Genomic DNA, 57,671 nt, shown 5'->3' with positions numbered 1-57,671 from the left:
TCGATCGCGTCGCAGCCGAGGGTGCACGCACCGCTCCGCCGCGCGAAAACGGCGGTAACCAGGACATCAAGAACCTCTCGAAGGGCACGCGCGTGTTCTACCCCGTCTACGTGGATGGCGCGCACTTCTCGGTAGGCGACCTGCACTTCTCGCAGGGCGATGGCGAGATCACCTTCTGTGGCGGCATCGAGATGTCGGGCTTCATCGACGTGCACGTGGATGTCATCCCTGGCGGCATGGACAAGTACAACGTCAAGGAAAACGCGATCTTCATGCCCGGCAATGTCGAGCCGCGCTACAGCGAGTGGATTTCCTTCTCGGGTACGTCCGTGACGCTCGACGGCGAGCAGCGCTACCTCGATTCGCAGCTTGCCTACCAGCGCGCCTGCCTCCACGCGATCGACTACCTCACGACCTTCGGCTGGACGCCGGAGCAGGTCTTCCTCCTGCTCGGTGCCGCGCCGATCGAGGGCCGCTTCTCGGGCGTCGTTGACATCCCGAACTCGTGCGCGACCGTGTACATCCCGACCGCCATCTTCGACATCGACGTGCGCCCCGGCGCAGGCGACGTGCCGAAGATCGATCCGGGCATCGGGGCGCCGCGCGCCGCGAACGCGTAAGGCAAAGAAGCGTTCATACCCGCGAACGCTCCTTGCACCTGAGGGGGCGCGCCAACCCAGTGGAGGTTGGCGCGCCCCCTCGTCACGTGCCGTAGGCTCGTGAGCATGACATTTCCCGACGCACGTGCCGACGCCCTCGACCGCCTCATCATGCACGATGCGAGCGCGCACGTCGCACAGCCCGGTAGCGGCGATGGAGACATCCTCGTTCTCGATGACCGCTCCGGCGCACTGACTCAATGGGCACTCGCGCACGTGGGGCCGCATTCGCGGGTGTTCGTGCGCACGGTGTCGCGCGCTCATGCATCGACCGTGCAAGCGGCGGCGCACGAGGCCGCCGCGACGTCGGGTCGGGCGGATCGAAATCGAGTGCTCATCGCGGGTCTCGACGGAAGCGAGCTCGATCTCGAATCCTTCCTTGCCGCCCACGGATTCTCGGGGAGGCTCACGCTCGGGCGCCTGCCAAAATCACTCGCCGCGCTAGAAGAGAACGCGCGGATGCTCGCGAGGCACGCGCGTCGAAGCGGCACGGACATGATCGTGGTGCTCGGTGGCGCCACGAAGCACATGACGCGCTCGATGAACGATGCGCTCGCGGCCGGCTTCACCGAAGTCCGGGGTCTACTGGGCAAGGGGAAATTTAGGTGCCTCGAGGCGTCCACGCCGCGCGAATCCGTGACGGTGATGCCCCCGCGCACGACGCGGTGGGGCGGCGGGACGCTTACCGCCTTCGGCGGCGTGTTCTCGGGCGCTAAGCCTGACCGCGGGGGAGAGGCGCTCGCGAATGCAGCGGCCTCATGGCTCGCGGCCCGCCCACAGCATGCGGCGCCCGCCACGCGCGTCCTCGACCTTGGCTGCGGCAACGGCATGCTCTCGCTCGCGGTATGCGAGGCGGCTGCGCGAACGGCCTGTGCCCTCACGCTCGCCGCGACGGATATTGACCTCGATGCGGTTCGCTCGACGCGCGCCACGCTAGAGCCCTACCGGGCACAACCCGGCGCCACTCTCACTCTCACGTGGGACTCTGCCGCTGCCCAGCACCCCGAATCCTCGACCGACCTCGTGCTCCTCAACCCGCCGTTCCACGACGGCACGCGTATCGATGCGACGCTCGTCGAGCCGCTCATCGAGGCGGCGTACCGCATTCTCGAGCCGGGCGGAGAACTGCTCCTCGTGCATAACTCGCACCTGCGCTACCGGCCCCTCCTTAAGCGGCGATTTGCCGCCACCCGAGAGGTGAGCCGGGACCGCACGTTCACCGTGCTCAGCGCGAAAAAGTAAGGACGCTGGGGAGCTCCTTAGGCGAGGATCGACTTCATGACCGAGGTGAAAAAGCCGAGGCCATCCACGCCCGTGCGGGTACCTTCTCCCGGCATGTCCGGGCCGAAGCCTGCCTCGACAGCGTGCTCGGGGTGCGGCATAAGCCCCACGACGTTGCCGTACTTGTTCGTGATTCCGGCAATCCCGCGATAGGAGCCGTTCGGGTTGTCCTCGAAGCCAGCGGGGCCGCCCACGGCGCCCTCGGCGTAGCGGAACACCACGCGATTATCGGCCTCGAGCTCGTCGAGAGTCTTCTCATCAGCGACGTAGAGGCCGTCCTGATTCTTCAGAGGGATCCGGATGATCTGGCCTTCGGCGTAAGCGGTTGTCCACGCCGTTCGCGTGTTCTCAACGCGAAGCGGCTGATCGCGGCACACGAAGGTCCGGTGCGCATTCTTGATCATCGAACCGGGAAGCAGGTGCGTCTCGGTGAGGATCTGGAAGCCGTTGCAGATCCCGAGCACGGGCATGCCGCCCTTGGCCGCATCGACCACGCGTTCCATGATCGGCGCGAAACGGGAAATAGCGCCCGCCCGCAAATAATCCCCGTAGCTGAAGCCGCCCGGAAGAATCACCGCATCGACGTCACGCAGATCGTCGTCCGCGTGCCACAGCGCAACCGGCTCGCCGCCGGCGATCGTGACGGCGCGAAGTGCGTCGCGATCGTCGAGGGTACCGGGAAAGGTCACCACACCGATTGCGGGCATCAGGCCTGCTCCTCCTCGACGCGCACCGACACGACGTCTTCGATAACGGGGTTCGAGAGCAGCTCGGTTGCCGCCTCGCGCACGCGCTCGAGCACGTCGTCGGTCACGTCGCCCTCAACTTCGAGCTCAAAACGTTTGCCTTGACGGACCGAGGTGATGTTCTCGAAATCGAGTCGTCCAAGAGCGCCGAGAACGGCCTTTCCCTGTGGGTCAAGAATCTCGGGTTTCGGCATTACGTCGACGATGAGGCGGGGCATGTCATCTCCAGAAAACAGTAGGCACGAAAGTGTCGTCGAAAACTGCGCGCGTCGCGCACACGATGATTCTACCGGCCAGTGCGGCTTGTCCTCATCTTTTGCCCCTACTGTGGCGGCATGGACATTACACACTTTGGCCATTCCGCTCTGCTCGTTTCGTACCGCGGCGGCACCGGAGCGCGCGCAGGGGAGGGAGGGGCGGGAGAGTCCGACACCACCCGGCTCCTCATCGACCCCGGCAATTTGAGCGATCCTTCGCTCACGCACCTTACCGATCTTGACGCGATTGCGATCAGCCACCAGCACCCCGATCACGCGCACCCGCCATACCTTGCGGAGCTTTTCGCGCACAATCCCGAGGCAGCAATCCTTCTCGAGCCTCAAACCGCGCAGGCTCTAAGCGACAACCCCGAGACCTCACGCTTTCGGGAGCGCTTCACGCCTCTCGCGCCAGGTCAGCGAGCGAGCGTCGGGCCCTTCCCCGTCACCGTCACCGCAGCCGGGGGAGCCCACGCGACCATCCACCCGTCTATCCCGCCCGTGGGAAACGTGGCGCTTATCGTCGAAGCGGCCGGCGAGAAAACACTTGTGCACACCGGTGACTCGCTCGCCCCGCACCCCGAAATCGTCGGGGCTGACGTTCTGTCGTTTCCCCTCGTCGCGCCGTGGTCGAAAATGCACGAAACGATCGATTTCCTCAGAATTGTGAAACCTGCCGTGGCGATCCCCGTGCACGATCGCGTGGCCTCTGCCGAGGGGCGAGCGATCTATCTGAAACAGTCGCGCGCCTTCGCTCCCAAGGAATGCGAAGTGCGAGATTGGCCCGTGGGTACCGAACCCGGGCAGGGTCGTACCCTCAGTTTTTAGCGGCGCAGCGGCGCGGCGGAATTAATGAACCTCGAAGCCTCCGCGCGCGCGGAACTGCTCACGCACGCGCTCGACGAGTTCCTTCTCCGGCGGCCGGGTATCGCGCAGCTTGTAGTCGAGGCCGAGTGAATCCCATTTGTCGGTGCCCATCTGGTGGAAGGGCAGCACCTCGATACGACTCACGTTCGAGCGCCACCGCTCAACGATGTCGGCGACTTTCTCGACGTTGTCATAGTCGTCGGTGAGTCCAGGAACGAGCACGAAACGCGCCCACACCTCGATCCCCTTCGCGTTCAAGCGATCGCCAAAATCGATCGTCGGCTGCAGGTCGCGGCCAGTCGTGCGCTTATACACGTCGGGATCGCCGCTCTTAACGTCGAGAAGCACGAGATCGACCGACTCAAGCAGGTCGTCTGAGGCATTGCGGCCGAGAAAACCCGACGTATCGATCGCGGTGTGGACACCCATGTCCTTGGCAGCCTCGAGGATTCGCTTGGCAAAGGCGGGCTGCTGGAGAACCTCGCCGCCCGAGAGCGTAATGCCGCCGCCCGAGGCCTTGAAAATGCGGCGATAGCGGCGGATCTTCCCAATGATCTCGTCAGCGGTCACGTCCTGACCGTTCTTCGCCTCGAACGTGTCGGGGTTGTGGCAGTACAGGCAGCGAAGCGGGCAGCCACTGAAGAAGATCGTGAGGCGAGTGCCGGGGCCGTCGACTGCCGTCACAAGTTCCCACGAGTGAATCGAGGCGAGTTCGCCTTCGCGTACCGCCTGGAGTCGATCAGGGCGCTCCAGGTGCGTTTCCTCGAGCCCCTCAATGCCGGCGCCCTGGCGCCTCTTGTGAAGCGGAAGGTCAACCTGGCTGATGCTCTTGGCCTCGGACTCGGTCATGAAACGCCTCTCGTGAAAATCGTGGTGGGCACACGTGCCGCCGATCGGGGGCATGCGCCCTAAAGAGTTGGGCCCGGAAACCGGAGCTTCCAGGCCCAACAGGTGAACGCTTCGATGCGTCAATTATTGCGCATCATGCGTGTAAAGGGGATGTCTCAGGCGCCCTGGTGGAAGGTGCGGTTGAGAACGTCGAGCTGCTGCTCGCGCGTGAGCTTCACGAAGTTCACGGCGTAGCCCGACACGCGAACCGTGAGGTTCGGGTACTTCTCCGGGTTCTCCATCGCGTCGACAAGGGTCTCCTTGTTGAGCACGTTGATGTTCGCGTGGTAGAGGCCCGACTCCATGTTGTTTGCTGCGCGGTTGGTCTTCATGGACTCAAGGCGCTCGTCGAAAGTCTTGACTGCCATTATTCTCTCCTCAATCAGAGTGATGGAAATGTGGGGGTGAAAACCGGCCGAGCCCGAGGGGCTCGCGCCCGACCGATTCACATTTAGGGGTTCAGACGATCAGTCTTCGTCGTCCATGATGAAGCCGGAGTCGAGAATGCCGACCAGGTTCTTGACCTGCTCGTCCTTCGTGCGACCGAGGCCCTGCGGGGTGATCGTGTTGGTCAGCGAGATGCCGTCCAGCGCGTCGTTGTAGTCGAGCTTGCCAACGGAAAGCATCGAGGCCACCATGCCGTGGCTATCCATGCCGTTTTCCGGGTTAGCGCCCGGGGCGAAGGGCGTGCCCTTCTCGTGGCCCGAGGGGAACGAGCCGGTCGCCTTGCCGTACACGACGTTCGACGTAATCGTGAGCACCGACTGGGTCGGGATCGCGTCACGGTACATCGGGATTGCCTTGATCTTCGACATGATCGTGTGCACAACGGTCGCGGCGATGTCGTCGGCGCGATCGTCGTCGTTACCGTAGATCGGGAAGTCACCCTCGGTGCGGTAGTCGACAACGAGGCCGGACTCGTCGCGGATCGGGTACACCTTGGCGTACTTGATCGCGGAGAGCGAGTCCGCGACGATCGAGAGGCCAGCGATGCCGCAGCCCATCGTGCGCGTGATATCCGAATCGTGAAGCGCCATCTCGATCGCCTCGTAGGCGTACTTGTCGTGGCAGTAGTGAATGATGTTGAGCGCTTCAACGTAGGTGCCGATCACCCAGTCAAGCATCTCTTCGTACTTCTGCCAGACCTCGTCGAAGTCGAGCGGGCCCTCGCCCTCGATGGGGGCGAACAGACCTTCTTCGGTGACCTGCTTGCCGCTCATTTCGTCGCGGCCGCCGTTGATCGCGTAAAGCAGCGCCTTCGCGGAGTTCACGCGCGCACCGAAGAACTGCATCTGCTTGCCGACCTTCATCGGGGACACACAGCACGCAATTGCTGCGTCGTCGCCCCAGCGATTACGGATCTGCTCATCGGACTCGTACTGCACGGAGCTCGTCTCGATCGAGATGGCCGAGCAGAAGTCCTTGTAGCCCTGCGGGAGCTTCGGATCCCAGAAGATCGTAATGTTCGGCTCGGGCGCCGGACCGAGATTACGAAGGGTCTGGAGGAGGCGGAAGGAGGTCTTCGTGACGAGCGAACGGCCGTCCTCACCGAGGCCGGCATCCGACCAGGTGGCCCAGTACGGGTCGCCCGAGAAGATCTGGTCATAGTCGATCGTGCGGAGGAAGCGCACGATACGGAGCTTGATCACGAGGGCATCGATGATCTCCTGCGCGTCTGTCTCCGTGATGCGGCCCTCCTGCAGGTCGCGCTCGATGTACGCGTCGAGGAACGGCGAGAGACGGCCGATCGACATGGCGGCGCCGTCCTGGCTCTTGACCGAGGCGAGGTAGGCCATGTAGACCCACTGCACGGCTTCCTGAGCGGTAGCGGCGGGACGACGAAGGTCAAGGCCGTAGGAGTCGCCGAGGATGACGAGCTTGTTGAGAGCCTTGATCTGCTCGGCATGCTCTTCGCGGAAGCGTGCCCAGTGCTCGCTGAACGGCTGATCCGAAACCGCGTCTTTCGCGGCCTTCTTCTCGGCGATCAGGAAGTCCGCGCCGTAGAGCGCGAGGCGACGGTAGTCGCCAATAATGCGGCCGCGACCGTAGGCATCGGGAAGACCGGTGATGATGTGCGAGCTACGTGCTGCGCGGATGCGCGGGGTGTAGATGTCGAACACGCCATCGTTGTGGGTCTTGCGGTACCTGGTGAAGATCTTCTTGATCTCCGGATCCGGTTCCTTACCGGCTTCCTTGATCGCGGTCTCCACCATGCGCCAGCCACCGAAGGGCATCATCGCGCGCTTGAGGGGAACGTCGGTCTGAAGGCCGACGATGACGTCGTCATCTTCGCTGATGTAGCCAGCGGGGAAGGCGTCGATGTCGGCGGGGGTCTTCGTATCCACGTCGTAGACGCGGCGGCGGCGCTCCTCCGAGAGGTACTTCTTCTCGAGGGTGTCCCACACGCGAAGAGTCTTGTCGGTCGCACCCGCGAGGAACTCGGCATCGCCCTCGTACGGGGTGTAGTTGAGCTGGATGAACTCGCGAACGTTGATGTTCTCGTTCCAGTCGCCGGTCTTAAAACCGCGCCACGGGTCGAGCTGTTCGCCCTGGGCTCCGGCGTTCTTTTCTTCCACAGCAGTCATGTGAGCCTTCCTTCCATGGCGGGGGCTAAGCCGCATGCTCGTGAGGTGTGCTGGTAGTTCCACCGTAGGAGTGAGGCCTATATGTGTAGGGGACTTTGAGCCCGCTCCGTGGCGGCGGTCACATGGTATCGCCGAGGTCTGGAAGGCAGGTGGGGAGGGCTAGAATTTCTCGCCCGAAAGGCGCTCGTAGGCCTCGATATATTTCTCGCGAGTCGCCTCGACGATGCTTGCGGGGAGTACAGGCGGTGCGACCTGGGTGTTCTTGTTCCAGCCACTCTCGTTCGTGAGCCAATCGCGCACAAACTGCTTGTCGAAACTGGCCTGCGCGCGCCCGGGTTCGTACTGGTCAGCGGCCCAAAATCGCGAGGAATCCGGAGTGAGAACTTCGTCACCCAGCACGATGTTATCGGTGTGTCGCGAGTGGCCGAACTCGAGCTTTGTATCAGCAAGAATGATGCCCCGCTCTCGCGCAAAATGCTCCGCTGCTCGATAGACGGAGACAGTGCGCTCCTCGAGCTCGTCGACGAGGTCCTTCCCAAGCCTCGCGCGAGCCTCGTGAACGGTGATGTTCTCGTCATGCTCTCCCTGCTCGGCCTTCGTCGAGGGGGTAAAGAGCGGGGACGGGAGGCGGGAGCCGTCGACGAGGCCCTCGGGAAGGACGTGACCGCCCACCGCGCCGTCGCGCAGGTAGTCCGCGAGCCCCGAGCCGGTCAGGTAGCCGCGCACGACGCATTCGAGCGGGACCATGTCGAGAGCCTCGCAGTGCAGGGCGCGCCCCCGAACCGCATCGGGAACGTCGACGGCGCTCTTCACATGATTGTCCGTGACGCCCTTGAGATGGTCGAACCACAAAAGCGACATCGCCGTCAGAATTCGTCCTTTATCGGGGATTCCCGGGGTGAGCGAGTAATCGAATGCGCTGATTCGATCGGTCGCGACGACGAGCACCTCGTGCGCCTCGGCAAGCGTGCTCCCGTGGGGAACGTACAGCTCGCGCACCTTTCCACTCAAGACGTGGTCCCAGCCCTCGAGAGCGGGGGCCTCGGTCAGCGCGCCATTCACATTCGTGTTCACAGCTGGGTCACCCTTTCGATAGCGCCGAGAGCTGCCCGCTCGGCGATGTCGGTTCGGTAGTGGGAGCCTTCGAGCAAGACCCGTGCGATGGCCGACTGTGCGCGAACGCGTGCACCCTCGAGCGTGTTCTCGCGCGCCACGACGCTGAGAACACGGCCGCCACTCGAGCGCAAGGTGCCGTCGGAATCTCGCTCGGTGCCAGCGTGGATCACCGTGCAGCCTTCCTCTCCTACCTCGTCAAGACCCGTGATCTCTCGCCCGGTCTGGGCGGCGAGTGGATAACCCTCGCTCGCGAGCACGACGGCGACCACGCTCTCGTCGCGCCACGCGAGGTCAGGTACGCTCGCGAGATCCCCGGTCGCGGCGGCCTGCAGGAGCTCACCGAGGTCGCTCCCGAGGCGCTCGAGGACCACGAGGGTCTCAGGGTCGCCGAAGCGAACGTTGAACTCGATGACCTTGAGTCCCTCGCTGGTGGCCGCGAGGCCGCAGAAAAGGAGACCTGTGAACGGAGTGCCGCGCTCACGCATGGCGCGTATGACGGGTTCGGCGATCGACTCGACGGTCGCGTTCATCGCGGCGTTTTCGTCGAGCCACGGCAGCGGTGAATAGGCACCCATGCCGCCCGTATTCGGGCCCTCATCTCCCTTAAACGCGCGCTTGAAGTCCTGGGCTGGAACGAGCGGAACGGCCCTCTCGCCGTCGCACACGCAGAACACCGAAAGCTCGGGCCCGTCGAGATACTCCTCGAGAACGACGCGCGAGCCGTGTGCTCCGCTTGCGAGGCAGTCGCGGGCGTGTGCTAGTGCCTCCTCGCGCGAGGACGTAACGACGACGCCCTTGCCGGCAGCGAGGCCGTCGGCCTTGACGACGTAGGGGGTGCTCCCTCCCGGGTTCATGTCGTCGAGTGCTGCTTCGAGCAACGCCGGATCCGCCACCGTCATCGAGCGTGCGGTCGCCACCCCCGCTTCGCTCATGATGCGCTTCGCGAAGTCCTTCGAGCCTTCGAGCTCCGCCGCAGCCTTCGAGGGGCCGAACACGGTGAGGCCAGCCTCGCGCATATCGTCGGCAAGACCCGCAACGAGCGGCGCCTCGGGGCCAATGACGACGAGTTCGATGCCGAGCTCGAGCGCAAGCGCGGTGAGGGCCGCGCTATCACCGAGAGAAACGTCGTGGATGGCCGCGTGGGCCTCCATGCCCGGGTTGCCGGGGGCGGCGTGGAGATCGTGAGGGATGGAATCTTGGCTGAGGCGTCGCACGAGGGCGTGCTCGCGCGCGCCGGTGCCCACTACGAGAATTTTCACGCCTTAACCCTAGCGGTTCGGGCTAGGCTTCTGGGGTGAACACCGAGCCCACAGCCCCCAAGTCCTCGCTCGAGCCAGTGCCGCGGCTGCGAGTGCGCCTCGACCTCGCATACGACGGTACCGACTTTAAGGGGTGGGGAATTCAGCCGACGCTACGCACTGTCCAGGGGGAACTCGAAGCGGGGCTCGCAAAAATCGTGCGTGAGGACATTCGAGTCACGGTCGCCGGTCGCACCGACGCTGGTGTCCACGCGAGCGGCCAGGTCGTGCACGTCGACATTCCATACGAGCGGTGGCAGCGAATGCCGGGCAGGAGTGACCGCTCGTGCGAGGACTCAATCGTTCAGCGCCTCGCCGCAGTTTTGCCCCGCGACATCGCCGTTCGGCGCGCGAGCGTCGTCAGTGAAGATTTTGATGCCCGCTTCAGCGCGCTTGCGCGCACCTACCGCTATCGCATTTGTGACAAGCATGCGCGGCGCGACCCCCTGCGCCGCGACGTCGCCTTCCACAAGCGCTCGCTCGACGCAGAGGCGATGAACACTGCCGCGCGCGCACTCGTCGGCGAACACGACTTCCTGTCCTTCTGCAAACCCCGTGAAGATGCGACGACAATCCGCACGCTCCACAAGATCACGTGGGAGCGCCCCGAAACAGGCAAAGACGAGGGGCTCGTTGTCGCCACCGTCACCGCCGACGCGTTCTGCCATCACATGGTCCGTTCGATCGTCGGCGCGAGCGTCGCGGTCGGCGAGCACCGCCTCGACGCCGAGTGGATGGCTGCGCTCATCACAATTCCCAGGCGCGACGAAGCCGGCAGCGCCCCCATGTTCGCCCCCTCCGGCCTTACGCTCGAGCGGATCGACTACCCGGAAGAAGCCGAATGGGCGGCACGGGCCCGGCAAACGCGCGGCAAGCGCGGTGCGCCGTTTGAACGCCGTTAAAGTCCGACGGTTGCCGAACACCGGCGAACCCTCGCCCTGCAAATGTGAGGGAAAACAAGAGGCGAGCAGCCGTCGGCCCGTTGCCCTCGCTGCGGATCCGCACTAGAGTAGAGGGCTGTTGTGCCATAGATGCGCGCTTTGCCGCTGCCGCTTTCTCACGCTCGGCGCGAAAGAGCTCCTCACACGCATCTGAGCCCCACGCCCGCCCCTAAACCCGGGCAGCCGGTTCAGCACGACATTTCTTGGTCATGCTTTAAACCAAAGGAAGCGTGTCCACGGTCCATTCGAACCGTGTTCTTGCGCGCCCACAAGGGGCGTCGCGAGGCACTTAAACGAGAGAAGAAGGCACGAGTGCGTACGTTCACCCCGAAGCACGACGACGTCGAGCGTTCCTGGTACGTCATTGACGCAACTGATGTCGTCCTCGGCCGGCTCGCTTCCCACGCCGCTCAGCTCCTGCGCGGCAAGCACAAGCCGGTCTTCGCACCCCACGTGGATGCGGGCGACTTCGTCATCATCATCAACGCTGAGAAGGTTGCCCTCACGGGCAAGAAGCTCGAGCAGAAGCTCGCATACCGCCACTCGGGTTACCCGGGCGGCCTGCGCGCGACTCGGTACGCCGAGCTGCTCGAGAAGAACCCCGAGCGCGCGATCGAGAAGGCTGTCAAGGGCATGCTCCCGAAGAACAAGCTTGCCACCCAGCAGCTCAAGAAGCTCAAGGTGTACGCGGGTCCCGAGCACCCGCACCAGGCTCAGAAGCCGGTCCCGTTCACCATCGACCAGGTGGCGCAGTAACGGGCCCCGCCCGGCTACGCCGATACGAGATCTGAGGAAATCAAGTGGCAGAAACCACCCCCGAAGTTGAGGAGTTCGAAGGCGACGCCTCGAACTACACCACCGAATCTACGAACGACGCGCCCGTCGGCAAGGGCTCGTCGATCTCCGCTCCCGGCTACGGCACCGGCCGCCGCAAGCAGGCTGTCGCCCGCGTGCGCCTCGTGCCCGGCACCGGCGAGTGGAAGGTCAATGGCCGCACCCTCGAGGAGTACTTCCCGAACAAGGTGCACCAGCAGGAAGTGAACGATCCGTTCAAGCTTCTTGACCTCCAGGGCCGCTTCGACGTGATCGCCCGCATCTCCGGCGGTGGCCCCTCGGGCCAGGCCGGTGCGCTGCGCCTCGGCGTGTCGCGTGCGCTCAACGAGATCGACACCGAAGCGAACCGCCCCGCGCTCAAGAAGGCGGGCTTCCTCACGCGCGATGCCCGCGTCATCGAGCGTAAGAAGGCCGGCCTCAAGAAGGCCCGTAAGGCTCCGCAGTTCTCGAAGCGCTGATCGCCAGCACTTTGCACTGCATCGAAGGCGTCACCTCACCGGTGGCGCCTTCGGTCGTTAACGGTGTGAAGGCCTAAGGTTGTAAACGTGGTCGTCCTCGAAATTCTCACCGAGCAGCCACTGCTAGCGCTGTTCCTCGTCATGGCGCTCGGCACGCTCCTCGGTCGCATGCGCTTTGGCCCCGTCCAGTTTGGTGCGGCGGGTGCCCTCTTCGTGGGCCTCATCGTCGGCGCGCTCGATCCGCGCCTCGGCGAAAGCTTTGGCGTGTATCAAACGTTCGGGCTTGCCCTCTTCGTTTACATGATCGGGCTCAGTGCCGGTAATGGTTTCTTCCGCGACATGCGAAAGCAATACCGGCTCATGCTAGCCGCCGTCGGACTCTTCGCCATCTATGCCGTGGGCGTCAGCATTCTCGGCTCCGCCGCTGGGCTCGGGAAAGAACTGACCGCGGGCACATTCACTGGCACGCTCACCTCGACTCCGGCCCTCGCAGCCGCGAGCAGGGCGACCGGCGGCTCGACGATCCCCGCCGTGGGTTACGCGATTGCATACCCGTTCGGCGTCATCATTCCCATGATTCTCGTGTCGATCATGATGTCGAGCACGTGGGTGCGCTCGAAGTTCGCGTCTCGAAGGGACCCCGGCCGCCCCCGCGGCTCCCAGATTCGAGACATGAGTGTGCGCGTGACCTCAACGATTGCCCTCATGGATGTGCCGGGTGTGCGCGAGGGGACGGTATCGGCGTCGTACCTGCTCAGGCGCGGCATGATGACGATCGTGCGGACCGACACCGTTTTGCACGAAGGCGATGAGGTTGTGCTTGTGGGCTTTCCAGAATCGCTCGATCAGGCACTCGAGACAATCGGCGAGCGCGCCGAACACCGGCTCCTCGATGACCGCAGCGCCGTGGACTACCGCCGCATCCTCGTCTCCAACCCAAGACTCGAAGGGCGACTCCTTCGCGAAACCCGGATCGCCTCGCGCTATGGCGCTATCGTGACCCGCCTGCGTCGTGGGGATGAAGACATGGTCGCGTCGCCGTGGACTCGCCTCGAACTCGGCGACCGTGTCCGCGTCGTTGCGCCACGCGAACAAATCGTTCGCATCACCGAATACCTTGGCGACAGCGAAAAGCGCATCAACAGCGTGGACTTTCTCGCGCTCGGCCTCGGGATTTCCTTCGGGCTGCTCCTGGGGCTCGTCAGCATCCCCATCGGCGGGGGCGCGTCGTTCGCGCTTGGCAGCGCCGCGGGACCGCTTGTCGTGGGCCTCATCCTCGGCCGGTGGGAGCACACGGGGCCCATCCTGTGGACTCTGCCAAGACCCGTGAATCTCACCATTCGCCAACTCGGTCTGTCGGTCTTTCTGGCGGCGGTAGGGGTGATCTCTGGGCCCTCGTTCGCGGAGAATGCCTTCACCCTCGACGGCCTCAAGGTTGCTCTTGTCGCGGCTGCCTCCCTCATGCTCATGCTTCCCCTCGTTCCCGTGGCGGGAGCGCTGCTCGGGGTGAGCCTCGAGCGCTCGGCGGGTGCCGTCGCGGCCTTCGTCGGTCAGTCGGTCGTTCTCGAGCACGCACTCAACCTCGGCCACGACGATGAACGCACCGCCTCCGGCTACGCCGCGGTCTACGCGCTCGGCATCGTGGTGCAGCTCCTACTCGTGCAATTCATGGTCACCTAAAGCGCCCCCGTTACACTCGAAGAGTTTTCGTGCACGCCTCGTGCACCCTAATGAAGGAAGACACCACATGGCACGTTTGTTTGGAACCGACGGCGTTCGCGGAGTGGCGAACAAAGACATCACCGCGGAGCTCGCGGTCGAACTTGCCGTCGCAGCAGCCCACGTCCTCGGGCAGTTCGGCGCATTCGAACCGAGTGAAAGCGGCGAGGGCCGGGCGAAGCCCCGCGCAATCGTCGCCCACGATCCGCGCCCCTCGGGCGACTTCATTTCCGCGGCGATCTGTGCAGGTCTCGCTTCCGCTGGCGTTGACGTGCTCGATGCAGGCGTACTGCCCACTCCGGGCCTCGCCTACCTCGTGAAAGAGTCCGAAGCCGATCTTGGCGTCATGATCTCCGCGAGCCACAACCCGCACCCCGATAACGGCATCAAATTCTTCGCGCGCGGCGGAGTGAAACTCCCCGACGAGGTCGAAGATGCGATCGAAGCGCGCCTTCACGAAGAGTGGTCGCGGCCGCTCGGCGCAAAGGTTGGCTCGATCACCCCCTACGACAACGCGATCGACAGCTACGTCGATCACCTTCTCTCGACCCTCGACGTTTCCCTTGACGGACTGAGCGTCGTCGTCGATTGCGCGAACGGCGCTTCCTTCGAGACCGGTCCCAGGGCCCTCGAGCGTGCAGGCGCACGAATCCACGTGCTCGGCGACCGAACCGACGGCCGCCAGATCAACGAGGACTGCGGCTCGACTCATCTCGAGCAGCTGCAAGGCGCCGTGGTCGAGCACAGCGCCGATATTGGCGTTGCCTTCGACGGCGACGCCGATCGCTGCCTCGCAGTTGATGCCGACGGCGCCGTCATCGACGGCGATCAGATCATGGCGATCCTTGCCCTCGCCCTCAAGGAAGAAGGCAAGCTCGCCGACGACACCCTCGTCGTGACCGTCATGAGCAACCTCGGCCTCAAGCTCGCCATGCGTGAGCACGGTATTCAGCTCGGGCAGACCTCCGTTGGTGACCGCTACGTCCTCGAAGAAATGACTCTCGGCGGCTACTCTCTCGGTGGCGAACAATCCGGCCACGTCATCCTCCTCGAGCACGCGTCGACGGGCGACGGCGAACTCACGGCCCTGCACCTTCTCCAGCGCATGAAGGAAACCGGCAAGAGCGCCCGCGAGCTCGCGAGCGTCATGACCCGCATGCCGCAGGCCCTCATCAACGTCAAGGGCGTCGACAAGAACCGCGCCCAGATCGACGCAGTCGTGACAAAGGCGGTCGAGGACGCCGAAGCCGAACTCGGCGATACCGGCCGGGTGCTTCTTCGCCCGTCCGGCACGGAGCCCGTCGTGCGCGTCATGGTCGAAGCGGCCGATGACGACCAGGCCCACAGCATCGCCGAGCGGCTCGCGGGCATCGTGCGCGATCGCCTGGCGCTCGAGGGCTGAGGTGTTGTAGCTGAGAGCGTTTCGCTTTGTGAAGATTTGGGGGCCGACGGTGGTTGGGAGGCCGTCGGGCCCTGATTTTTTTCATAGAGAGAGACGGCTGGAGCAGCGGCTGGGGCAGTTGCCGGAGCTGAGCTGAGCACCTGCCGGGGGTGCTAGATGCGGCGTAGCAACACCGAGTGGATCTGGTGATTCGAGCCCTTGCGGAGGATGAGATCAGCACGACCGCGTGTGGGCCGCACGTTTTCTTTGAGGTTCGGGCCGTTGATCGTGTCCCACACGTGACCAGCGCGTTCGATTGCCTCGCTGTCGCTCAGGTCGGCGTAGCTGCGGAAGTACGATTCGGGGTTCGAGAAGGCCGTTTGGCGCAGCGTGAGGAACCGGTCGATGTACCAGCGGCGGATGTCGTCCTCTTTCGCATCGACGTAAATGGAGAAGTCGAAGAAGTCGGAGACGGCGACGCCGAGGCGGCCATCGGCACGGGGGCGCGCCGGTTGGAGAACATTGAGACCTTCGACGATCAGCACGTCGGGGCGCTCCACGATGATGCGCTCGCCCGGAACTCGGTCGTAAGAGATGTGTGAATAAACCGGCGCTTCGACGCGAGCCTTGCCGCTCTTGACGTCGGCGATGAAACGCAAAAGAGCGCGGCGGTCGTAGCTTTCAGGGAAACCCTTGCGTTCGAGAATGCCGCGGCGCTTGAGTTCGGCGGTCGGGTAGAGAAAACCATCGGTCGTGATGAGCTGAGCCCGGGGGGTCTCGGGCCAACGGGCCGTCAGCAGGCGCAAAAGCCGCGCGGTTGTGGACTTACCAACCGCGACTGACCCCGCAACGCCGATCACGAAGGGCGTGCGGCGGAAGTGCTCTTGGAGGAAGCTCTGGCGGAGATTACGCAGATGCTGGGCGGTCATGACCTGGAGGTTCAGGAGCCTCGAAATGGGACGGTAAATGTCGTTGACCTCGGCGTAATCGAGGGGGTCTCCCTGGCCGCGAATCTCCGTGACCTCCTCGGGGGTCATGGGTAGAGGGGTTTGGTCGCTTAACCGGGCCCAGTCCGCACGGCTGATCTCCGTGAACGGCGTGAGATGCGAGTCATCAATCGGTGTGCGTCCCCGGTGTGGGTCGCGCTCGAAAGGAACGGAGAGGTCTTGATGCTCGTGCATTCCTCAAGTTTATGGCGACGCGCACGTGTGAAGCAGCGTTTTTTCATGCGGCGAGGATTACTCTCTGTTTCATGTGTGGAATCGTAGGATACGTAGGGCCCGCCGGAGCGGGCACGTCATCGCGACCGAGTGAGGTCGTTCTTGGGGGACTGAGTCGCCTCGAATACCGCGGCTATGACTCGGCAGGGATCGCCCGCTGCGGCGAAACGGAAATTGAGCTCTTCAAGGCGTCCGGAAAAATTCAAAACCTTCGCGACAAGCTCGAGGGCCACGAATCCTCGAAAGCGCGAGCGGCCATCGGGCACACCCGCTGGGCGACTCACGGCGGTCCAAGCGACACGAACGCCCACCCCCACCTCGGTGGTAAAAACGGCGAGGTAGCGCTTGTCCACAACGGCATCATCGAAAACTTCGCCGCCCTCAAAAAGGAGCTTGCCGACGACGGCTACGCGTTCCTCTCGGACACCGACTCGGAGGTCGTCGCCCACCTGCTCGCGCGCGAATGTGAGACCGCCGAGAGCCTCACGGCGGCCATGCGTGCGTGCGTCGCGCACCTCGAAGGGGCCTTTACGCTGCTCGCAATCCACGAAGACAATCCGGACGTGATCGTCGCAGCTCGCCGCAACAGCCCGCTCGTTGTCGGCCTCGGCGAAGGGGAGAACTTCCTCGGCTCCGATGTCGCCGCGTTCGTCGACCACACGAAGCACGCCGTCGAGATCGGCCAAGACCAGATTGCCACCGTGAGTGCCGAACGCGTCGACGTGATCGAGTTCGACGGCACCCCCGTCCCCGAGCCGAAGCAGTACACGATTGAGTGGGACGCGGCCTCCGCTCAGAAATCCGGGTACCCCTCCTTCATGGCGAAGGAGATCCACGAGCAGGCGAAGGCTATCGCCGACACCCTCCTCGGGCGTCTCGACAATAACGAGATTGTTCTCGACGAAATGCGCATCGACCCCTCGCATCTGCGCTCGATCGACAAGATCATCGTGGTCGCATGTGGAACCGCCGCCAACGCCGGTGAGGTCGTCAAATACGCCATCGAACACTGGTGCCGAATCCCCGTCGAGGTCGAACTCGCCCACGAGTTCCGCTACCGCGATCCGATCGTCCACGAGCGCACGCTCGTGGTTGCCATCTCGCAATCGGGCGAGACGATGGACACCCTCATGGCGGTCCGTTACGCGAAGGAACAGGGCGCGAAGGTTGTCGCGATCTGTAACACGCGAGGCGCGACCATCCCGCGCGAATCCGACGCCGCCATTTACCTTCACGTTGGTCCTGAAATCGCGGTCGCCTCGACCAAGGCATACCTCGGGCAGATCGCGGCGTGCTACCTCCTCGGCCTGTTCCTCGCCCAGGTGCGCGGCAACCTCTACGGGGACGAGATCGAGGTGATCATGCGCGATCTCGAGGAAATCCCCGGCAAAATCCAAGAGGTGCTCGATCGCTCCGGTCAGGTCGAGAAGCTTGCGCGAGACATGGTGGACGCGACGAGCGTGCTGTTCCTCGGCCGTCACGTGGGCTTCCCAACCGCGCTCGAAGGCGCCCTTAAACTCAAGGAAATCGCCTATATTCACGCGGAGGGATTCGCCGCGGGCGAGCTCAAGCACGGGCCTATCGCGCTCGTCGAAGAGGGCCAGCCGGTGTTTATCGTCGTGCCGAGCCCCCGCGGGCGCGACTCCCTGCACGCGAAGGTCGTCTCGAATATTCAGGAGGTCCGCGCTCGCGGCGCCTTCACGCTCGTGATCGCAGAAGAAGGCGATACCGACGTTGAGCCGTACGCCGACGTCGTGATCCGATACCCCGAAACGCGCACCCTGTTTGCGCCGCTGCTCACGATCATCCCGCTGCAGATTTTCGCGTGCGAACTCGCGACCGCCAAGGGGCTCGACGTCGATCAGCCCCGAAACCTCGCGAAGTCGGTCACGGTCGAGTAACGAGCCCGGGCGGGGCTCTACGGCCCGACCTACAATGGAGGCCATGTCGAACTCTCCGATTGCGTGTGAGCGAAGCTTCCTGCCTTTCGGTAACGAAGCGTTCGCGGGCATCGGAGTAGACATCGTTGATATCGAGCGCCTAGGGGATCGCCTCGAGCGGTCTCCGCGCCTTCGTGAACGGCTTTTTGCCCCTGAGGAGCGCGAGTTGAGCCTTGCCTCTCTCGCTGCTCGTGTGGCCGCGAAGGAAGCGCTCGGCAAGGCGCTCGGGAATCCGGGCGACCTTTCGTGGCACGACGTGATCGTGCGCCGCACCGAGCATGGACGCCCCTACCTCGTGCTGCGCGGTGCTGCGCTTGCGACCGCGAATGCGCAGTCCTTACGTTTTGCGCACCTGTCGCTCTCGCACGATGGCAACCTTGCGACCGCAATGGTCGTCCTGGAGGCCCGCGACACGCGAGGCGGGGCGCGCGGGGATGAGGAGCCCCAAGCATGAACCTGACACCCGAAATCGATCCGCTCATGAGCCCGAACCGCGCTGAGGTTTCGCTCAAGGCGATCGCCCACAATGCCGCGCAGCTTCGTGAGGCGATCCCGGACTACATCGCTCTCATGGCGGTTGTGAAGGCCGACGGATACGGGCACGGCATGGTGGAAGCGGCCCGCGCGGCGATCGCTGGCGGTGCAACGTGGCTCGGTGTCGCCCACCCCATGACCGCTCTTGACCTCGCGCATGCCGATCTTGACGTGCCGATTCTCGCGTGGCTTCACGAGCCGGTGTCCGCGAAGAATGTGCTTCCCCACGCGATCGGCGCGGGCGTTGATCTCGCCGTGAGTTCTCTCGCGCAGCTCGAGGCTGTGATTGAGGCCGCGCGCTCCATTGAGCGGCGCGCGCGAGTGCATGTCTCCTTCGAGACCGGAATGGGCCGCGAAGGTGCTTTTGCAAGCGAGGTCGAGCAGATCGGAGCGGTGATCCTCGAAAGCCCGCACGTGTCGCTCGCAGGCGCCATGAGTCATCTGTTCAATGCGGATGTCCCGGGCGATGCGAGCGTGCGAGAGCAGGCTGAGCGGTTTGAGGCGATGTGTGAGCGGCTCGAGGCTTCTGCGGGTCCCATCCCGCTTCGGCATCTGTCGGCGAGCGCGGGGGCGCTCGCGGGGGAGGAGTTCCGCTACGACATGGTGCGCCCGGGCATTACGCTGTACGGCTACTCGCCGGTGGAGACCGATCTGGACCTTCGCCCAGCGATGTCGCTGACCTCCCGCATCTCGCTCGTCAAAAGCGTCGAGGCGGGGCAAGTCGTGGGCTATGGCGCGCGGTTTGTTACCGAGCGCGCGACGACTCTCGCGCTCGTGCCGATCGGTTATGCGGATGGCCTCGATCGTCGGCTGACGAATCGGCTCCAGGTACTTGTGCAGACGACCTCGGCATCGAGGCTTGTCCCGCAGGTGGGCACAATTTCGATGGACCAGATCGTGCTGGACCTCGGCCCCGACAGTGATGCGAAGCCCGGCGACCGCGTCGTGATTTTCGGCGACCCGCAGCGATACCCGGGCGCGTGGACCGCGCAGGATCTCGCGCGAGAGGCCGGAACCATCTCGTACGAGATTCTGACGTCGGTGTCCTCGCGCGTTCCGCGCATTGTGCTCCCGCTGGCGTCGGACCCAAACGAGCGCACGTGGAGCGTTGAGGGGGAGCCGCCGGCACCGCGCTCGTTTACGGTGCGCACGTCGGGGGCGGAGGACACGCGAAGGGCCGCTCGCGCCATTGCGCATCATGCGAAGGCAGGCGACCTGTTCGTGCTTGATGGTCCGCTTGGCGCTGGGAAGACAACATTCACGCAGGGGTTTGCGCGGGAGCTCGATGTTCGCGGCAACGTCGCATCGCCGACTTTCGTCATCGCGCGCGTGCATCCCGCGAACGCCGAGGGCCCCAATCTCGTGCACGTCGATGCCTATCGACTCGACGAGGATTGGGACATCGAGGATCTCGACCTGGATTCGGATCTCGACACGTCAATCACCCTCGTGGAGTGGGGCCGCGATCGCGTTGAGCATCTCGCGAGCTCGTACGCGATTGTGGAGCTTCGCCGCGCGGAGAGCCTCCAGAGCGGCCCGCTTGATGACCCGGACGACACCGATGAGGAGCGCAGCCTCACCGTGACGTTCGTCGGCGAGCGATACACGCGCGAGGAGCTCGTGCGCATCGGTATTGATCTGCGCGAGGCAGGGTTTAACCCGGAGCAGGGCGGTGAGTGACATGGCAGAGCTGACGTTGGGGATTGATACGTCTGGTGCGGTGAGTGTGGCGGTTTCCGACGGTTGCCGCATCCTGTCGCGCCGCATGGATGAGCGCGCGCGCCACCACGATGAGGTGCTTCTCGAGATGATCGATGCGGCCCTTTCTGAGGCGGGCGCCTCGCGGTCCGATCTCACGTGCGTTGTTGGCGGGCGCGGCCCCGGTCCGTTCACGGGCCTTCGCGTGGGGCTCGTGACGGCTCGTTCTATCGCGACGGTCCTCGGGGCCCGCCTGATTGGCGTGCCGAGCCTCGATGCGATCGCACTCGAGGCGGCGGAGGGATGCCCGGAGGCAAAAACGATTGCGGTCGCGCTCGATGCGCGTCGCCGCGAGGTGTACTGGGCGCTGTATGAGGTGAGCGGTGACGGTTCCGACGCCTCCTCGCGCCACATTGTGCGCACGTTTGAACCGGGTGTTGCGGCGCCGGCAGACGTCGCGTCGAGTCTGACCGCTGCCGATGTGCTCGTGGGAAGCGGTGCGCATCTGTATCCGGAGATTCTGCCGCCGACGGGCGAGGTGCGTCACGCGGATGCGGGCTTCTTGATTCGCGCGGCACTCAGCGCCGAGGCCCGGGGGGAGGATCTCACGTCGACCGAGCCTCTCTATTTGCGCGAGGCTGATGCGGCAAAGCCGAAGCGCCGTAAGTCAGCGCTCGGCCTTGGCGATCGCCCGCTTTAGCTGTGCCCGCGATAGGTAGGCCTTTGGAGCCTTCGCGCGCGCGGCCCGGTTCGGGGCCTTGGAATCTTCGTCCGGTTACGCGCGGGGATGCGCCCGCGCTGGCGCGTCTCGAGCTAGAGCTCTTTCCCGATGAGGCGTGGAGCCTCGAGATGGTTCTCGAGGAGATTACGCACCCCAGTCGCGCCTATGTCGCGGCTGTGGACGAGCACGGTGGCGTACTCGGTTATGCGGGGATTTTCGTTGGTGGCGAGGCCGCTGATGTGCAGACGATCGGCACCGTGCGCGAAGGCGTGGGAATCGGTCGCGCCTTGCTCGCGTGGTGCGAGGAGCGCGCGCGAGAGGAGGGCGCGGAGGGTCTGTTTCTTGAGGTGCGGCGCGACAACACTCGCGCGCGTGAGCTCTACGAGCGCGCGGGTTTTGCCGAGATTGGCGTGCGACGTGGGTATTACCGAACGCCCGCGGGGCCGGTCGACGCTTTTGTCATGCACAAACCCCTCCCCACCTGAATTCCATAGGGGTTGTGGGGGTTTGAAGCTGTGCCCCGCCCGCCCTTCCCTCGCCCCTCCCCGGATTGCATAGGGTTTGTGGGGGTTTGACGGCTCCCAGGGGACCCCTTTTCCACATTTGTGCCACACCCGTTGCGCGCGGGGGATGTGCATGGTTGGCTATGTGACGTGGGCCTCGCTCGGGGAAGTGGGGTGTTTTCTAGAGGGGGAGTGCATGCACAGCAGGTATACGCGTGTCATGGGTGCTATCGGCGCGGGGATGTTGATGGTGGCGTTGGCGGGTTGCGGTGGCGAGAACACCAACGGAGGTCCGACGTCACCTGCGCGCACCACTGCAGCTTCGTCAAGCAGCGATGCTGGCGGAAGCGACGCAAGCGGTGGTGCTTCGGATGCCGGTGGTGCGGATTCAGATGTCCGGACGAAGGGGCTGCCACCGGAGAATGAGGCGCTTAAAGCCCCAGACAAGACGGATTACCTCGGCATCTCCTATCCAACGGATCAGGGGGCGCAAGCGACGGCAAGGTATTTCATTGACGCTATGTACTACGGCTACGCCACGGGTGATACGGGGCCACTGGAAAGTGTGACCGATCATGCGAGCTGTGTGGAATGCACCGAACTAATTAACGACATTCACTCGTGGCGTGACGAAGGGAAATACCTAACTCCGGCGAGAGTGAAACTTGATGATGAGTGGACTGTCGACAAGTCTGAAGACCTCACAAAAACAGAATACTGGTTCACGGTTGATGAACTTCAAATTCGGCGGCAAGACTCATCTATTAAGACAGTCGCGAAGACTCAAACAGCCTCAGCGTTTCACCTCGCCTTTGAAGATGGGGCGTGGGTAGTTCGGGCGTGCCGATGGGAAAAGGCCGATGGACTGCAAGAGTAGGTTGTTGGGTCTCATTGTCACTCTCTTGACTGGTGTGCTGCTCACTTTCTCTCCGGCCTGGGCAGAGGACGACACGGAGGAGAAATTCACTGCTATCGGTTCAGAAGAGCGCGTAGAGATAGTTGGACGTGTTTCGAAAAAATCGTCGCCAGGTCATGGGCCCCGTATTGAACGCCCGAGGGACATGACATCTGGAAAAGGCGCCGTGGTGTCGGATGGGCCTCGGAGGGTGTGGGCTGCGGCTGATGATCCGGATCTGGGTTGTCGGGCTGATAAAAGTAGTTTTGCTGTGCAGGTTGTGGGTCTTGGGTGCAGTGGAATAGGTGTTGTGTGTTCGACCGCGATCCCTGGCGCGTCAATGAGTATTGGAAGGGATGTTGACTCGTCCACAGGTGCTCCCGTTTTCGGTACGGAACGGTGGTCTGGTTGTTCGCGACCGTCGTCGGGCGGTGGTGGTGGTGCGGTGCCTGTGATGCCGGTGGTGACGGAGTCGGATTTTCGTTCGCTCGGAATCGAGCCCCTTGTCGCGCATATCGGCCCACCTGGCGGCTGGATTCCGATAGGGATCGACATGATTGCGTGGGCTGAGTCCAGGGAGCAGACCTTCGACGTGGTGATGCTGGGGCAGGCAGTGAAGGTTCGGGCAACCCCGGTGAAGTATGTGTGGGACTTCGGGGATGGGACTGTGTTGACGACAACGTTTCCTGGCCGAGAGTATCCCGCGCGGGACGTTTCGATGCGATATGCCTACCAGGGATGGTATGAAGTTTCACTTGTGACGCAGTTCAGTGGTGAGTATTCGGTAAATGGTGGCCCTTGGCAGCCGATTGCTGGAACAGTCTCGGTAGCGAGTGAGAAGCGATGGATCTATTCGGATCTTCGTGAGTCGCGCCTTGTTGGTGATGAGGTTCCCGAAGAGTATCGGAACGTCCCGGAGCGTGGGCCCGACACGTTGGGTCCCGTGAATCCGAATGCGCGAGTAGAAACACTGACCGCTTCGCACCCCTCCCCGATTCCATAGAGGCTGTGGGGGTTTGAAGCCGTACCCCGCCCGCCCCTCAGATCTATTGCATAGGGGTTGTGGGGGAAACGCCTGATTTTCCGTGTCGCAATAGACCGCGCCCTGATCGATCAAGCTCTAATCGACCGTGCTGTCGCCCGTTCTCGATGCGCCACGTGGCCGCAATGTGAGGAGAGTAAGCGTCGGAATCCTTCCCCCGCTTCCCAAACGGAAGCTTGACCCGCCAGCGCACCCCAGCCAACCCGTTTACCCAATCGCACGAGAGGACGAGACGTTGCACTGTGCCAGGGCAAGGGAGAACGTGCGCCAATTCCAGGTACCAAACCCCCACAAACCCTATGCAATCCAGAGAGGGGAGGGGCTAGTTGGAGAAACGCCTGATCTTCTGGAACTCATCCGCGTAGTGAGCGTCGAGGTGCTTTACCGCGAACCTCTGGCCGAGATAAAGCGTGACAACGCCGATCACGAGCGCAAGCGCCGCTCCCGCGTACTCAAGCCCCGGGATCAGCTTGAGGCCCACGACCATGAGGATGATGCTCGGGGCGAGGGGGAGCCACGTGCCAACGAACGTCGCGAGGAAAGTCATCCACATGTTGCCGTTGCCGCCACCGCTACTGGAATTCTTCATCGTCCCCGGCTTTGGAGCGGGAGAAGGAAGGAACGCCGTCGTGAGAAGGGAAACACCCCACGAACTCGCCACGAACCCGAGCGAGGCCGGAACCGTGAGCGCGATGAACTGCGGCTGAGACTGGAGAAGCGGAGCCGCGATCGCGACGATCACCACGAGCGGAAGCATGAGAATGCCAAGAGCGACATACCTGCCGAGCAAATTGGCGCGGTTATCCATCCCCGCGACGATGTTGACCCACGAGGAGGGGCCGTCGAAGCCGATCTCGTTGCTGATCGTGATGCCGGCAAGCCACGCCACGAGCGCCACAGCGAAATACGCCATGAAAGCGTTACCGTCCCCAATGACGCTCATCGCGAGCATGAAAATCGCGAGGATCGGCGCGATGATGAGCGCCGTCGAATAACGAGTATCGCGGCGCCAGTACTTGAGCGAACGCCCCGCCGAAGCACCGAGCGGGCCCGGCTTGAGGAACCGCGGTACGAGAGGTTTGATCTTGGCATCTTGCTCCTGGCTCGCGCCCTTGAGTGCCTGGAGCTGGCCTTCGGCAAAGCTCAGGCCCCACCACTGCCACAACAGCCAAATGGTGGCGATTGTGAGAACAAAACGGATGAGCGCGGCGAGCCACAGTCCTTCGGCGAGGTCCATGGGTACTGCGAAGGGCGCGCCGAAAGGCGTCCATAGGAGGAATTCGTACACGGGCCCCGCGAGGCGAGCAAGACCATCCATGACCCCACCGCCCGAGTTGAGAAGGAGGTTTGCGCCGTAGGCGATGACGAGGACGGCGATGAGCAGGAATGCCTGCAGTCGTTCCTTCTTACGCTTCGCGATGCGGATCGTCGAGGTCCACGCGAAAATCGCGCGAGGAATGAGCACGCAAAGGAGAAGCCCGAGCGCGGTCATGGGAACGAGCGAGACGAGGGCAACGATGGCCCCCGGCGTCGAGATTGCGGCGCCGTTATTCGAGACCAGTGCACCTATGAGCCAAATCGCCTCGAACACAACCGCCACGAGCGCTGCGAGCGACGTGAAAAGAAAACCGACCGAAATGAACGAGCCCACGAGGATCGGCTTCAAGAGATCCTTCGGTCCTCGCCCAAACTGCGCGAAGCGAGCGGGGGAAAGCGTGTCGTCCACGCCGAACACGAAGAGCGACTGGAGGGTCCACACAACCACGGCGCCGAGGCCCACCGCGCGAATCACGAGGGCAAAAAGTCCCGAGTCGGCGGGAACAAACAACATGCCCGACATTGCGATCGAAAAGAGCACGAGTGCGCCGACGCCGTACAAAAGCGCAAATCCGAGTCCGATGATCTTAGGCCAGTTCTTGTGGAAGCTGCGCTTGAGCAGTGTCCATTGAAGCCGTGGGAGCAGTCGCATGAGGCTCGGGGTCTTCTTAGGCGCTGCCTTCGACCCATCGTCGGCGGTGGTCGAGCTTTCTCGGTCGAGGTTTTCGAAAAACTCTTCGGTTCCGACGGTTGCCGGGGCCTGATCGTCTACTGGTTCAACCACGAAAGATCCCCCTGCGCTTCGTCGACACCGGCGATTTCAATGAAGCGATCCGTGAGGCTACCGCCGCGGCGAACCTCGTCGATCGTGCCCTCGGCGCGCACCTCGCCTTCGGCGATGATCGCAACGTGTGTGCACAGGCCCTCGACGAGCTCCATAACGTGGCTCGAGATCACGACGGTGCCGCCGCCTTCAACGTACGAGGTGAGGAAGGTGCGGATGCCGTGGGCTGAGACCGGGTCGACGGCTTCGAGGGGTTCGTCGAGCACGAGCAGTCGCGGCGCGTGAATGAGCGCGCACGCGAGCAGGATCTTCTTCGTCATGCCCGCGGAGTAGTCGGTGACGAGTTTGCCTTCGCTATCGGCGAGACCGAGTGCCTCGAGGAGTGACTGCGCGCGAGTGTTCACCGTGTCGATATCCATGCCGCGGATGAGGCCGACGTACGTCAGGAGTTCGCGTCCCGTGAGGCGGTCAAACGTCGGAAGGCCGTCGGCGAGAACGCCCATGTGGGCTTTGGCTTCGTTGGGGTGTGTCCAGACGTCGGTCCCGAGCACCTCGGCGCTGCCGCCGTCGGGGCGGAGCAAGCCTGTCGCGATCGACAGGGCTGTTGTTTTGCCCGCGCCGTTGGGGCCGACGATTGCGTAGAACGAACCGCGCGGAACTTCGAGTGAGACGCCGTGGAGGACCTCGGTGCCGTCGAAGGATTTGCGCAGGCCGCGCATGGACAGTGCTGATGTTACGGCCGAGTTATCGACCGATGGGTCAATCGCAGTCATGACTCAAACCTAACAGGTGTCTTCGCAGAGTATTTTCAGTATCGGCGTAGAGATTGCGGGCGACCGTGCCAGGGTTCCCCGCGCCCACGACCGTGCGAACCACGTGCGGTGAAGAGGCGGGAAACGTCCTCAACTGTCACGTTCGGCACCTCACTTTTGCGAGGGAACCGGGTGGGCCGTTCGATACGATACGCTGTGGACCTTCCGTCTCGGCTGCCGTGAGCGCCGGGCCCCACCTCTTGGAGTGCATATGCAAATGCCTAGGCGCGTAAATCTTCCCGTCGACAAATCCACTGGACGCAAGGGGCAGAGCCTCACGCTCCCCCGCGAAGTCGAAGAGCTGCCCATGGGCCTTCGCCGGGCAGCGTCGTGGAGCTGGCGCTTCATGGTTGTGATCGGGGCACTTTGGCTCATCTTCAAGGGCCTCGGGATGGTGTCAACCCTGTTTATCAGCGTGCTTGTGGCAATCCTTCTCGCCTCGATGCTGCAGCCGTTCGTCAAACTGCTCACGAAGCATACGTTCCTTCCGCGCATGGCCTCGGCGGCGATTGCACTCGTGGGGCTCATCGTGGTCGTCGTCGGCATGTTTGTGCTGGCGGGCAGGAAGCTCGTGGACTCGTGGGGCGCGATTTCGAAAGCTGCCGTTTCGGGTTTCACGCAGCTGTGGAACGACATCACGGGATACTTCAAAATTGACGTCGATAGTCTCGGGAATCTGGGGCAGATCCAGAAAGAAGCCATCGAACAGCTTCAAAAGAACTCCTCGAGCATTATCTCGGGGGCCTCGAGTGCTGCGAGCACCGTCGGCGACCTCGGCACGGGCCTGCTCGTGTGCCTCTTTGCCCTGTTCTTCCTCCTTGCCGATGGCGGGAATATTTGGCGTTGGTTCCTCGGCTTTGTTCCGGCACACTCCCGCGCCGTGACGCACGAGGCGTTCCGCCGCGGCTGGAAGGCACTGTCGTCGTACTGCCGCACGCAGATCCTCGTCGCGGCTGTCGACGCGACGGGCATTGCGCTCGGCATGGTTGGTATCGACGTCGTGAGCGGCATGATGGGGCGCAGCGCGATTGCACTTTCCCCCTACTCAGTGCCGATCTGGCTTATCGTGTTCCTCTTTAGCTTCATTCCGCTTGTGGGCGCGATCGTGTCGGGTGCGATCGCGATGCTTCTTGTCTTCGTGCTCCAGGGGTGGATCCCCGCGCTCATCATGCTCGGCATCGTGATCCTCGTGCAGCAGCTTGAATCGAACATCCTGCAGCCGATTCTCATGGGGAAGGCGGTGGAGCTTCACCCGCTCGCGATCTTCCTCGGTGTCTCTGCGGGCGCAGTTGTTGCGGGGATCCCCGGTGCGCTTTTCTCGATTCCGCTCCTGGCCTTCCTCAACGCCCTGTACTGCTACCTCGATGGGCGCGATCCCGATCCCTCGCTTGGCGTAGACACCAAGACAATGGCGTACTTCGAGGCACGCGAACGCGAGCAGAAGAAGACCTTCGCCCAGCGCGAGCGCCTTTTGTCGAAAAAGTAGCTAGGTGCCCCGTGGCTAGGGCAGCTGCCGCGCAAACTGGGGTATAGAGAAAGGGCGTGGAGTGCGCTCCCGAGAGGGAGGCTCCACGCCCTTTCTCGTCTATCGAGCTTGGGGCTCACACCGTGTACGGCTTTGCAGCCTTGATCACGATCGGGATCGCCTTCCCGTTAGGGGCGGTGTAATCGACCGTGTCGCCGGCCTTCGCGTTCACGATGGCGGCGCCGAGCGGGGACTCGGGCGAGTACACCTCGATGTCCTTGTCGTCGGCGATTTCACGATTGCCGAGCACGAACGTGCGTTCCTTGCCGGCCATGGTGATGGTGACGAGCATGCCGGGCTCGACGATGCCGTCGTCTGCCGGGGTCTCGCCTACAACGGCGGTCTTGAGAAGGGCCTTGAGCTCGGCAATGCGAGCTTCGAGTTTGCCCTGCTCTTCGCGTGCGGCGTGGTAGCCGCCGTTCTCTTTGAGGTCGCCCTCGTCGCGGGCGGCCGCGATGCGCTCAACGACCTCGCTGCGCCCGGGGCCCTCGAGGTGCTCGAGTTCCTTGACGAGGCGGTCGTAGGCGTCTTGAGTGAGCCAGGTGCCCTGGTTGGGTTCGCTCATGGTTCTCCTTGGAATCAAAAAAAAATGCGGACCCCATGGCTCCATGGGCTCCGAATCCACGTCTGAGTGGTCATAAAAGTATAACGCGAGCGTCAGAAAAAAGGGGTGAGGCACGCGCCACAAGTCGACGGTATCCCCGCCTACTCTGCGGCTTCGCACCTCCTTACGATCGCGCTCACAGCCTTCCCTTGCGTCGTGATTTCGGCCCGGTGGGTCGTGAGTCTTTCCGCTTGAGCAGGAATATGGACGACCGTATAGCCCACCTGTGCACGGACGGAGTTGAGGGCCTCGAGCGAGCAATCGAGCGCGGTGCCGGGAGAGGCGTTGACCGAGAAGCTCACAGAAATTCGTGAGTCGTCGATGTGGGTGTAGGAAAGCGTATTGGCCTTGATCGGCTGCGAAGAGATGAATGCGAAGGCGACCCAGACGACCGTTGCGATGAATCCGACGGCGATCACGATCGTGCCCACGAGTGCAAAACGGCGTTTTTGGGGGGAATTTCTCACGCCGTAGCGTTCTTGAAGTGTGCGCTCGCGGGTACTCATGCCTACATTGTTTCACGTGTGTGAACTTTGCGTAATGACGACGGGGCGCTACCGCGCAGGCGTAGCGCCCGAGGATGCGGGGGTGCCAAAGGCGGCGCTTGCACCGAGCGATGAGACCTTCAAGGCACTCCTGAATCACGGTGGACACCCCGAAGCAGAAGTCGAGAAGAATCCCTGCCGCTTGCGGCTCATGGCTGTTCACGCCCACCCGGACGACGAGTCGTCGAAGGGGGCTGGGACGATGGCCCGCTATGTCGACGAGGGTGCCGAGGTGACCGTCGTGACCTGCACGGGCGGTGAGCGCGGAGACATCCTTAACCCGCGGCTGAAGGACGATCCCGAGGCAAATGCGGATCTGAGCGCGGTGCGCCATCGTGAAATGGATCGCGCACGCGAGATTCTCGGCATCAACCAGGTGTGGCTTGGCTACGTCGACTCGGGGCTCCCCGAAGGGGATCCGCTGCCCGCACTTCCCGACGGTTGCTTTGCCCTCATCGATCCCGAAGAGGCAGCGCGCCCCCTCGTGAAGCTCGTGCGTGAGCTGCGACCGCACGTGATGCTCACGTACGACGAAAATGGTGGCTACCCCCACCCCGACCACATCCACTCGCACAGGATCAGCATGCTCGCCTATGAGCTTGCAGCTGATCCGAGCTACATGCCTGAGCTCGGTGAGCCGTGGGCGGTCGCAAAGATTTACTACCAGCTTCTGTTCCCGCCGGCCCAGATGATCGCGTACGCGCGCTACATGCGCGAGCATGGGCTCGACAACCCGTTCGAGGCGCAAATGGAGTATTTCGAGGGCCTCGATCAGCGACCGATCACGACGCGAGTGAATGTTTCGAGGTATCTTGACGTGCGTGATGCCGCGCTCCTCGCGCATGCGACTCAGGTCGATCCGGACGGTTTCTTCTTCGCTGTCTCCAACGAAATTAAGCGCGAGGCGTGGCCTACCGAGGATTTTCAGTTGCGTCATTCGCGTATTGGCGTGACGCTTCCGGAATCCGACCTGTTCGAAGGGATCCGACAATGACTCTCGCGCATCTTTCGGCCGTGGGTATTCTCGCTGATGGTGCTCCGACGACGCCTCCCGGCTCGGAAGACATGACGACGGCGACGGTGACGCCGGGTCTGCCGGGCTTTGTCGTGTTTTTTGTGATGGCGATTGCGCTTGTGCTTCTTGCGCTCGATTTGTCGAGGCGCGTGCGGCGTTCGAGCGCCCGCGAAAACGTGCGTATTCGCATGGAGGAAGCTGAGCGTGCGGAACACGAGGCCGCGGAGCCTCAGGAAGAGGCGTAGCGCTTTAAACGACGGCGAGCCACACGGCGATCAGGTGGCACACGAAACCCACGACAGTGAAAGAGTGGAAGATTTCGTGGAAGCCGAACCACGCCGGTGAGGGATTGGGTTTCTTAGTGCCGTAGACGATGGCACCGAGTGTGTAGGCGATGCCGCCCGCGATGATGAGGGCGATGACGGCCGCGCCGCCACCTGCGTAAAGCTGAGGCATGTAGAAGATGGCAACCCAGCCGAGGGCGACGTAGGCGGGTACGTAGAGCCATCGCGGCGCGTTCGTCCACAGGAGCCTGAATGCTACGCCGATGAGCGCGCCGATCCAGCAGACCGTGAGTAGCACGGTCGCGTCGTGGGGGTTGAGCAGCGCGACTGCGAGAGGCGTGTATGTGCCAGCGATGATGAGGAAGATGTTCGCGTGGTCGAAACGTCTCAGTGCGAGAGTTCCCTGTACCGACCAGGTTCCGCGGTGGTAGGTCGCTGAGACGCCAAAAAGCATTCCCGCCGTGACGATGAAGACGACGGTTGCCAGGCGCACCGCGAGCGACGAGCCGGTCGCGATCAGCAGCATGCCCGCGATCAGTGCGGTGGGGAAAGCCACGAGGTGGATAATTCCGCGCAGCTTCGGCTTTTTAGGGAGCGTGGGCAGGTGAATTCCGTACGCGCCAAGGAGCTCGGGAACGCTCGCCCCGTTGGCGGCGGTGGGCACCGCTTCGCCGTTGGTGGGAGAGGTTCCGACGCTCGCTACGCTCTGCTGCGTGTTTCGCTGATCGGTGCTCATAACGGTAGCGTAACTTACGGTGGCGTAGGTGTCACGGGACGTCCACTTTTTTGACTCTTCCACGAATCTTTTGTGAAGGAGTCGTGGGAAATGCCGGGCAAGCGCGCGTCGGCTGGGACGCTCCTGCCACAATGGAGGGCGTGAATTCCTCGAGACCTGCTGACACCACGCCGCACTCCGCACTTCCCGCGGGGTCCGTGCCGCGCCATGTCGGCATCATCCTCGACGGCAATCGTCGCTGGGCGAAAATGAGAGGGCTCGAGACTTACGAAGGTCATCGCGCCGGGGCAGCGATTATTCTCGAAGCGATCGAGTGGGCGCGCGAAAGTGGAATCGAAACGCTGACGCTGTGGCTCCTGTCGACCGACAACTTCCGTAGGCCCGACACCGAACTCGCGCAGCTTTTTGACATCATCGTCGACCTCGCGCGCGAGGTGGCACACATGGGGTTTCCGCTTCGCATCCTCGGTGCCGAAAGCGTGCTCCCCGACTCTCTCGCCGCACGACTCGCCGCGCTCGATGCGCCGCAGAAACCTGCTGAGGCTTCCTCCACGACGTTCGAGGTGAATCTCGCGATCGGCTACGGCGGCAGGCGCGAGATAGTCGATGCGGTTCACTCCCTCATCGACGAGGAAATTGCGCGCGGGGGAGACCTCGCGAGCCTGCGCGACGCCGTGAGTGAAGCTACCGTCGGAAACCACCTGTACACGGCTGGGCAAAGCGCCCCCGACCTGCTCATTCGCACCTCCGGAGAGCAGCGCCTTTCAGGCTTCCTTCTGTGGCAGTCCGTGCACTCAGAACTCGTGTTCTGTGAGGCGCTGTGGCCCGATTTCACTCGTGCCGACTTTGATGCGGCACTTGCGGAGTTCGCTCGCCGCGAGCGGCGTTTCGGGGCTTGATCGTCGCGGCGTCTCCCAACAAAGAGTTTCTCGGGTAACGCTTGGGTGAAGGCTAAGTGACCGTCGTGGATGAGCGGCGCGTCAGCCGATCGAAGAAGCCGAAAACGGTGCAAGGATCGAAGCGGTAGCCGGTCGTGGACGACCGGAAGGACTTCGAAAGCGAGAGACCATGAATGCGCCGCTTACCTATGTTCTCGATACGTCCGTTGTGCTGGCGGACCCACACTCGATCTTTCGATTCGCGGAGCACCACGTTGTGCTCCCCATCGTCGTGATCACCGAACTCGAAGGGAAGCGGCACCACTCCGAACTCGGCTATTTCGCCCGCCAATCTCTGCGCATCCTCGACGACCTGCGCGAAAAGCACGGCACGCTCGCCGAACCGCTGCCGATCGGGGACCAGGGCGGCACGGTACGCGTCGAACTCAACCACCAAAGCCCCGAAAACCTGCCCGACGGCTTCCGCCTCGGCGATAACGACACGAGGATCCTCTCCGTCGCGAAAAACCTGCAGGTGGAAGGTGCCGAGGTCACTCTCGTCTCGAAAGACCTTCCCATGCGGATCAAGGCGAGTGCATCGGGGCTCAAGGCTGAGGAATACCGCGCAGAACTCGCACGCGACCGCGCCTACACGGGTATCACCTCCGCCGATATCACCGAAGAACAGATGGCGGCGCTGTGGAGTGATGAGGGCGGTGCCCGCCACACGGGCATCGAGATCCCCGAGCTCGCCGATCTCGGCATCCACACTGGTCTCAAGCTCACGTCCCCGCGCGGCTCGGCCCTCGGGCGCGTCCTGCCAAACGGCAACGTGCGTCTCGTTCCGGGAGACGGAAACGTTTTCGGTGTGACCGGAAGAAGCGCCGAGCAGCGCATCGCGATCGACCTGTTGCTCGACGACGAACTGTCCATCGTGAGCCTCGGTGGCCGCGCCGGCACCGGCAAGTCCGCCCTCGCCCTATGCGCGGGCCTCGAAGCGGTTCTCGAAAAACGCCACCAGCGCAAGATCATGGTGTTCAGGCCCCTGTACGCGGTAGGCGGTCAGGAACTCGGCTACCTTCCCGGGGATCACGACGACAAGATGGGGCCCTGGGCGCAAGCGGTGTTCGACACGCTCGGGTCGATGGTCTCGGGCGCCGTGGTCGACGAAGTCCTCGGCCGTGGACTGCTCGAAGTGCTGCCGCTTACCCACATCCGCGGCCGCTCCCTCCACGATGCCTTCGTCATCGTTGATGAAGCGCAGTCGCTCGAGCGCAACGTCCTGCTCACGATGCTCTCGCGCATCGGCCAGAACTCCCGGGTCGTGCTCACGCACGACGTTGCGCAGCGTGACAACCTGCGCGTCGGGCGGTACGACGGAGTCACCTCAGTGATCGAAGCCCTCAAAGGCAACGAGCTCTTCGCACACGTGACGCTCCAACGCTCCGAGCGCTCCAAGGTCGCCGAACTCGTCACGCGAGTCCTCGACGCGCCAGTCGCGTAAACGGCGCCCCTACTCGCCCCGAGGGGCAGGGGGAGTGGTCATCGTTAACACGTCGAGCGCGGAATCGAGCTGCTCCTTGGTGAGCTCACCGCGCTCGACGTAACCGAGTGCGATAGCCGCTTCGCGGACCGAAACGCGGTTGGCAACCGAATACTTCGCGATCGCGGCCGCATTCTCGTAGCCGATCAGCCTATTGAGAGGCGTCACGACCGAGGGAGAGGCCTCCGCAAAGAACCGTGCCCGCTCCTCATTCGCACGGATTCCTTCGATCGTCTTCGTCGCGAGGACGCGCACGGAGTTCGATAGGAGAGAGATCGACTCGAGAAGCGCCGTTCCCATCAGCGGGATCTGAACGTTGAGTTCGAACGCACCCTGCGCTCCGCCCCACGCGATCGCCGCATCATTGCCGACGACGCGTGCACACACCATGAGCACCGCCTCGGGAATAACCGGATTGACCTTCCCGGGCATGATCGAACTGCCCGGCTGGAGATCGGGCAGCGCGATTTCGCCAAGTCCAGTGTTGGGGCCCGATCCCATCCATCGAAGGTCATTGCAGATCTTCGTGAGAGAGACCGCAAGTGTGCGCATCGCCCCGCTCATTTCGACGAGGGAGTCGCGTGCCGACTGCGCTTCGAAGTGATTGCGCGCCTCCGTGAGCGGGAGGCCAGTGCGCTCGCGGAGGAGTGCAATGACTCGCGAGGCGAAACCCGCGGGGGTATTAATGCCGGTTCCCACGGCGGTCCCGCCGAGGGGCAGCTCGGCGGTGCGGCCAATTGCGGCCTCGACGCGTTCGATCCCATAGCGTACCTGCGCGGCGAAACCGCCGAATTCCTGGCCGAGGGTGACGGGGGTAGCGTCCATCAGGTGCGTGCGGCCGCTCTTGACGACCCCCGCAAATTCGCGTTCTTTGCGCTCGAGCGCGCTCGCGAGCGACTCGAGGGCCGGTATGAGGAGAGTCGTGACATCGCGTGTCACGGCGAGATGCACGGCTGTGGGGAAGGTGTCGTTGCTCGATTGCGAAGCATTGACGTGGTCGTTCGGGTGCACCGGGCGTTCGTTCGTGCTCGCGAGATGCGCGAGCACCTCGTTCATATTCATGTTCGAGCTCGTGCCCGAACCCGTTTGGTACACGTCGATCGGGAACTGTGCATCGAACTCGCCTTCGCTCACGCGCTCGGCGGCCCGGGCGATGGCCTCGGCGCGCTCCTCGTCGAGAACGCCGAGTTCGGCGTTCGCTAGGGCAGCGGCGCGCTTGACCTCCGCGAGCGCGTGAATGTTCGACGGTGCGAGAGGGCGATGGGAGATGGGGAAGTTTTCCACTGCGCGCTGGGTTTGCGCACCGTAGAGCGCCGAAACGGGAACTCGCACCTCACCCATGGTGTCGTGTTCGATGCGGAAATCTTCGGTGCCAGTCATGTCAGTCCTCCGTGGATGTAAGCGTGCAGCGATCAGCGATTTCGCGCGTCCACGGCGGATTCGCGCCCGCGCGAGATACTGTCACGGATGCGAGGAGCGCGGCGTGCGCGAGGATGTCCTCGATGGCCGTCCCCTCGAGCGCGCTGATCTTCTCGCGGCCCGAAGCTCCGAGGAGTCCCTTGCGTGATAGTGCATCGAGGAGGCCGGCCGAGAATGTGTCTCCCGCTCCAACCGTGTCGGTGACGTCGACGCGGACGCCCGGAATATCGAATCGCCCCTGCGCGGTGAACGCCGTCGCGCCCTTCTCGCCGCGCGTAATGACCGCGAGCTTCACGCCTCTGCGAAGCCATGATTGCGCAGCCTGGTCGATGTCGGTCGTTTCATACAGCCACTCGAGGTCTTCGTCTGAGGCCTTCACGATGTCGGCGAGCGCGATGTTCTCCTCTATTGGTTCGCGCGCGATCGCGGGATCTCCCATGAGGGTGGGGCGCGCGTTCGGATCGTAGGAGATGAGGGCGATCTCGCGGAGCGAAGCCACGACCGTGCGGAGGGTATCGGCGCCTGGCTCGAGTGTCGCGGCGATCGAGCTGGTGTGCACCGCATCGACCTTCGCGGGCAGTCCTCGTGGATCGGGGTCCCACGTGATGTCGAAGTCGTATGAAGCCGCGCCGCCTTCGCCGATCGTCGCGGCCGCAGTCGAGGTGTGAGCCCCAGGCCTTACCGAACCGGGGGTGAGCGAGACGTTCGAGGATTCAACATGCTGCACAATGGCGCGCCCGCGCTCGTCATCGCCGATGTGGGTGAGCAGGTGCGAGGTGTGGCCGAGGCGGCCGAGGGCAACGGCCACGTTCATGGGGGACCCACCCGGGAGCTCGGCCCTGGGAGCGTCTTTGCGGATTACGATGTCTGTCAGCGCTTCGCCGATCGTTAGATAGGTACTCACGCCAGTATTGTTTCAGATCACAGCGGGGGCCGCATGGTCCTCAGTCACGGCGCGCGACGCTTCGGAATTTGGAACAATGGCGGTATGGCCGAATCTCACGAGAGACCGCAGCGGAAAAAGCGCGAGCTGCCCACGAAGAAAAACACCTCGGTACGGAACCTTGTGTGGGCGATCGGACTGAACCTCATTGTGGTAGCTATTGCCGCGGTTGTCATCGTCGGGCTCGGACGGAACGATCGTGATACGGCCTCCTCCGCGCGTTCACATGTCAATGTGAGCGAAAGCGCGGCGCGTGCGAGTGAGTCTCTCGGCTTTCGCGCGGCCGACGTCGAGCCGGAAGGGTTTACGGTGCGTGAGGCGAAAATGTCGACGACCGAACCAGCCTACTGGGAGGTGCGCTACACCTCGCCCTCCGGTGAGCTGGAAACTCTCCTTCAGGCGCGGGCGGATTTTTCCGCGCTCTCCCCTCGAGTCCGCGGAAAAGTGACGCAGGCGGATTACTTCGAGATCAGAGGCACGGAGTGTGCGAATCTCGAAATTCAATCCCCCTCGAGCGACGCAAACGCGGACGCAGCCAAGCCGGTGTCGGGAATCGAATGCTCCGCTCGAGAGACGACGCTCATCGTGTACGGGGCCGGCGATGGTGCCGAGCACACAAAGCTCATGCAAGCAGCCCTCGACCGTGTCAACCAGTGAGGAACCATGAACGACAACTCCCACCGTCCGTCGCGCGGTAGTGCCGACGCCACCGAAAAGCTCGATGCGCCGCTTGGCGCTGACCCCACCGAAGTCCTCGCGCCTGTCGCGAGTCCCGACCCAACTGCGTCAACGCCCACCGCGAGGCCCGCGCGCACGTCTGCGCCCGGGCCTGCCGCCGCCTCGACGCCGGTAGAGGCCCCAGGGACGCAGAGCCGGCAACGCCCGCGCTCAGCAACCGCCCCCGTCGTCATCGTGCTTGGCCTCGTCGCCTCCGCGCTCCTCGCAATTTTTGCCTGGGGAGGCATTTTCTCGACCGCCCAGCTCGCGTGCGTGATCGCAGGTGCAGCGCTGTTTGCGCTAACGGGCATCGTCGCGGTGCGCACGTGCACAACAACGGGCGCCCTCGTCGCTGCGTGGATCCTCGCCTTTGTTCTCCTGTTCGCCCCGCTTCTCGTGTGGATCGGTGTGCAGGGAGGAGCGGCCGTCACGAGCACGCTCATCTTCGGGGCGATCGGCATGTGGGTGTCAGGCGTTGCCGTCGTCGCTCTCGTGGTGGCCGTTCTCGGCACGTACCTTCACGCACGCGCGGCAGCGCGGTAGGAGATCCGCGCTGCCGCGATACACACTCGTATCCGTGGCGCCATAGCGCCCCGGGTGCGGTGTGTGCGTGGGGCTCAGTGCGTTGTGCCCTCGACCGTGGCCACATCGCTCGCGTTCTCAGCGATCGCGCGGATCGCTGCGGTGAGCCCCTTCGTGATCGTCTCCGTGGAAAGCGAGGGCTGACCAGGCTTGCCCACGGTCTGCTCGGGGATGAACGGCACGTGCACGAAGCCACCGCGGGTGCCCTTCGGGCCCTCGGTTGCGAGGTGGTGCAGAACGCCGTACATGATGTGGTTGCACACGAAGGTCCCCGCCGAGTTCGAGACCGAGGCGGGAACGCCTGCGTCGCGAATCGCCGCGGCCATCGCCTTGATCGGCAGGGTCGCGAAGTACGCCGACGGTGCCCCGTCAACCACGGGCTCATCAATGGGCTGATTGCCGTCGTTATCGGGAATGCGCGCATCGTCGATGTTGATCGCGACGCGCTCTGGGGTGATGTCGAAGCGCCCGCCAGCCTGGCCGACACAGAGCACGGCGCTCGGCTGGTGCTTCTCGATCGCTGCCGTCGCCGCCTCGATGGCTTTGCCGAACACTGTGGGCACTTCGACCGTGATGACCTCTTCTCCCGCGATTTCGGCGGGAAGTGCCTTCACGGCCTCGAGCGCGGGGTTGATCTTCTCCCCGCCAAACGGATCAAATGCGGTCACAAGGATTGACATGGTGTTCCTCCAATTAGAACGCGAGGGTGTACATGAGCACGATGTGCACAAGCAAAAGCAGCGTGGCAGTCACGGCTTGAGACTTGATGACCCCGTACTTGTCTTTCATCTCGAGCAAGACCGCGGGAACCACGTTGAAGTTGGCGGCCATAGGGGTCAGGAGTGTGCCGCAGTAGCCCGCGGTCAGGCCGAGCGCTGCCACGATGATCGGGTTTCCACCCTGCGCGACGACGAACGGGATACCGATGCCGACGGTAATCACGGAGAACGCTGCGAAGCCGTTGCCCATGATCACGGTGAAAAGGGCCATGCCCACGCAGTAGGCGATGACTCCCACGAGGGGGTTGTGTGCCGGAATGACTTTCGCGACGGTGTCGGCAATGACCGTGCCCACGCCCGCGGCGGTAAACACCGCACCGAGGGCCGCGAGCAGCTGGGGAAGAATTCCCACCGGTCCGACGTCCATTGTGAGGCGTGCGCCGTCGACCGCCACGAATTTTGCGGGCGCCTTCGTGACGACGAGGCCCACGACGGTGGCGAGCACGGCGCCGGTCCCCACCGCGAGGTAGGTCGGCATCTCGAGTTTCTGGTACACGGTTGCCGCGACGAGCGCGAAAACAGCGAGCGACAGTGCAGGAATAAAGACTTTGTAGCCGAGCTTCGACGCGCGTTCCTCAACGTGCGCGGGGTCGGGGCGATCGACCGCGGCGGGCTTTACGCCCCACACGGCGGTGATCGTGGCGAGCGCAATGACGCAGATGCCGATGAGCCACGCCGGTACCCAAGGGCCGGTGATAAACGCGAACGCGAGAATGAACCAGAAGGTCGCCGCCGGGATGCGGTTCTTGAGTGCGGCATCTTTCCCGCACAGGCCGCCCGTAATCGCGAAGATCACGCCGACGAGGATGAAGAAAAATTCGCCGATCACGATATCGGGAGTCATGCCTTCACGCTCCCTTCGGTGCCGGTCGATGCAGCGCCGGAGGTCGATTCGGCGCGAAGGCGGCGGTCGAGAAGGAAGTTGCGCACGACGCCAAAGATCATGGTTGCAATCGCGACAGGGATCGACCACAGTGCCACCGCAAGCGGGGTGACCTGGGTGTAGCCCTGCTCCGCCATTGTCGACACGATGAGCAGTACGCCCGGTGCGCCGAGGAACAGGTTCTGTGCGAAGAAGTTGCCGAAGTTATCGGCGGCGGCGGAGGCGCCCTTAATCGAGTCGCGCTGCTTCTCGGTGATCGAGCCGAACTTCGCCTCGGCGGCGCCCTCAGCCATCGGTGAAATGAGCGGGCGCACGAACTGCGGGTGGCCGCCAAGTTGGACCGAGAACGCGATGGCGACCGCGCGAATCAGCTGGTAGAGCGACAGGACAGTGCCGGTCGTCGCATTCTTGACGGATCCGATGAGGTCCACGGCTTTTTGCTTGAGGCCATAGCGCTCACAGATGCCCACGACGGGCAGGGTCAGGATGAACAACGTGGCAACGCGCTGATCGGTGAACGACTGGCCGAGAAGGGTCAGCAGCTCCAGTGGGCTCAGCCCAGCCACGAGGCCCGTAACCAGACCGGCTACGACCACGACGGCAAGCGTGTCTCGTTTGAGCACGAAGCCCACCACGATAATCACGATGCCGATGAGCTTCAGGTACTCCATGAGTAGCCTTTCTCATAACGGTAAGTAAGTGTGCGCAGTCACTCTAGTCGTTACAAAACGGTGACGTCGAGCCGTGCACAGGCGTGAGAAGCCTCGTTGCGAGCGTTAGTCCTGCGAAGAGCTTTCTTCGGGTACATCCTGCTCGCGCTCGAGCGCGCGGTCGAGCCGTACGCGCGCTCCGTCGAGCCACTGCTCGCATCGCCGAGCGAGAAGCTCGCTGCGCTCCCACAGCGCGATTGATTCCTCGAGCCCGCTCTGGTTGCGCTCGAGGGTCTGCACGATCGAGAACAGTTGGTCGCGCGCTTCCTCGTAGCCGAGCGCCTGAATGTCCTCAGGCAACTCCTGCGGTTCGCTAGTGGTGCCTTCGCTCTCCATGATCTTTTCCTTCACAGTTCGTTATTCCTCGCCGAGAGAGGTCGCTGCTAGGCGACCGCCCGCGAGCCTGATTGATACGCGAGTACCCTCGGGTGCTTCGCTCGGGTCGGTGAGCGCGGCTCCATTCGCGCTTTGCACGACCGCGTAGCCGCGCTCGAGTGTATGCAGTGGTGAGAGCGCCCGAGCTTGATCGGCGAGGGACCTCACGCGCTCACCGGCGCGGTCGAGGGCAATCGCAATGGTCGCGCGAGCCGAGGCAATCGCGCCGTCGATCACCTGCGCGTGGCTGTCAATCATCGTGTGCGGCTGCGCGAATGCGGGGCGAGCTCGGACAGCGGCAAGTGCTTCCCGCTCCCGCTCGAGACGTGAGGAGAGCGCCGCGTGCGAGCGACGGCGTGCATCGCCCAACTGTGCGCGTTCGAGGGCCATATCGGGAACAACGCTCTTCGCAGCGTCGGTGGGGGTCGATGCGCGATAGTCGGCGACGAGGTCGAGAAGCGGCGTGTCGATCTCGTGTCCAATGGCCGACACGATAGGGGTGCGAGCTGCAGCGGCGAGGCGCACGAGCGATTCATCCGAGAACGGGAGAAGATCCTCGAGCGAGCCGCCGCCGCGGGAAATGATGATGACGTCCACGTCCTTGCGCGCGTCGAGTTCGCGCAGTGCTTCGCTGACCTCGCCGACGGCGCGCGTGCCCTGAACGGCGACTTCGCGCGTCTCGAACCTCACCGCCGGCCAGCGTTTCTCGGCATTGACGATGACGTCACGCTCCGCCGCAGATTTACGCCCGCAAATGAGTCCGATCTGGCGTGGGAGGAACGGGAGAGGTTTCTTGCGGTCCGCGGCGAAGAGCCCCTCGTGGTGGAGGGCCCTCTTGAGACGCTCGAGGCGCTGGAGCAGATCGCCGATTCCTACCGCGCGGATATCGGCGGCTTCAAGTTGGAGCGTTCCACGCCGCCCCCAGAACGTCGGCTTGCACTGCACCACCACTTCGCTGCCCTGCTGCGGTTCGAGGGGCAGCCGCGCAAACGCGCTCGCACGCATCGATACCGAGAAACTCGCATCCATGTCGGTATCGCGAAGAGTCATGAATACCAGTGCGCCTTTGCCCCGGCTGACCTGCACCAGTTCGCCGCGTACCCACACGACACTCATGCGGTTCACGTAATCTCGCACCTTCTGGCTGAGCAACCCCACGGGCCAAGGGCGCTCCGCGGTCGTTTCCGCGGCCGTCGCCGGCAGCGCTGGGGGCTCTCCTCCCTCGAGTGCGGTCATGTGGTGTAGGTCCACGCCTCTTTCGTGCATGTCTCTACTGTGCCAGACCATCCTCGGCTTGCGTGGGCTCCGCCCACCGCTGTGGATAACCAATGCACAATACAAGGGCCGACGCCACCCTCTTTCGGGTAGCGCCGGCCTTTCGGGAAGCGCCCGCTCACGCGGGGTCTATGACGATCAGCGCGAGACGCGGCGCGAGCGGAGAACCGCGGCGCCACCCGCGACGAGGACGAGCCCCGCCGCGAGAATGCCCATCACCTCGGCACCCGTGCGGGGGAGCCCCGTCGAGTGCGTCTGTGCGCCAGTGGCGGAGGAAGCGTCGGAACCGTGCGAGCCCTCGTCCGGATGCCCCTTGCCAGAACCAGCGCTGCCGGTGTTGCCGGTTTCAGGGTCGCCGCCCTCGCCGGGCTTGTCGCCCTCGCCGGGCTTGTCGCCCTCGCCGGGCTTGCCGCCCTCGCCGGGCTTGACCGTGCCGTCCGGGTCGACTGTCGTGCCGCCATCCTGGCCGCACTCGGTCTTCGTCACAGAAGCGTTGCGCACCTCGCTGTAGTGCTTCGCGCCGTACGGGTCGGTCGTGAGCGTGTACCACGAGAACTCACCCTCGGGCAGATCGCTCGCGGGGACGCTCACGGTGTCGCCGGAGGCAACGCCGTCCTTGTGACCGAATTCCTTGGTCGTGAGCACGTCGATGCGCGCTTCGGCGGTCGTGAGGGTCTTCTTCTCGGGCGTGAGGCCAAGGTCGGCATAGCTCACCTCGAACTCCTGGTCGATCGGCTCGAAGCTCGGATCGTCCGAGTCATAGTCCTTGAGCGACGGCGAGTAGGTGCGCACGATCATGCGGCCCTTCTCGTTGTCGAAGTGCATGAGGCGGAGGTAGCCGAGGCCCCCCTCGGCGAGGCCCTGGTAGTCGAACAGCATCTGGGTCACGGTGCGGTCCGGGGTGCCGTCGCCGTTGTCATCGAATTTATCCACGCGCGTGTGAGCGTCGTGGTAGTGGCCGCTCATGACCGCGCGCACGTTCGGGTTGGTCGCGATGACTTCGTCGTAGATCCGCTGCGGGATCGGGCCGAGGCCACCGGTCGTGAGCATGTACTCGTGAAGCTCGATGAAGGCGATGCGCTCGGGATACTTCTTGAGCACCTCGTTCATCCACTCGATCTCTTCATCGCCCGGGCTCCATCCCATGTACAGGACGATGTAGTCCTGGCCCCCGGCGCTGATGAGGTCGTAGTGGCCGCGGTTGTCCTTGTAGCTACCGCCGTACCACGGGTTGCCGCTGTAACGGCTCTCGCCGAAGTATTCGCCGTACTTCGAATAGTCGTTGGCGTGGTGGCCAACGTCGTGGTTGCCTGCGAGAACGCCATAGGGGAGCTTCGCGTCGTCGAGCGTTTTGTAGGACTCATCTGCGCGGACCCAGCCCTCGGCATTGTCGATCTTGTCGACGATGTCGCCCGTGTGGAACACGTACTGAAGGTTCATCTTTTCGCGCACGCGCAGAAGGTAGTCGTGGATCGCGACCTGGTGGTGGTAGATCTTCGCATCGTCGTTGTAGTACTGGGTGTCCGACTCAACGGCGAAGGTGTAGTCGTAGTCCGAACGCGGGGTGTCGTCGGCGTGCTCGCCGGGCTCCGCTCCTGTGCGATCGGAGAGGTCTGCACCGGCGTATCCAACACCCTGCTGAACGAGAGCCTTGATCTCGCCATCCACGTTGTGACCCTTGAGCGGGACGATCGCTTCGAGCTTCGCCTCGCCAGATTCGCTATCCGTAAGGAGCGACTGGACTTCTTCCCAGCTGTTCTTCTCGGTGTTCCACACGAGAAGACGCACGCGCTGTCCCTTGTTGGAAGCACCGGTCCAGCTCACGCGGATCTCCGAGTCTTCGCCTGCGCCCTCGGGCACGGCGGTCGAGAACTCGTGGAAGGGAAGTGCCGAACCCGCGGTTGTCGTCTCACCGGCCTTGAGCGCATCGCCCTGGCGGTCTGCTTGGTCGGCGTCGTGGACGCTTCCCGCAGTGCCCGCGAGCGTACCTTCGCTAAGCGAGGTCGAGTAGCCCTCACGGAAGGAGACCGAGAGGTCATCCTTGCTGGGGTCGGTCGCGGTCGCCGAAAGCGAATCGTCTACGCACACGTTCAGGCCCGCGCCATCCGCCGTATCAAGGGTGGCCGACGGTTGCTCGACGGGCGTCGTGAACGTGATCGTCTTCTTCGACTCGTTACCGAGCTTGTCCGTCGAGACGATCGTCAGCGTGTGCGTGCCTGCCGCGAGGGTAAGCGAGGAGAACGTCGTGCCGGATTCGACCTTCTCGCCGTCGAAGGTTGCGGACGTGCTCGCGACGCCGACGCCGGCGTCGGTTGCCTCGAAGTCCAGGGTGAACTCGCCGCGCTGCTCGGAGCCGTCGGCGATCGAGGAGGTGATCACCGGGGCGGTGTTGTCGACGATGACGGTCGTCTCCACTTCGGAGGTGTCGCTGATTGAGTCGGCAGCGAAAGTGGCGATTCTGGTCGTCGAACCCGAACCAACGAGCGTGCCCTTCACCTTGTGCTCGCCGTCAGCGACCTTGGTGGTGTCCCACTGGTAGGCGTTCGCGGTGAACGCATCGTCCGGTATCGAGAACGTCGCGTTGAGAATCTCGACCTTCCCCTTCGAATCGCCCATGTTAATGATCTGGGTGGGATCGCTGGCCGGGACCGTCTTACCCTCGGCGTCTGTGTAGTCGGCCGCGCGCAAGGTGCGCCCGTCGGGGAGGACGAGGCGTGCGTTGCGGGCGTTGAAGTCGTCGTTGTTTTCGTTCGGGTCGATGCCGGGCTTGGCCTTGGTGCCCGCCGCGACGTCAACCTGGAGTGACTCGCCCTTCGTGACGTACTTGAGCGGGACATCGGCAGTCACGGTTTCCCAGTTCTCGTAGAAACCCTTGTCGAAGATCGTGAGGACCTCGTCCTTGACGAGCACGCCGTTGCGGAAGAACGCATCGGTTTGCGTCGCGTCGATGGCGAAGACGGGCTCCTTCTCGAGCGAGGGAATATCCGCGTTGACTTCGGTCCCGTCGACGGCAAGCGTGCGAGTGTCGTTTTCGTGATCGCTCGAAACCGAGAGGCGGGTCGTGCCGCTCACGTACTGCTTTTCCGAGACGTTGAGGCGAACCGGACCTTGCTCGGCCCCTTCGACCTCAACGCGAGTCAGCGGAATGGTGGCGATGTTGGTGCCGTCGGAGGCCTCAACCGAATACTCGAAGTACTTCTTCCCCGTGAGGTCCGCCTGGGGGATCGTGAGGGTGAAGGTGCCATCCTCGTTCGCGAGGAGGTCCTTGGCCATCGGCTTATCGTCAGTGTTCGACTGGAGGGAGACGGTGAGGCGACGAACCTGGACGTTATCGGTCGCCTTGATCGTGATCTGGGCGTCCTTTGTCGGGTCGAGGGACTTTGCGGTCTGATCCACCAGAGCTGGCTTTTCGGTGTCCTCGTTGAGCTTCACGAGCTTCGAGGGAACCTTCGCGGGAGCCGCCTGACCCGGCGTTGCTTTCGAGATCTCCCCGATCTCGCTCACCTGGAAGTTTTCGGGATTGACCGCGTAGTGGATGCCCTGATCCGCCTGGGTGTCATCGCGGCCGTTTTCGTTGTAGAAGACGCGGCTTACGGTGTGGCCCGTGCGGGTCTGAATCTCCATACCGCGAAGCGAGCCGTTGGCCATACCGCCCGCCGAGGACTCAACAATGGTGAGGCTGTTCGGGTCAACACCGTAGTTCTTGGCGAAGTCTTCGACGGTCTTGGCATCGTTAGAGCCGTTCTTGATCCATACGATGACCGTGCCGCCGGGCTTGACGACCTTATCGGCAGGTTCCATGGGCCACACAGCCTGGTTGCCCATTTTCCGGCCCTCACCGGGGTATTGATAGGCGACCTGGTAGTCAGCGAGGCTGATCGGTTTGGTAGTGGGGTTGTAGATTTCAATGAATTCGTAGCCGTCGCCCTCGCCGGTGTTGGTGGAATCGGGAACGAGCTCGGTAATGAGGAGCTGGCCGACGGTCGTATCGGCCGCCGGGCCGGGGACGTCTTCGGTGGGGGCGGGCTCAGCCGGTTTCTCGGGCTGAGGCTCTGCAATGCGGTCCTCGAGCTGCTTCGGGTCGACCTTGCCTGCGGTGGGAGCAGCCGGGCCTTCGAGAACCTCGAGACTCTTCACGCTCGAATCGGCAGGGGTGCGGAACTGTGCGGACTTGTCCTCAGCGACCGAGCCTTTCGGGTAGAACGAGCGCGAGACTTCGGCGCCGTTCGAGTCGAGAACGCGAATGCCGCGGTTGCCGCCGTTCGCCATACCCGTTTGGCCGGTGATGCGCTCGACGCGCGCGTTCGGATCCATGCCCCACTGCGTGCGGAACTCTTCGACGGTATGCGCGGCCGAATCGACCTTGCCGTCATCGCTCGTGTAGCTCAGCCACAGGGTCACGGTCTCCCCGGCGGCCAGTTCGATCGGCTTCTCGGATGCGAGGGCGACGTCCTTCGCGGTGTTAGTGCTGTCCTCGTAGATGTAGGCGAGCGAGTAGCCGCCCTCACCGATCGTGAGGGGTTTGTCGGTCGTGTTAGTGACCTCGACGAATTCGTAGTGGTCGTCGCCTGCGTTGTTCGGTGCGATCTCGGTGACGACGAGCGGCCAGGTGCTCGCCGGAGCTGCCTGGGCGGCGTTCATCGTTGAAGGGGCGATGCCGGCGGGGACGATTGCGGGGCTCGCGACAAGAGTGAAGCCGAGTGCCGCTGCGGCGAGGGATTTGGAGTAAATGGCAGGAGTGCGGCGCGTGCCGCGCGACTGAGGAGTCATACCCTTCACTTTCGCTAAGTGCCTGTTGGGAGTTTCGGGGAAGCTCCTCAACGTTGCTCTTGGCGTTTAACGGATTGGTGAAGAAATGGGGGCTGTTGGCTGTACGCGCCGTGTACGAGTGGAGATTAGGCATTCAGGTTTGACGGATCGATATCGCGTGCGAGCTGCGTCACTGGTTCGACTCCTTCGAGGGCGCCACCGACGATGTGAAGCTCTTCCATCGAGCGCGCCGCGGGCACCACTCGCGCCTCGTACGAGCCCACCGCGTTGTTGAACGCCCGCACCGACGAATCGAGCGAACGGCCGAGTTTCGCAAGGTGCCCGCCAAGAGTGCCGAGCCTCTTATGCACCTCGCGACCTGCCTCGAGAACGCGGAGGGCGTCCTGGTTCAGTGCGTCCGTGCGCCACGTGTGGGCGACGGTTCGAAGAAGTGCCATGAGGGTGGCGGGAGAGGCGATCACAACATCGAGCGTGAAGGCACCATCGAGCAGCCCTGGATCCGCCTCGAGCGCGCCCGCGAGAAGACCGTCGCTCGGCACAAACAGCACCACGAATTCGGGGGAGTCGCCGAGCGAGGCCCAGTACGACTTCGAGCTGAGGTGCGTGACGTGCGATCGCAATGCTCGCGCGTGGTCCGCGAGGTATTTCGCCCGTTCGTTTTTCTCCGTGGCTTGGGCAGCACGCAGGTAAGCGTCCATGGGAGCCTTTGCGTCCACGACGATCGTGCGCCCGTGGCTCAAATGAACGACGAGATCGGGGCGCTGGTTCTTCTCTCCGCTCACGTTTTTCCCGCTGAGCTGTTCGGTGAAGTCCGTGTGCTCGAGCATGCCCGCAGCCTCGACGATGCGTCGCAGCTGCACCTCTCCCCACTGGCCTCGGCTCGTGGGGGCTTTGAGGGCGGTGACGAGGGCGTTCGCCCCCATGCCCAGATCGCGTGTGCGCTCCGAGAGATTCTTCAACTGCGAAGCCAGGTCACCATCGGCCTTTTGCCGGGCCGCCTCCGTGCGCGCAACCGAGCGCTCCAAACTCGTGAGGGTTTCCGAAATGGGGGAGAGCGTGCGGGCAAGCTGCTCCGAGCGTGCCGCATCGACTGCTTCGCGCCGAGCCGAATCGCGATCGAAGCGTTCCGAAGCGAGCTGCAGCAGTTGCGTGCTCGAGGCGTTAACCGCGCGTGCGGCAAGTGCTTCGATGTCGGTTCCGTTCGCCGAGGCCTTGGCTTCAGCAGCACGAACCCGCTCGCGCATGAGGATCCACATGACCGCTGCTCCGAGAGCAGCCCCGATGAGCAACGGAAGGAGAACGGTCACAAGAGTCGAAAAGTTCATACTTCTACCTCACCACGGGGGTGAGACATTTAAAGTGCGGCACGCCCTGAGGAGGGCAAGCGTCGGGCCCTGCCCCTAGAATGAGGGGCGTGGCTTTGACAATTGGAATCGTTGGCCTGCCCAACGTTGGTAAATCGACCCTGTTCAACGCGCTCACCCGTGCGGAGGTGCTCGCGGCGAACTATCCGTTCGCGACGATCGACCCGAACGTCGGTGTGGTGCCGCTTCCGGATCCCCGCCTCGCGCGGCTCGCAGAGATCTTCGGGAGCGAGAAGATCCTCCCCGCGACCGTGAGCTTCGTGGATATCGCCGGCATCGTGAAGGGCGCGAGCGAAGGTGAAGGCCTTGGCAACAAGTTCCTCGCAAATATCCGTGAGGCCGATGCGATTTGCCAAGTCACCCGCGCTTTCAGCGACCCCGACGTCACGCGCGTTCCCGGCTCTGAGACTCCCGCGGGCGACATGGAGACGATTTCGACCGAGCTCATCCTCGCCGACCTCCAGACGATCGATAACGCCCTTCCGCGCCTCGAGAAAGACACGAAGCGCAAGGTCATCGATGCCGCGATCCTTCCCGAGGTGCTCAAAGCAAAAGAGCTCCTCGAATCCGGGAGCACCCTCTTCCAGGGGGCCGACGGTGCCGGGATCGACGTGTCGCTCCTCAAAGAACTGCAGCTCATGACTGCCAAGCCGTTCATCTACGTGTTCAACACGGACGAAGAGGGGCTCGCGGATAACGCGATGCAGGAGGAACTGCGCAAGGCTGTCGCCCCCGCGGAGGCGATCTTCCTCGACGCGAAGTTTGAGAGCGAACTCATCGAGCTCGAGGCCGACGAAGCCGCGGAGATGCTCGCCTCGACGGGCCAGGAGGAATCCGGCCTCGACCAGCTCGCCCGGGTCGGCTACGACACCCTCAACCTGCAGTCCTACCTCACGGCTGGACCCAAGGAATCGCGTGCCTGGACCATCCACAAGGGCTGGACTGCGCCCCAAGCCGCAGGTGTGATTCACACCGACTTCGAGCGTGGCTTCATCAAGGCCGAAATCGTTTCCTTCGACGAGCTCGACGACGCCGGTTCCATGCAAGAAGCGAAGGCCCGCGGCAAGGTGCGCATGGAGGGCAAGGATTACGTTATGCAAGACGGAGACGTGGTCGAGTTTCGATCAGGACTAACGTCTGGCGGTAGAAGGTGAGCCGCCCAGTTGTCCAGAGCGATGCGCCGCATGGCGGGTTTGCGATTGTCCCGCCCGGCAAAGTGCTCGACTTCATCGACGGCGCCACGTTGAGGCAGGACACGCCCGAGGAGTATGTCCGTCAGGAGATCCTCAAGTCGCTCGTGCGCGAGTACGGGTACGACAAACGCGACATTCGGGTCGAATTCCCGATCAAGTTCGGTAGTCGACGGGTCCGCGTCGACATCGTGGTGTTCCCGCCCGACCTTCGGGCGTCAGAGCAGACCCAATCAACTGCCTGGCTCATCATTGAGTGCAAGAGCGCCAAGGTCCGTCCCTCAATGAAGAAGGACGGTGTCGAACAGATGCTCAGCTACATGGCCGCATGTCCGAACGTCGAAGTCGGCATGTGGACCAACGGTGAGGATATGGCGAGCTACGCCTTTGAAACGGGGACGTCTGGCCAGCGGGTCTCCGTTGAGATCCCTGACATTCCCCACTGTGGTGACAGTGCTGAGGCGGGCACGCCGCGTTTCGACCAACTGCGCCCGGCTGCATCGGACTCTTTGCTGTTTGCTTTCCGGAGGGCTCACAGCTATATCGCTGGTAATCAGGGGATGCAAAAGCCGGAGGCGTTCTGGGAGCTGCTGAAGCTCATATTTTGCAAGATCCAGGATGAACGTGATTCCAGCTCGCCGCAGTTTTACGCAACACCTAAGGAACGTCAGAACATGACTGGCCTGATGCGGTGCTCCTCGCGGATCGGGAAGCTATTCGAGAACGTCAAGACTCAGTACCCTCAGATTTTCAAACCAGTCGAGCAAATCGAACTCGACCCTAAGGTTCTGGCATACATTGTCACGCAGCTTCAGATGTTCTCGTTGCTTGACTCCGATGTGGACGTCAAGGGTAAGGCGTATGAAGAGGTCGTAGGTTCGAACCTTCGCGGGGACCGAGGAGAGTTCTTCACCCCCCGCAACGTCTGCAACATGATGGTCGAGATGCTGGACCCCAGCGACAAAGACCTCATACTTGAAACTTTCATTCCACGACGGATACAAACGCGCGCGAGCTACGATTTGGCCGCCTGACTGGTTCACTCCGCAATCCATGAGCAATTTGAGAGAATGCCATCCAACCGACGACTTAGGGGCAAGTAATGACTGGCGAAAATAGGCAGCTCGATGCAAAGGAAATAAGCGTCGGCAGGCTACTTAATGATGGAGACTACGAGTTTGTCATCCCTGAATACCAACGCCCTTATGCCTGGGGCGTCGAGTGGAGTGGCCTAAGAATTAGGCCCACTCGGTTTAAGTGTTGACCGTGTTTTCTTGTTTCCATTGTTCCGCGTATTTCCGTGGGCTGAGGTAGCCGAGTGAGGAATGCGGATGGAAGTTATTGTAACGTGATGACCATTGGGCCACGAGTAGGCGGGCATGCTCGAGATTCTCGATACTGTTGTCCTCCAAGAGTTCGTCTCTCATCCGGTTATGGAAAGACTCAACGAACCCGTTATGCCAGGGCTGGCCTGGTGGGATGAATGCCTGGATTGTCTCACCCTCGGCTGCCCACTCCTGGAGCGCATGAGCGATGAACTCGGGCCCGTTATCCATCCGGATCACCCGCGGGCGCCCGTCGTGCTCCAGACAAGCCACGTCAAGGAGTTCGGTCACCGAGACCGCGTTAATGTTCTTGTCGACCGTGAAGGCGAGGTGTTCGCGGGTGTATTCATCGATAATGTTACAGATTTTGATTGTCTTGCCGTGCCAGGTTGAATCGAACTGGAAGTCCAACGCCCACACGTTGTTCGGGTACTGGCCGGCAGGAACATCACGATGGGTATCGGCAGCTAGACGCTTGAGCTTCTTCCTAGGCAAGACACGCAAGCCCTCTTCACGCCAGATCCTGCGGAAAGTCTCGCGGCATATCCCGTACCCTTCGGCGAGGGCGTTTCTCCAGGCGCGCCGGTGTCCCCACCGGCGATGATCCTTAACGAAGTCGTGCATCCACGCCCGTAGGTCCGCGTACTTATCCGGCTTGTTCTCGCGGGTCCTAGCGCGCCGGTAAGCACTGCGAGAGAGCCCAACAATCTGGCAGGCAAGTCTTTGGGAGTAGCCCAGCCCGACCAGATGCCAGACGGCATCATGGCGGCGAGCTGGGCTTAGAAGTTTCCCTCCGACAATTCTTTCCACGCAGCCTTTTCCAGCTCTGCCTGACCTAGGAGGCGTTTGAGGCGCGTGTTTTCCTCGCGCAGGCGCTGGAGCTCTTTCGCCTCGCTCTTGGTCATCGCCCCATAGGTAGCCTGCCACCTGTTCAACGTGGCTTCGCTAATCCCCAACGTGGTCAGGATCTGAGCTGTAGTTGATCCCGATTCCTTCAATTCCCGCGCCCTATCGAGCTTACGAACAATCTGCTCGGGAGTATGCTTGCTGAATTTCTTCACCATTCATCCATTCTCCCCACCCACAGGCAGGGCATCAATGGACAGCACTCAAGTCACCTGGACCTAAAAACCTAGAGCACTCCAGGTTCGGTATGACGTAGTCTGTACTTCGGCGTGTCGTAGATTTGTGAGATTATTCGTGCTAACCACTATATGTGGTGCCCGCAATGTGGGTCAGGACTAGATGTAGGGGTGGGATTGCTGAGGTGCAAATGCTGAGAGGAGAACATGCTGATGAGTGAACGCAGGGAAGGCCGAACACGAAGCGTCGCGGAGGTGCGAGTGCTCGAGGGGCAAGATTCACCTGACCTGGTGTTTTTCTCGAGTGTTTCGGAGAACACCCTCCGCTTCGTCGAGAAGCTCGAGCGCCCGGCGGTGCGGATCCCACTCCGACCGCGCACAGAGGGAATGATCCGAGTGACCAGGCCCTACGTGCTCGTGGTTCCGACCTACGGCGGCGGAGCGCAGGCCGGGGCGGTGCCGCGGCAGGTGATTACGTTCCTGAACGATCCTGCAAACCGCGCGCTGATCCGCGGCGTGATTACCGCGGGGAACACCAACTTCGGTGAGCACTACTGCATCGCAGGACCGATCATCTCAGCCAAGTGCAAAGTTCCTGAGCTGTACCGCTTTGAACTTCTTGGCACCAACCGCGACGTTGCTCGAGTCAAGGCTGGTTTAGACGAATTTTGGGCACGACAGAACACATTAGAAGCAGAAGCAAATGAGGAGGACGTCGCATGACGATCGCCACACCATCAGAAACAACCACCCCCAACACTGCACGGGTTGGCGGGGTCGGCGAGCGGAAGGACTACCACGCGCTCAACGCCCAGCTGAACCTGTTTGCGGCGGACGGGTCGATCCAGTTTGACAAGGATCACGAAGCGGCGGAGGCCTACCTGAACCAGCAGGTCATCCCGAACACGAAGCAGTTCGCTTCGGTGTGGGAACGCCTGGAGTGGCTGATCGAAAACGAGTACTACGAAGCCGAATACCTGCGCGCCTACGACAAGGACTTCGTCGAGCGCCTCCACGAACAGGCCGACGCTTTCGGGCACAAGTTCCAGACCTTCCTCGGTGCGTTTAAGTTCTTCACCTCCTACGCGCTGAAAACCTTCGACGGCAGCCTCTTCCTCGAAAACTTCGAGCAGCGAGTTGTTGCCACGGCGCTGTTCCTCGGTCAGGGTGACGAGGAACTGGCTTCGAAGACGGTCACCGAGATCCTCTCGGGCCGTTTCCAGCCGGCAACTCCGACGTTCTTGAACGCGGGTAAGAAACAGCGCGGCGAGCTCGTGTCGTGCTTCCTGCTGCGCGTTGAAGACAATCTCGAATCGATTGGCCGCAGCGTTAACTCTGCGCTGCAGCTGTCCAAGCGCGGCGGCGGTGTGGCGCTGCTGCTGTCAAACCTCCGCGAGGCGGGTGCCCCGATTAAGCAGGTCGAGAACCAGGCTTCCGGTGTTGTTCCCGTGATGAAGATCCTCGAAGACAGCTTCAGCTACGCGAACCAGCTCGGCGCTCGCCAGGGCGCAGGCGCTGCGTACCTGCACGCGCACCACCCCGACATTATGCGGTTCCTCGACACGAAGCGTGAAAACGCTGACGAGAAGATCCGCATTAAGACCCTGTCGGTTGGGGTTGTGATTCCGGATGTGACCTTCGAACTGGCTAAGCAGAACAAAGATATGCACCTGTTTAGCCCCTACGATGTGCTTCGCGAAACCGGTATTCCGCTTTCGGATCAGTCAATCACCGAGCGCTACGACGAGTTCGTCGCGAACCCGCGGATCCGCAAGACCACGATCAGCGCGCGCGAGTTCTTCAAGACCCTCGCTGAGCTGCAGTTCGAGTCGGGCTACCCGTACGTGCTGTTCGAAGACACTGTGAACCGTGCGAACCCGCTCGAGGGGCACATCAACATGTCGAACCTGTGCTCGGAGATTCTGCAGGTGAACACCGCCTCTGAGTACGACGCCGCAATCGGGTACGAGACGATCGGTCACGACATTTCGTGCAACCTCGGCTCGCTGAACATTGCGCAGGCAATGGCCAGCCCGGACTTCGGCGCAACCGTTGAGATTGCGGTGCGGGCGCTGACGAGTGTGTCGGATCAGACCGACATTCAGGCGGTGCCGTCAATTGCCGAGGGTAACCGTGCGTCACACGCCATCGGCCTCGGCCAGATGAACCTGCACGGCTACCTCGCTTCGCAGCGCATCCACTACGGCAGCGAAGAGGGAATTGACTTCACCGACGCGTACTTCCGCACGGTGACCTACCACGCGCTGCGCGCTTCGAACCAGCTGGCGATTGACCGCGGTGCGACCTTCGCGGGCTTCGAGAAGAGCGACTACGCTGACGGCAGCTACTTCGACCGTTACACGGCCGAGGAGTGGGTGCCAGAAACCGCGCGGGTGCGTGAGCTCTTCGCCGAGGCTGGAGTTGCGCTGCCGACGGTTGCGGACTGGGAACAGCTGCGCGAGTCGATCCGCGAACACGGTATCTACAACGCGTACCTGCAGGCGGTGCCACCGACCGGGTCGATTAGCTACGTGAACAACTCGACGGCTTCGATCCACCCGATCGCCTCGAAGATTGAGATTCGTAAAGAGGGCAAGCTCGGCCGCGTGTACTACCCGGCTCCGCACATGACAAACGACAACCTCGAGTTCTTCGAAGACGCCTACGAAATCGGCGCCGAGAAGATCATCGACACCTACGCTGCTGCGACCAAGCACGTGGATCAGGGTCTGTCGCTCACGCTATTCTTTAAAGACGAGGCGACCACTCGCGACATCAACCGCGCGCAGATCTACGCGTGGCGCAAGGGCATCAAGACGCTGTACTACATCCGCCTGCGCCAGCCCGCGCTCGAGGGAACCGAGATCGAAGGCTGCGTTTCCTGCGCGCTGTAGTCGCGTTCGCGCCCGTGCTGCGCGCGCGGGCGCACCGCGCGCCGTCCGCGCACTCCGCGCACTGACCACCAGACACCACTAGTGAAAGAGCTTTATTGAACTATGACTGATCCGTTGAACACCGACCGCCCGCTGCAAGAGATCTCGGTCACCCCGCCGTCGTACCGCCACGACCCGGCAGCGCGGCTGCGCCCCATTAACTGGAACCGCGTCACCGACGACAAAGACCTCGAGGTGTGGAACCGTCTGACCGCGAACTTCTGGCTGCCAGAGAAGGTGCCGCTGTCAAACGACATCCCCGCGTGGCAGAAAATGACCCAGGAAGAGCGCACCCTCACGATGCGCGTCTTCACCGGTCTGACCATGCTCGACACCGTGCAGGCAACTGTCGGTGAGATCGTGCAGATCCAAGACTCCCGCACCGAACACGAAGAGGCCGTCTACACCAACATTGCGTTCATGCAGTCGGTGCACGCCCGCTCGTACTCCTCGGTGTTCTCAACGCTGACGAGCACCCCGGAAATCGACGACGCCTACCGCTGGGCAGTTGCCAACGATCTGCTGCAGGAACGCTGCAAGAAGGTGCTGCACCACTACTACGGCGATGATCCGCTCAAGCGTAAAGTGTCTTCGACGCTGCTGTCGTCGCTGCTGCTGTACGCAGGGTTCTACCTGCCGCTGCACTTCTCGGTGCACGCGACGCTGACGAACACCGCAGACATGATCCGCCTGATTCTGCGTGACAAGGCAGTGCATGGTTACTACTCTGGTTACAAGTACCAGCGCGGACTCGAGACGCAGAGCAAAGAGCGTCAGGAAGAGATGCGCAAGTTCACCTTCGACCTGCTGGAAGAGCTCTACGAGCTTGAGCTGCAGTACTCGGGTGAGCTGTACGAGCCGCTCGGCCTGATGGACGACGTTGCCGTGTTCGTGCGTTACAACGCGAACAAGGCGCTGATGAACCTCGGTTACCCGTCGCGGTTTACCGCTGAAGAGACCGAAGTGAACCCTGAGATTCTCGCGGCGCTGTCACCTGGCAGCAACGAAAACCACGACTTCTTCAGTGGATCAGGATCGAGCTACATCATCGGTAAGGGCGAAGACACCACCGACGACGACTGGGACTTCTAGGCTCAAGGGCTTAACGGCTCGAGGGCTCAGCGGCTCGATTCGGGCCGCACCGTCCGAATAGCGCACCGCGGGTTGGACGCTGGCACACGCCGGCAACCTTCCCGCGGTGCGCTGTTTTGTGCCCGAGCCAGCGCGATTCTTGTCGACTATGATCGACAAAACCTCCGCAAAGTAGCAGCTTGTCGACTATACTCGACAAGACAGGGAGGTTTGTGGTGGACAGAATCATTGAACGCCCGAGATACTTTTCGCGGATCCAGCCCTTTATCGACAAACCCCTCGTGAAGGTGCTCACCGGTGTGCGTCGCTGCGGCAAATCTACGATTCTGCAGCAGCTGCAAGAAGTGATTCGCGCGGGCAGCGCTGATCCACAAGTGTTTGCGATGAATTTTGAGTCCGCTGACGGGCTTCACATCACAGACGCAGCGGCGCTGCTACGGCGCATCGAAGCCGAAAACCTCAACAAAAACACCCGCGCGTATTTCTTCTTTGACGAAATTCAGCAGGTCGCCGACTGGGAGAAAGCCATCAACGCGATCCGCGTCGACTATGACGCAGATATCTATGTCACCGGGTCGAATTCGCGCATGCTTTCCGGTGATCTCGCCACACATCTTGCCGGTCGCTACGTTGAGTTCTTGATCCAACCGTTTTCGTTTGCGGAATTTGTCGAGCTGCACCGCCAAAGCGACCGCACACTGAGCGAACACTTCCAGCACTTTGTGCAGTTCGGCGGTTTCCCGGCGTTGAAATACTTCAACCTCGACCGGGAACCCTCGCTCGACTACCTTGACTCGGTGTACAACTCGGTTGTGCTCAAAGACGTGATTGAGTATCACCAGATCCGCGACGTCGACATTTTTCACCGCATCGTCGGTTACTGCTTCGCAAATATTGGAAAAACCTTCTCGGCGCAGTCACTGGTGCGTTTTTTCAAAAGCGAGGGGCGCACCGTTTCGGTTGATACCGTGTTGAACTACCTTGAGTTTTGCGTGAACGCTTTCTTGATTTATCGGGTTCCGCGCTTTGACATTGCGGGGAAGGCGAGGCTTCGGGCAACTGAGAAGTACTATGCGGTGGATCACGGTTTTCGTGAAACGCTCGGCCTTTCGAACCAGGCCGACATTGAGCTGACCCTCGAAAACATCGTGTGCGTGGAGCTGCTTGCGCGCGGGTACGAGGTAAGTGTCGGAAGAGCCGGCGCGCGCGAGATTGACTTCATCGCCCGCAAAGGTTCCGACACTGAGTACTTCCAGGTGAGTTACCTGCTCGGCAGCCAAAACACCGTCGACCGCGAGTTCGGTGCCTTTCGCGGGGTTACCGACAACTTCCCGAAAACCGTGCTGAGCATGGACCAGTTCGACATGAGCCGCGACGGGATCCAACACAAAAACATTATCGAGTGGCTTGTCGAGCCCTCACCGTTGCACAGCTAGGTGTCATCGCCTAGCCTGAATACCAACATGACCGGTACCGCTACCCATTTTGGTGGGAGCCCAGGGCCGGTCTTTGTTTTTCTCGATCTAGCCGTCATGCTCCTGTAGCCAAATGAGGCCACCCAACGCGCTGGGGCCGTGGCATTATTTAGGTAATCGTTCAGCCCGCTTCGACCATCAGGTTGGAGACGGGCTGGATTTCTTTCGAGGCATGAAAACCCGATGAAGAAGATCAAAAATCCCACCACGGTTGAAGTGCAGATTGCCCTCATGCGCTCACGAGGGATGGAGCTCAACGAATCCCTAGCAAGGCAGTGGCTGTCTAGCGTCTCTTACTACAGGCTGTCCGGGTATTGGTACGCCTACCGGATTCTCCCAGAGCCTGAAGACCCCAAACAGCCGCAACGCGCCGACAGCTTTGTGCGAGGCACGAAGTTCGAAGAAATAGTCGCTCTCTACGAATTCGACCGTAAAATGCGCACACTTATTTACGATGGGATTGAGCGGATTGAGGTTGCGCTACGTGCACGGATCGGCGAACTACTCGTCGCGAAAGGAGCCTTATCTTACAAAGATCCAGGTATCTTTCGTGAGGATTTCCGGCATCAAGACTGGCTAGAGACTGCTGAGAAGCGTGTGGATCGCGAGCGAAAACGTAACCGCGCTGTGGCTCACTACAGTGTCAACTACGGGGATTACCCATTCTGGGTTCTTGCTGATGTCCTTGATTTTTCCGATATTTCCATCCTCTTTGATGGCCTCACTCTTGATGATCAGCGGAGTATTGCACACAGTTTCGGTTTCTTTGGCGACGTCGATCGATTGAACTCTAAGCAGAAGAAGAGCTACTACAACCAAGATCCCCTCGCTCGATGGTGCGAACAACTCACCGTTCTGCGAAACACAGGTGCACATCACGGCCGCGTATGGAACCGCCACTTCACCCCGGCAGCGACGAATGCTTTCCGAACGATACAAGAACTGTCTTGTCTCCCGAAGGGGCAAAGTCGGTGGGGTTACCCGCAAATCGTGGACACGTAGTGGAGCTACCTAGTGGTTAGGCAGCTATTCCTTTTCTGCTAGTGATTAGACCAATTTGGTTCTCAAAGTCGACGGGGCTGACCATACCGAGTGCGGAATGTCGGCGTCGACGGTTGTAGACGACTTCAA

General features: G+C 62.5%; 53 protein-coding genes (1 of these 53 running past the window's edge). 29 read left to right on the top strand and 24 right to left on the bottom strand.

Annotation, left to right across the window (positions count from 1 at the left end; all coding sequences use genetic code 11):
• Together fmdA and E6X30_RS05555 are read left to right on the top strand one after the other, a co-directional pair.
• On the top strand, positions 1-620 hold the 3' end of the coding sequence (gene fmdA, locus E6X30_RS05560; RefSeq protein ID WP_034372321.1) for a formamidase. 637 nt of this gene lie to the left of the window's left edge; only the last 620 of its 1,257 coding nucleotides appear in the window; the start codon falls outside the window, past its left edge; the stop codon is at positions 618-620.
• Between the two features lie 105 nt (positions 621-725).
• Positions 726-1,901, top strand: a complete 1,176-nt coding sequence (locus tag E6X30_RS05555) for a methyltransferase (protein WP_316335858.1) — start codon at positions 726-728, stop codon at positions 1,899-1,901.
• Between the two features lie 17 nt (positions 1,902-1,918).
• Here E6X30_RS05555 and purQ read toward each other — a convergent pair whose 3' ends face one another.
• Positions 1,919-2,647 (bottom strand): phosphoribosylformylglycinamidine synthase subunit PurQ, encoded by a 729-nt coding sequence (gene purQ, locus E6X30_RS05550; RefSeq protein ID WP_016664062.1) that lies wholly within the window; start codon positions 2,645-2,647, stop codon positions 1,919-1,921.
• A complete protein-coding gene (purS, locus tag E6X30_RS05545) occupies positions 2,647-2,904 on the bottom strand; it encodes a phosphoribosylformylglycinamidine synthase subunit PurS (RefSeq protein ID WP_016664063.1) in 258 nt (85 codons plus the stop codon). The genes purQ and purS overlap by 1 nt, the downstream gene beginning before the upstream one ends.
• A 117-nt stretch (positions 2,905-3,021) precedes the next feature.
• Between purS and E6X30_RS05540 the strand changes: the two genes are divergently transcribed.
• Positions 3,022-3,771, top strand: a complete 750-nt coding sequence (locus E6X30_RS05540) for an MBL fold metallo-hydrolase (RefSeq protein ID WP_316335857.1) — start codon at positions 3,022-3,024, stop codon at positions 3,769-3,771.
• Positions 3,772-3,792: 21 nt separating this feature from the next.
• Here the strand turns inward: E6X30_RS05540 and pflA are convergent, their stop codons facing one another.
• The 5 genes from pflA to purD form a co-directional block, all read right to left on the bottom strand.
• Complete coding sequence (gene pflA, locus E6X30_RS05535; protein WP_016664065.1) at positions 3,793-4,659, bottom strand: pyruvate formate-lyase-activating protein; 867 nt, start codon at positions 4,657-4,659, stop codon at positions 3,793-3,795.
• Between the two features lie 155 nt (positions 4,660-4,814).
• Positions 4,815-5,066 (bottom strand): autonomous glycyl radical cofactor GrcA2, encoded by a 252-nt coding sequence (grcA2, locus tag E6X30_RS05530; protein ID WP_016664066.1) that lies wholly within the window; start codon positions 5,064-5,066, stop codon positions 4,815-4,817.
• Positions 5,067-5,165: 99 nt separating this feature from the next.
• Positions 5,166-7,283, bottom strand: coding sequence for a pyruvate formate lyase family protein (locus E6X30_RS05525; RefSeq protein WP_016664067.1), 2,118 nt, complete (start codon positions 7,281-7,283; stop codon positions 5,166-5,168).
• Between the two features lie 159 nt (positions 7,284-7,442).
• Complete coding sequence (locus tag E6X30_RS05520) at positions 7,443-8,357, bottom strand: phosphoribosylaminoimidazolesuccinocarboxamide synthase (protein ID WP_016664068.1); 915 nt, start codon at positions 8,355-8,357, stop codon at positions 7,443-7,445.
• A complete protein-coding gene (gene purD / locus E6X30_RS05515) occupies positions 8,354-9,658 on the bottom strand; it encodes a phosphoribosylamine--glycine ligase (protein WP_016664069.1) in 1,305 nt (434 codons plus the stop codon). The genes E6X30_RS05520 and purD overlap by 4 nt, the downstream gene beginning before the upstream one ends.
• Before the next feature lie 35 nt (positions 9,659-9,693).
• Between purD and truA the strand changes: the two genes are divergently transcribed.
• From truA to glmM, 5 genes are all read left to right on the top strand, one after another.
• Complete coding sequence (gene truA, locus E6X30_RS05510; RefSeq protein WP_316335856.1) at positions 9,694-10,599, top strand: tRNA pseudouridine(38-40) synthase TruA; 906 nt, start codon at positions 9,694-9,696, stop codon at positions 10,597-10,599.
• 351 nt (positions 10,600-10,950) lie between these two features.
• Complete coding sequence (gene rplM / locus E6X30_RS05505) at positions 10,951-11,394, top strand: 50S ribosomal protein L13 (protein ID WP_016664071.1); 444 nt, start codon at positions 10,951-10,953, stop codon at positions 11,392-11,394.
• 44 nt (positions 11,395-11,438) lie between these two features.
• Entirely contained in the window at positions 11,439-11,930 is a 492-nt protein-coding gene (rpsI, locus tag E6X30_RS05500) for a 30S ribosomal protein S9 (RefSeq protein ID WP_016664072.1), read from the top strand.
• An 87-nt stretch (positions 11,931-12,017) separates the two neighbouring features.
• The gene (locus tag E6X30_RS05495) at positions 12,018-13,610 is read left to right on the top strand and encodes an aspartate:alanine exchanger family transporter (RefSeq protein ID WP_016664073.1); all 1,593 of its coding nucleotides are present in this window, start codon (positions 12,018-12,020) and stop codon (positions 13,608-13,610) included.
• A 67-nt stretch (positions 13,611-13,677) separates the two neighbouring features.
• Positions 13,678-15,051: a phosphoglucosamine mutase gene (glmM, locus tag E6X30_RS05490; protein WP_316335855.1), complete on the top strand. Its 1,374-nt coding sequence runs from the start codon at positions 13,678-13,680 to the stop codon at positions 15,049-15,051.
• Positions 15,052-15,203: 152 nt separating this feature from the next.
• Here glmM and coaA read toward each other — a convergent pair whose 3' ends face one another.
• Positions 15,204-16,211, bottom strand: coding sequence for a type I pantothenate kinase (gene coaA, locus E6X30_RS05485; protein WP_316335854.1), 1,008 nt, complete (start codon positions 16,209-16,211; stop codon positions 15,204-15,206).
• Between the two features lie 71 nt (positions 16,212-16,282).
• Here coaA and glmS point away from each other — a divergent pair, with 71 nt between their 5' ends.
• From glmS to E6X30_RS05450, 7 genes are all read left to right on the top strand, one after another.
• Positions 16,283-18,151 (top strand): glutamine--fructose-6-phosphate transaminase (isomerizing), encoded by a 1,869-nt coding sequence (glmS, locus tag E6X30_RS05480; RefSeq protein WP_316335853.1) that lies wholly within the window; start codon positions 16,283-16,285, stop codon positions 18,149-18,151.
• 43 nt (positions 18,152-18,194) lie between these two features.
• Positions 18,195-18,644, top strand: a complete 450-nt coding sequence (locus tag E6X30_RS05475; RefSeq protein ID WP_101686762.1) for a holo-ACP synthase — start codon at positions 18,195-18,197, stop codon at positions 18,642-18,644.
• Positions 18,641-20,404 (top strand): alanine racemase, encoded by a 1,764-nt coding sequence (alr, locus tag E6X30_RS05470; protein WP_316335852.1) that lies wholly within the window; start codon positions 18,641-18,643, stop codon positions 20,402-20,404. The genes E6X30_RS05475 and alr overlap by 4 nt, the downstream gene beginning before the upstream one ends.
• Before the next feature lies 1 nt (position 20,405).
• A complete protein-coding gene (tsaB, locus tag E6X30_RS05465; protein ID WP_316335851.1) occupies positions 20,406-21,122 on the top strand; it encodes a tRNA (adenosine(37)-N6)-threonylcarbamoyltransferase complex dimerization subunit type 1 TsaB in 717 nt (238 codons plus the stop codon).
• Positions 21,123-21,145: 23 nt separating this feature from the next.
• Positions 21,146-21,628: a GNAT family N-acetyltransferase gene (locus E6X30_RS05460; protein WP_316335850.1), complete on the top strand. Its 483-nt coding sequence runs from the start codon at positions 21,146-21,148 to the stop codon at positions 21,626-21,628.
• Between the two features lie 238 nt (positions 21,629-21,866).
• Complete coding sequence (locus E6X30_RS05455; RefSeq protein WP_316335849.1) at positions 21,867-22,523, top strand: DUF6318 family protein; 657 nt, start codon at positions 21,867-21,869, stop codon at positions 22,521-22,523.
• 472 nt (positions 22,524-22,995) lie between these two features.
• The gene (locus E6X30_RS05450; protein WP_259914293.1) at positions 22,996-23,544 is read left to right on the top strand and encodes a PKD domain-containing protein; all 549 of its coding nucleotides are present in this window, start codon (positions 22,996-22,998) and stop codon (positions 23,542-23,544) included.
• A 361-nt stretch (positions 23,545-23,905) separates the two neighbouring features.
• Here the strand turns inward: E6X30_RS05450 and E6X30_RS05445 are convergent, their stop codons facing one another.
• Together E6X30_RS05445 and E6X30_RS05440 are read right to left on the bottom strand one after the other, a co-directional pair.
• Complete coding sequence (locus tag E6X30_RS05445; protein ID WP_316335848.1) at positions 23,906-25,684, bottom strand: hypothetical protein; 1,779 nt, start codon at positions 25,682-25,684, stop codon at positions 23,906-23,908.
• Positions 25,669-26,457 (bottom strand): ABC transporter ATP-binding protein, encoded by a 789-nt coding sequence (locus E6X30_RS05440; RefSeq protein WP_016664084.1) that lies wholly within the window; start codon positions 26,455-26,457, stop codon positions 25,669-25,671. The genes E6X30_RS05445 and E6X30_RS05440 overlap by 16 nt, the downstream gene beginning before the upstream one ends.
• 256 nt (positions 26,458-26,713) lie before the next feature.
• Between E6X30_RS05440 and E6X30_RS05435 the strand changes: the two genes are divergently transcribed.
• Positions 26,714-27,982 carry an AI-2E family transporter gene (locus E6X30_RS05435; RefSeq protein ID WP_101686789.1) on the top strand — a complete coding sequence of 423 codons (1,269 nt, stop codon included), beginning with the start codon at positions 26,714-26,716 and terminating at the stop codon, positions 27,980-27,982.
• Positions 27,983-28,097: 115 nt separating this feature from the next.
• On the opposite strand, the gene greA is transcribed toward E6X30_RS05435, so the two are convergent.
• Positions 28,098-28,586, bottom strand: coding sequence for a transcription elongation factor GreA (gene greA, locus E6X30_RS05430; protein WP_016664086.1), 489 nt, complete (start codon positions 28,584-28,586; stop codon positions 28,098-28,100).
• A gap of 140 nt (positions 28,587-28,726) precedes the next feature.
• Positions 28,727-29,131 (bottom strand): DUF4307 domain-containing protein, encoded by a 405-nt coding sequence (locus E6X30_RS05425; RefSeq protein ID WP_016664087.1) that lies wholly within the window; start codon positions 29,129-29,131, stop codon positions 28,727-28,729.
• A 190-nt stretch (positions 29,132-29,321) separates the two neighbouring features.
• Between E6X30_RS05425 and mca the strand changes: the two genes are divergently transcribed.
• Positions 29,322-30,164 (top strand): mycothiol conjugate amidase Mca, encoded by an 843-nt coding sequence (gene mca / locus E6X30_RS05420; protein WP_034374647.1) that lies wholly within the window; start codon positions 29,322-29,324, stop codon positions 30,162-30,164.
• Positions 30,161-30,430: a hypothetical protein gene (locus E6X30_RS05415; RefSeq protein WP_016664089.1), complete on the top strand. Its 270-nt coding sequence runs from the start codon at positions 30,161-30,163 to the stop codon at positions 30,428-30,430. The genes mca and E6X30_RS05415 overlap by 4 nt, the downstream gene beginning before the upstream one ends.
• Positions 30,431-30,434: 4 nt before the next feature.
• Here E6X30_RS05415 and E6X30_RS05410 read toward each other — a convergent pair whose 3' ends face one another.
• Positions 30,435-31,268 (bottom strand): hemolysin III family protein, encoded by an 834-nt coding sequence (locus E6X30_RS05410; RefSeq protein WP_016664090.1) that lies wholly within the window; start codon positions 31,266-31,268, stop codon positions 30,435-30,437.
• 20 nt (positions 31,269-31,288) lie between these two features.
• Between E6X30_RS05410 and uppS the strand changes: the two genes are divergently transcribed.
• Together uppS and E6X30_RS05400 are read left to right on the top strand one after the other, a co-directional pair.
• Positions 31,289-32,104: a polyprenyl diphosphate synthase gene (uppS, locus tag E6X30_RS05405; protein ID WP_316335847.1), complete on the top strand. Its 816-nt coding sequence runs from the start codon at positions 31,289-31,291 to the stop codon at positions 32,102-32,104.
• A gap of 169 nt (positions 32,105-32,273) precedes the next feature.
• Positions 32,274-33,587 carry a PhoH family protein gene (locus E6X30_RS05400; RefSeq protein WP_316335846.1) on the top strand — a complete coding sequence of 438 codons (1,314 nt, stop codon included), beginning with the start codon at positions 32,274-32,276 and terminating at the stop codon, positions 33,585-33,587.
• A 9-nt stretch (positions 33,588-33,596) separates the two neighbouring features.
• On the opposite strand, the gene E6X30_RS05395 is transcribed toward E6X30_RS05400, so the two are convergent.
• Positions 33,597-35,006, bottom strand: a complete 1,410-nt coding sequence (locus E6X30_RS05395; RefSeq protein WP_316335845.1) for a class II fumarate hydratase — start codon at positions 35,004-35,006, stop codon at positions 33,597-33,599.
• Between the two features lies 1 nt (position 35,007).
• Complete coding sequence (locus tag E6X30_RS05390; protein ID WP_070435434.1) at positions 35,008-35,949, bottom strand: carbohydrate kinase; 942 nt, start codon at positions 35,947-35,949, stop codon at positions 35,008-35,010.
• Between the two features lie 84 nt (positions 35,950-36,033).
• Here E6X30_RS05390 and E6X30_RS05385 point away from each other — a divergent pair, with 84 nt between their 5' ends.
• Positions 36,034-36,645: a DUF4245 family protein gene (locus E6X30_RS05385; protein ID WP_070459983.1), complete on the top strand. Its 612-nt coding sequence runs from the start codon at positions 36,034-36,036 to the stop codon at positions 36,643-36,645.
• A gap of 6 nt (positions 36,646-36,651) precedes the next feature.
• A complete protein-coding gene (locus tag E6X30_RS05380; RefSeq protein WP_070459980.1) occupies positions 36,652-37,248 on the top strand; it encodes a hypothetical protein in 597 nt (198 codons plus the stop codon).
• A 74-nt stretch (positions 37,249-37,322) separates the two neighbouring features.
• Here the strand turns inward: E6X30_RS05380 and pcp are convergent, their stop codons facing one another.
• From pcp to E6X30_RS05345, 7 genes are all read right to left on the bottom strand, one after another.
• Positions 37,323-37,967, bottom strand: coding sequence for a pyroglutamyl-peptidase I (gene pcp, locus E6X30_RS05375; RefSeq protein WP_034372385.1), 645 nt, complete (start codon positions 37,965-37,967; stop codon positions 37,323-37,325).
• Between the two features lie 13 nt (positions 37,968-37,980).
• On the bottom strand, positions 37,981-38,910 hold the full coding sequence (locus E6X30_RS05370; RefSeq protein ID WP_034372388.1) for a DUF979 domain-containing protein: 930 nt from the start codon (positions 38,908-38,910) through the stop codon (positions 37,981-37,983).
• The gene (locus tag E6X30_RS05365; protein ID WP_070459976.1) at positions 38,907-39,620 is read right to left on the bottom strand and encodes a DUF969 domain-containing protein; all 714 of its coding nucleotides are present in this window, start codon (positions 39,618-39,620) and stop codon (positions 38,907-38,909) included. Before E6X30_RS05365 ends, E6X30_RS05370 begins: the two co-directional genes overlap by 4 nt.
• Positions 39,621-39,725: 105 nt before the next feature.
• Entirely contained in the window at positions 39,726-39,995 is a 270-nt protein-coding gene (locus tag E6X30_RS05360) for an exodeoxyribonuclease VII small subunit (protein WP_070435543.1), read from the bottom strand.
• Between the two features lie 21 nt (positions 39,996-40,016).
• Positions 40,017-41,270: an exodeoxyribonuclease VII large subunit gene (gene xseA, locus E6X30_RS05355; protein WP_316335844.1), complete on the bottom strand. Its 1,254-nt coding sequence runs from the start codon at positions 41,268-41,270 to the stop codon at positions 40,017-40,019.
• Between the two features lie 177 nt (positions 41,271-41,447).
• Complete coding sequence (locus E6X30_RS05350; RefSeq protein WP_316335843.1) at positions 41,448-46,079, bottom strand: lamin tail domain-containing protein; 4,632 nt, start codon at positions 46,077-46,079, stop codon at positions 41,448-41,450.
• 125 nt (positions 46,080-46,204) lie between these two features.
• Complete coding sequence (locus E6X30_RS05345) at positions 46,205-47,404, bottom strand: DNA recombination protein RmuC (protein WP_016664103.1); 1,200 nt, start codon at positions 47,402-47,404, stop codon at positions 46,205-46,207.
• 89 nt (positions 47,405-47,493) lie between these two features.
• On the opposite strand from E6X30_RS05345, the gene ychF reads away from it, so the two are divergent.
• Both ychF and E6X30_RS05335 read left to right on the top strand, forming a co-directional pair.
• Complete coding sequence (gene ychF / locus E6X30_RS05340) at positions 47,494-48,597, top strand: redox-regulated ATPase YchF (RefSeq protein ID WP_034372396.1); 1,104 nt, start codon at positions 47,494-47,496, stop codon at positions 48,595-48,597.
• Positions 48,594-49,667: a type I restriction enzyme HsdR N-terminal domain-containing protein gene (locus tag E6X30_RS05335; RefSeq protein ID WP_016664105.1), complete on the top strand. Its 1,074-nt coding sequence runs from the start codon at positions 48,594-48,596 to the stop codon at positions 49,665-49,667. Before ychF ends, E6X30_RS05335 begins: the two co-directional genes overlap by 4 nt.
• Positions 49,668-49,886: 219 nt before the next feature.
• On the opposite strand, the gene E6X30_RS05330 is transcribed toward E6X30_RS05335, so the two are convergent.
• A complete protein-coding gene (locus E6X30_RS05330; protein WP_083288026.1) occupies positions 49,887-50,768 on the bottom strand; it encodes an IS3 family transposase in 882 nt (293 codons plus the stop codon).
• On the bottom strand, positions 50,738-51,022 hold the full coding sequence (locus E6X30_RS05325; protein WP_016664108.1) for a transposase: 285 nt from the start codon (positions 51,020-51,022) through the stop codon (positions 50,738-50,740). Before E6X30_RS05325 ends, E6X30_RS05330 begins: the two co-directional genes overlap by 31 nt.
• 231 nt (positions 51,023-51,253) lie before the next feature.
• On the opposite strand from E6X30_RS05325, the gene nrdI reads away from it, so the two are divergent.
• The 5 genes from nrdI to E6X30_RS05300 all read left to right on the top strand — a co-directional run bounded on the left by nrdI (position 51,254) and on the right by E6X30_RS05300 (position 57,542).
• Positions 51,254-51,763: a class Ib ribonucleoside-diphosphate reductase assembly flavoprotein NrdI gene (gene nrdI / locus E6X30_RS05320; protein ID WP_016664109.1), complete on the top strand. Its 510-nt coding sequence runs from the start codon at positions 51,254-51,256 to the stop codon at positions 51,761-51,763.
• Entirely contained in the window at positions 51,760-53,934 is a 2,175-nt protein-coding gene (gene nrdE, locus E6X30_RS05315) for a class 1b ribonucleoside-diphosphate reductase subunit alpha (RefSeq protein WP_016664110.1), read from the top strand. The genes nrdI and nrdE overlap by 4 nt, the downstream gene beginning before the upstream one ends.
• Before the next feature lie 102 nt (positions 53,935-54,036).
• On the top strand, positions 54,037-55,065 hold the full coding sequence (gene nrdF, locus E6X30_RS05310) for a class 1b ribonucleoside-diphosphate reductase subunit beta (RefSeq protein WP_016664111.1): 1,029 nt from the start codon (positions 54,037-54,039) through the stop codon (positions 55,063-55,065).
• 215 nt (positions 55,066-55,280) lie between these two features.
• Positions 55,281-56,501, top strand: coding sequence for an ATP-binding protein (locus E6X30_RS05305; RefSeq protein ID WP_034372399.1), 1,221 nt, complete (start codon positions 55,281-55,283; stop codon positions 56,499-56,501).
• A 222-nt stretch (positions 56,502-56,723) separates the two neighbouring features.
• Positions 56,724-57,542, top strand: coding sequence for an Abi family protein (locus tag E6X30_RS05300; protein ID WP_070459966.1), 819 nt, complete (start codon positions 56,724-56,726; stop codon positions 57,540-57,542).
• Positions 57,543-57,671 lie beyond the last annotated feature (129 nt).

It is taken from the genome of Dermabacter sp. (assembly GCF_032550575.1).
Taxonomy (GTDB): Bacteria; Actinomycetota; Actinomycetes; order Actinomycetales; family Dermabacteraceae; genus Dermabacter; species Dermabacter hominis.
This window is presented reverse-complemented; position numbering and strand designations above follow the sequence as displayed.

Bases quoted from the DNA above. Each gene is read 5' to 3' on its own strand.
- E6X30_RS05325 (WP_016664108.1), bottom strand. From the start codon at position 51,022: ATGGTGAAGAAATTCAGCAAGCATACTCCCGAGCAGATTGTTCGTAAG.
- E6X30_RS05425 (WP_016664087.1), bottom strand. From the start codon at position 29,131: ATGAGTACCCGCGAGCGCACACTTCAAGAACGCTACGGCGTGAGAAAT.
- E6X30_RS05475 (WP_101686762.1), top strand. From the start codon at position 18,195: ATGTCGAACTCTCCGATTGCGTGTGAGCGAAGCTTCCTGCCTTTCGGT.
- nrdI (WP_016664109.1), top strand. From the start codon at position 51,254: ATGAGTGAACGCAGGGAAGGCCGAACACGAAGCGTCGCGGAGGTGCGA.
- glmS (WP_316335853.1), top strand. From the start codon at position 16,283: ATGTGTGGAATCGTAGGATACGTAGGGCCCGCCGGAGCGGGCACGTCA.
- E6X30_RS05440 (WP_016664084.1), bottom strand. From the start codon at position 26,457: ATGACTGCGATTGACCCATCGGTCGATAACTCGGCCGTAACATCAGCA.
- coaA (WP_316335854.1), bottom strand. From the start codon at position 16,211: ATGCACGAGCATCAAGACCTCTCCGTTCCTTTCGAGCGCGACCCACAC.
- xseA (WP_316335844.1), bottom strand. From the start codon at position 41,270: ATGACCGCACTCGAGGGAGGAGAGCCCCCAGCGCTGCCGGCGACGGCC.
- E6X30_RS05435 (WP_101686789.1), top strand. From the start codon at position 26,714: ATGCCTAGGCGCGTAAATCTTCCCGTCGACAAATCCACTGGACGCAAG.
- E6X30_RS05555 (WP_316335858.1), top strand. From the start codon at position 726: ATGACATTTCCCGACGCACGTGCCGACGCCCTCGACCGCCTCATCATG.
- grcA2 (WP_016664066.1), bottom strand. From the start codon at position 5,066: ATGGCAGTCAAGACTTTCGACGAGCGCCTTGAGTCCATGAAGACCAAC.
- mca (WP_034374647.1), top strand. From the start codon at position 29,322: ATGGCTGTTCACGCCCACCCGGACGACGAGTCGTCGAAGGGGGCTGGG.
- E6X30_RS05525 (WP_016664067.1), bottom strand. From the start codon at position 7,283: ATGACTGCTGTGGAAGAAAAGAACGCCGGAGCCCAGGGCGAACAGCTC.
- E6X30_RS05370 (WP_034372388.1), bottom strand. From the start codon at position 38,910: ATGACTCCCGATATCGTGATCGGCGAATTTTTCTTCATCCTCGTCGGC.
- E6X30_RS05385 (WP_070459983.1), top strand. From the start codon at position 36,034: ATGGCCGAATCTCACGAGAGACCGCAGCGGAAAAAGCGCGAGCTGCCC.
- E6X30_RS05345 (WP_016664103.1), bottom strand. From the start codon at position 47,404: ATGAACTTTTCGACTCTTGTGACCGTTCTCCTTCCGTTGCTCATCGGG.
- pcp (WP_034372385.1), bottom strand. From the start codon at position 37,967: ATGTCAATCCTTGTGACCGCATTTGATCCGTTTGGCGGGGAGAAGATC.
- tsaB (WP_316335851.1), top strand. From the start codon at position 20,406: ATGGCAGAGCTGACGTTGGGGATTGATACGTCTGGTGCGGTGAGTGTG.
- E6X30_RS05450 (WP_259914293.1), top strand. From the start codon at position 22,996: ATGCCGGTGGTGACGGAGTCGGATTTTCGTTCGCTCGGAATCGAGCCC.
- E6X30_RS05395 (WP_316335845.1), bottom strand. From the start codon at position 35,006: ATGACTGGCACCGAAGATTTCCGCATCGAACACGACACCATGGGTGAG.
- E6X30_RS05400 (WP_316335846.1), top strand. From the start codon at position 32,274: ATGAATGCGCCGCTTACCTATGTTCTCGATACGTCCGTTGTGCTGGCG.
- nrdF (WP_016664111.1), top strand. From the start codon at position 54,037: ATGACTGATCCGTTGAACACCGACCGCCCGCTGCAAGAGATCTCGGTC.
- purQ (WP_016664062.1), bottom strand. From the start codon at position 2,647: ATGCCCGCAATCGGTGTGGTGACCTTTCCCGGTACCCTCGACGATCGC.
- nrdE (WP_016664110.1), top strand. From the start codon at position 51,760: ATGACGATCGCCACACCATCAGAAACAACCACCCCCAACACTGCACGG.
- E6X30_RS05415 (WP_016664089.1), top strand. From the start codon at position 30,161: ATGACTCTCGCGCATCTTTCGGCCGTGGGTATTCTCGCTGATGGTGCT.
- E6X30_RS05455 (WP_316335849.1), top strand. From the start codon at position 21,867: ATGGGTGCTATCGGCGCGGGGATGTTGATGGTGGCGTTGGCGGGTTGC.
- E6X30_RS05365 (WP_070459976.1), bottom strand. From the start codon at position 39,620: ATGGAGTACCTGAAGCTCATCGGCATCGTGATTATCGTGGTGGGCTTC.
- alr (WP_316335852.1), top strand. From the start codon at position 18,641: ATGAACCTGACACCCGAAATCGATCCGCTCATGAGCCCGAACCGCGCT.
- pflA (WP_016664065.1), bottom strand. From the start codon at position 4,659: ATGACCGAGTCCGAGGCCAAGAGCATCAGCCAGGTTGACCTTCCGCTT.
- greA (WP_016664086.1), bottom strand. From the start codon at position 28,586: ATGAGCGAACCCAACCAGGGCACCTGGCTCACTCAAGACGCCTACGAC.
- E6X30_RS05380 (WP_070459980.1), top strand. From the start codon at position 36,652: ATGAACGACAACTCCCACCGTCCGTCGCGCGGTAGTGCCGACGCCACC.
- purS (WP_016664063.1), bottom strand. From the start codon at position 2,904: ATGCCCCGCCTCATCGTCGACGTAATGCCGAAACCCGAGATTCTTGAC.
- E6X30_RS05350 (WP_316335843.1), bottom strand. From the start codon at position 46,079: ATGACTCCTCAGTCGCGCGGCACGCGCCGCACTCCTGCCATTTACTCC.
- E6X30_RS05360 (WP_070435543.1), bottom strand. From the start codon at position 39,995: ATGGAGAGCGAAGGCACCACTAGCGAACCGCAGGAGTTGCCTGAGGAC.
- E6X30_RS05300 (WP_070459966.1), top strand. From the start codon at position 56,724: ATGAAGAAGATCAAAAATCCCACCACGGTTGAAGTGCAGATTGCCCTC.
- E6X30_RS05540 (WP_316335857.1), top strand. From the start codon at position 3,022: ATGGACATTACACACTTTGGCCATTCCGCTCTGCTCGTTTCGTACCGC.
- glmM (WP_316335855.1), top strand. From the start codon at position 13,678: ATGGCACGTTTGTTTGGAACCGACGGCGTTCGCGGAGTGGCGAACAAA.